Below are 57,671 nucleotides of genomic sequence, written 5' to 3' on the forward strand. Positions count from 1 at the left end.
CCAAGGCCAAAGCCGTGGCGAACCTGGCCGCCGGGGCGGACAGCCTGATCCATGACCTCGGCTCCGGGGCGCACATTTTCCACACGCGCATGTACGGCTGGGCCACCGGTGTGGGCCTGGCCGGGCTGGCCCTGCACGGCCACCATCCCCAGGCCGACCGCTACGCCGCGTTCGCCCGCGACTATTTCCGGGACAAGCTCTTCCCGGCGCGGCGCCTGCAGGACGGCTCGGTGCACAACGGGTTCGGCTACGGCCGCAAGTACACCGAGTGGCTGACCGGCCATTTCATCAGCGCCTGGACCTCCGCCACGGGCGAGGACCTGTGGAAGCAGATCGCGCAGGAAGGCGACTGGGCCCGCAAAGAGACCCTGTTCCTGATCTACGGCCGCTACCCCAACCGCTCCTACCTGCGTTTCGGCGACAGCTACAGCATCCTGTCCGACGCATACTCGTTCCGCGCCGCGGCCGAGCGCAGCCAGGCCTACGGTGATTCCATCGGCCAGGGATTCCTCAAGCTGATGTGGGAGCAGGACCAGGGCCGGGTGACCGAGGAACCCACGGCCTACACCTATTTTGTCTTCTACGACCCGGATGCACCCGCGGTCTCCCCGTCCAGCCTTCCCACCCGGCGGCTGTTCAGCCGGGACGGCACCGGGATGCTGGTCTGGAAAAGCGACTGGACCGACAACGGGACCACGGTGTTTTTCAAGTGCGGTGACTATTTCGATGACCACGGCCATTTCGACCAGGGGCACCTGGATGTCTACCGCCGCGCTCCGCTTCTGCTGGACAGCGGCAGCTACCTCACGTTCGACGGCCCGTTCCGCATGGAATACTGGCGCCTGAGCGTGGCCCATAACACCGTGCTGATCCTCGACCCGGCCGTGCCGGGCGACACCGGAGTCCAGCGGGCGTTCCACAGCCAGGGTGACTCCACCATGGCCATGTACATGGCGGACACGCTGGCCGAGACCGGCTCCATCCTGGACTATCAGGATCAGCCCGGCCTGGCCTATGTGGCCGGTGACATGACCGCCGCCTACCCGGTCGGACGCGCCGCCCGGGTCACCCGCGAACTGGCGTTCCTGGACGACCGCTGGCTGGTGGTCCTGGACCGCGTGCGCACGGCCCGCGCGGGCCTGGAGCCGCACGTGCTCTGGCACTGCGTGGCCGTGCCGGAGCTGGAGACGGCCAAAGGCACTTTCACCGTGCGGCGCGAGGGAGCACGGGTGCGGGTGAGCACGCTCCTGCCCAAAGATGCCCAGCAGAGCTGGGTGGAGGGCTTTGTCTCGGGTGGCAAGAAAATCGAGCCGGTGGGGCACCAGAAACCCCTGCCCGACATGGGCGCGGGCCGGGTGGAGGTGGCGCCGGCCGGGGCCGCCGGACAGGATTTCCTGTTCCTGCACGTGCTGGATATCGCCGATGACACCGACGCCCCGGTGGAGTGCTCGGTCACGCAGGACAAGGAAAAGATCGAAGTGCGCCTGGGCGGGCGCAGCCTGGCTTTCCGCGCGGATGCCTGCGGACTGCTGCGCTGATTCAACCCAAACCGGCCTGACCCTGAACAAAAGAGCGGACCTGCAAGCACAAGCAGGTCCGCTCTTTTTATGGCATGAGGGCCTTAGCCGATTATCCGGCTGAGCTGTCCCGGTTTCAACAACTCCGCCTTGACCCGTCAATGAAAACCCTCGCCATCGGGCGGATTTCTTGGTATGCTTGCACTGCAGGAAAATGAATCCGTCCAAACCGAGACAAGCCTATAATGCTGTAACCCGATAGAGTTACGCTGCCTGCCCCTGTTATCCCGAGTGAGTAGGAGGCCCGGTTGGCTGTTCTGCGTGACAGGCTGACACTTGTCGTTCTTGTTTCCGCACTGTGTTTTGCCGGTGAGGGGCAGGCAGATGATAAGATTCTGTCCAACTGGAGGTTTTTCACCTCCGCGGACGGCCTGACCGAATCCTGGTCCAGGTTCATCTCCATCGGGCCCAGCGGCAGGGTCTGGGTGGCCCACGGGGGAATTGACAGCCTGAGCTACCTGGACGGCTGGCCCAGCGCCGACGGCTTGCTCGTGCACAAAATCCCCTCGCCCGGACGGAACCTGGTGGTCAAGGAGAGCAACTCCGGCCAGTTGTGGTCGCTTTACTCCAACGGCATCCAGCTCTTCCAGAACGACCGCTGGATACAGTTCAGGATCGAGGAAATAAACAACCCCCTGTTTCAGGATGTCGCCCACAAGTTCATCCCGTTCCTGCCCGGCGGACAGAACAAGCTCTTCTATCTGATGCCCGACCGCCTGATGCTTTTCGACGCCGGGCTCAACCGGACCGACACCGTGCTGAGCACCTCCGACACCCGGCTCGGTGAATTCACGGACCTGACACAGTCCCACGACGGGAGCCTGTGGATTTCCGGTGACAACGGCCTGGTCAAGCTGGATATGGATCTTCAGAGCGGTGAAATTAAAAGTCTGAAAAACATTGCCGCCTGGGGCGGGCGCCGTCATTTCAGCTCGCCGACCGTGAGCGACAGCGGCCGGCTGTTTGTCGTCGCCACACGGGCCGGTGAGGACCGCCGGGAACTGCTGATCGAAGACAAGACCGGCTGGCACGCTCCGCCGGGACAGCCCGTGCCGGTGCTGCTGGGCTGGCCCGGACTGGAGGGCGGCTACTGGACGCTCAGCGAGGGCGACGGCCTGTGTCACGTACTCGAAAACGGCTATGCAATCAAGGAGCAGGAGGGAATACTGTCCGGAGAGATATTGGATGTCCAGGTCGAGCGCGACGGCATATTCTGGGTCGGGACCTCCTACGGCCTGGCCCGCTACAGCCCTCCTCTCTGGCGCACGCCCACGGAGCTGCTGCAAGAAAACGAGATTATCAATTCCATCTGCGAGGACAGAGAGGGCCGGGTCTGGGTCTGCACGAACACCCGGCTGCTGATATACGAAAACGGCCGCTGGCGGACCTACGAAATGCCCAAAGGCATCTACACCCAGGACAGCGGCGCGAAAGTGTTCTTCCCGCTGGCCGACGGCAGGATGGGAATCAATGTCTATTACTACAAGCACCTGCTCGTCTTTTCCCCGGAGCGCGAGAGGTTCGAGTTCATCCCCTACAGCGACCCTCAGGGCCCCACCTCGAACCGGAGCATACTGAAAGGCGCGCTGGGCCGGGACGGCAAGCTCTGGATCGTGACCTACGCGAAAAGCGACTCGATAGTGGAGCGGATCGAGCTGTACGACGGGAAAGAGTTCAAGCCGGTGGTCAGTTTCCCGGAAGATTATGTGATTCAATGCCTTCTTGAAGACCGTGAGGGGGGTCTCTGGATCGGCTCTCCCTCCCACGACCACGGCCTGGGGTTGCTCAAAGACGGTGAATTCAAGCAGTTCGGCCCCGGGGATGGCTACGAGGGCGGCGGCGTGTTCGATATCATCCAACTGGCCGACGGCAGGATCCTGGTAACGGGCCGGGACGCTCTCTACGCCTATGACGGGAAGCGCTGGGAGCCGGTCCGCAAGGGCCTCGATGTCACTTTCGCGGTGAAGGAGGTCCCGGGCGGCGACCTGTGGGTCGCCTCGGGGACCGGGGTTCACCGTCTGCATGACGGCTGCTGGATAACCTACACCTCGGAGGACGGCCTGCCCAACACCGCCGCCTCGGCCGTGCTCCCGGACAGCCGGGGCCGGGTCTGGGCCGGGACGATCCACGGGCTCAGCCTTTTCCATCCCGAGGCCGACCCCGACCCGCCCAAGACCCTCATCCTCCAGCGGGACAACCCGCGCCAGGTGCCGCCGAAAGGTGAGGCCAGGCTCCAGTTTGCCGGGGCCGACAAATGGAACCACACCCGGCCCAGCCGTCTGCTGTTCTCCTACCGTCTGGATGACGCGGAATGGTCGCCTTTCCGCACCGGCAATGTCGCCTGGTTCAACGACCTGCCGTACGGGGCGCACCGGTTCGAGGTCCGGGCGATGGATGTCAACCTGAACGCCGACCCCTACCCGACCGGCTTCGAGTTCACTGTCCTGCTGCCCTGGTACCGCGAGACCGCGTTCCAGGTCGTGGCAAGTATCGGCGGCACGGTGATAGTCCTTCTGCTCGGGTTCGCGGTCCACCGTCACCTGACCCTCGAACGCCTGGTCAAGGAACGCACCAAGGACCTTCACACCGAGTACCAGGCCCGGCTGGAGGCCGAGCAGAAACAGACCGAGGCCGTAAAAATGGCCGAGAAAGCCAGCCGTCTGGCCTCCATCGGAGTCATGGCCGCCGGGATCACCCACGAGATCAACCAGCCGCTCAACACCATGCGGATAATCTCGGAGGGCGCCCTGATGGATTACGAGCAGGACAATATCGTGAGCACCTCCGAGGAATACCTGGGAATGATCAGGAAGATTTTCACCCAGGTGCTCCGCATCAGCAAAATCATCGAGCACATGAAAGAGTTCTGGATCGCGCCGGCCAGGATCGAAAAGGAGCTGTGCAGCCTGAACGACGCGGTCGCGGGCGCCCTGTCCCTGATCGAAACGCAGATACGCTCCCACGGCATCGAGCTGCGCCTGGAACTCGGGCAGGACCTGCCGCCCGTGCAGGGCAACCGGATCCACCTGGAGCAGATCGTGATCAACCTGACGGTCAACGCGATCCATGCCCTGGATCAGGTGGAGCAGCCGGGCAAGGAAATCACTATCCTCACCACGGAGCGGGACGGGCGCGTGGTCCTGGAGGTTGCCGACAACGGCAAGGGATTTGCAGAGGGGGATGAGGACAGGATATTCGACGCGTTCTACTCGACCAAGGAACCCGGACAGGGCGCCGGCCTCGGTCTGGCCATTGTCCTCAAGTTCGTGGAAAGCTTCCACGGAACGATCCTGGCCCGCAACGAGCAGGGCGGCGGAGCCAAATTCAGACTGGATTTCCCTCCAGCTTAAGAAGGTGACAGGCGATGCGTATCCTGCTGGTAGAGGATGATTTGTCGGCGAGCGAGGCCCTGAAGGACTACATCGAGCGGCGGATGGGGCACCAGGTGGTCTGCTGCGGCGACGGCAGCGAGGGGCTGGGCCTGTTCGAGCGGGAGCCTTTCCCCATGGTCCTCAGCGATATCCGCATGCCCAGGATGGACGGCTTGACCCTGCTGAAACAAATCAAGGCGCTGCCCGCAGGCAGGCGGACCGACATGGTGCTGCTCACCGGCCACGGCGCCATGGACTCGGCGATCGAGGCGCTGCGCAGCGGGGCCTACGACTATCTCAACAAGCCGGTCAACATGAAAGAGCTCCGGGCAGTGATAGGCCGCATCGAGGAGCACCAGTGCCTGCTGAGCGAGAACGATGAGCTGACACACCACTTCGAGGACAAGCTGGCCGAGGCCACCCGGGAATCGCACTCCCAGCTCGATCTGCTGCGCAAGGCCTATTCGCAGGTTGTCGGCATCGGAAGGCTGTGCATCCACTCCCGGGCCATGCGCGAGGTGGTGGCGACCGCCGGGAAATTCCACCAGGACCGCAGCGTGCCGGTGTTGATCGAGGGCCGGACAGGCGTGGGCAAGGAAATAGTCGCCCGGCTCGTGCACTACGGCGGCGGCGGAGAGGTCACCTCCGCGTTCGTCCCGCTCAACTGCTCCTCCATCGCGCCCAGCCTGTTCGAAAGCGAACTGTTCGGCTACGCCGGGGGGGCTTTCTCCGGCGCCAGGCGCGAGGGCCGGATGGGCAAGTTCGAGCTGGCCCAGGGTGGCACGATCTTTCTGGACGAGATCGGCGACCTGCCCCTGGAGATGCAGCCCAAGCTGCTGCGGGTCATCCAGGAGCGCGATTTCTTCCGCGTGGGGGGCCTGAAAAAGATCAGCCTGGACGTGCGGATAATCTGCGCCACCAACCGGAACCTGGCCCAGTTGGTCCAGAGCGGTGAGTTCCGCGAGGACCTCTATTTCAGGCTGAGTATCGGCAAGATCACGATCCCGCCGCTCAAGGAGCGCAAGGAGGATATCGCCCCCCTGGCCGCGATGTTCCTGGAACAGTACGCCTCGCAGAAAAAAAGCCGCTTCCGGTCGTTCAGCGAGGAGGCGGTCGCCTCCCTGGAGAGCTACGACTGGCCCGGCAATGTCCGCGAGCTCCAGAGCACTGTCGAGCGCGCGGTGCTGCTGTTCGAGGGCGAGGAAATCCTGCCCGAGCACCTGCATTTCTCCTCGCTCAGCGCCCCTGCTGTCCCGCTGGAACCCGCCTCGACCTCCGGCGGCTGTCCGGATGCAGTGACTATCGACCTGTCCGGCCCCGGGCTCGACCTGCAGGAGGTGGAGGCCGCGGTGATCAACGCCGTGCTGGACAAGTTCGAGGGGAACAAGTCCAAGGCCGCCGCTTTCCTCGGCATCGCCCGGAACTCGCTGCGCAATAAGATGCGAAAAGGCTCCTGACGCACTCCTGTCCCTGCCTGTTCGACTGCCTCTACTGCTTCGCCTCCGCAGTGTCCCGGTGGTAAAAATCTTGGTGATAATTTTTTTATCACAGGTAAAACATTTATCACCCCCGGCACTTAACGTGCTTTCTTATATCTCTATATTTTCCAACCATCAACAACTTGACAACCGCCCGGCACCCCTTTTGCCCTTTCTCCTTCAGCGCTTAAGTAATCCGTATCAAGCTGAATTCTGATCCCAGAACCATCCCTCTTGATCCAGTCCGGCCCGTTCGAATGCACATACTCCTGATCGACGATGACAGAGAAAGCCTGGAAAACCTCGGCCTGCTGCTGGAGCGCAAGGGATTTTCCAGCCAGCGTTTCACCGATCCGCAGAAAGCCCTGGCCGCCGCGCGCTCCGGCGGGTTCGACCTGGTGATCACCGACTACGAGATGCCGCGTCTGGACGGGCTGGAAGTCCTGCGGCAGATACGCCAGATCAGCCCCGCCACTCCGGTGATCCTGATGTCGGCCTGCCCGGATGACAACCTGGACCGGGTGGCGCTCGAGGCCGGGTCGGGCTGCACGTTTTTCTCCAAGCCGCTGGACCTGAAACTGTTCATGAGAACTCTGGCACGCATCCGGGACGAGCTGTAGCATGCCGGAAAGCAGGGAAATCAAGGCTGACTAAAGGTCGGGCGCTTCAGACCGCAGCCGGCAACCACAGACAGAAGAAAGGAGGGATAAAGCCTATTGATCTTTCTTTTACGGTCGACAGTTCTCTCTATCCGATGCTGAATGGAGGCGTTAAATGCAGCAAACAAGAACGATACGGATGGCGGTGATGCTCGTTGCGTTCCTGCTGGTTTCATTCGCCGCGAGCCTGGTCGCACAGCTTTCCACCGGCAAGATCGAGGGCTATGTCCGGGATTCGGACACCGGCCTGCCCCTGGCCGGGGCGCAGGTGACGGTGAACGGCACCCGGCTCGGCAACGTCACCAACGCCGACGGTTACTATTTCATCCTGAACGTCCCGCCCGGCGACCGCTCCCTCACTGTCACCCACACCGGCTACCAGAAAACCACCATCGCCAGCAACATGATCCTGGCCGGCCAGACCACGACGATCAATTTCAAGATCAGCTCCACCGTGATCGAGCTCGAGGGGATCACCATCGAGGGCGAGATGGAAGTGCTGATGCCCCGCGACAACACGGTCTCCAAGCAGCGCATGACCTCCGAGCAGATCACCGAGATGCCCGCCACCAAGCTCGAGGACCTGATGGTGCTCGAAGCCGGCGTGCAGACAGGCGGCTCGGACGCCCTGAGCCGCGGCCTGCGTATCCGCGGCGGCCGTGTGGGCGAGGAGGCGATGGTCATCGACGGGGTGACCGTGCGCAACTACACCGCCAACCAGTTCCGCGATTTCCACGACATCGACCGTGAAAGCGGCGCCTGGGTCTGGCAGCAGGAGGTCGCCGGGCTGGGCGAGGATGCCACCCCGCTCGATTTCTCCACCGGTGCGGTCGAGGAAGTCGACATCATCACCGGCGGATTCCAGGCCGAGTTCGGAAACGCCCAGTCCGGCATCATCAACATTGTCACCCGCGAGGGCGGCGCCACACTGGACGGGCATGTGCGGTTCACCACCGACGAGCAGAACCCCCGCACCTCCGACTACGGCTACAACCAGCTCCAGGTGGGCATCGGCGGGCCGATCCCGATCGTGCCCAACCTCTATTTCTACGGCTCGGGCGAAATCCAGGGCATGGCCGACCGTCAGCCCACCCACGCCGATGAGGGTTTCCGCGCGGTCAACCAGGACTTTGTCAACCACCTGAACGCCGCCGTGATCAACGACCCCGACCTGAACCTCAAGTACACGCCGTTCACCCTGGAGGAGTTCCACCTGGCCCGCCAGTCCTACGGCCAGAGGACCGGGACCAACCAGTCGCTGTTCTCGCCCGCCAACCCGGTGCGCCAGCCGCTCAACTGGCTCGACCGGACGCTCGCCTCGGGCAAGATCACCTATTCCCCGGTCACCAACCTGAAACTGATCTCCAGCCTCAATTTCTCCCGCATCCAGAACTCCTATCCGCAGAAAGACAACGGCAACTATTTCTACGACGGGGTGGTGACGCGGGACCAGTTGCCCTACGCCCCCTGGCAGGAGCGCTGGGGCAACGTGGACCAGATCGTGATCGCCCAGAGCTACGCCCGCCGCACCCGCACCTCCAACCTGCTGGCCGGTTTCGACTGGGATTTCCTGAAACGGGCCTCGGGCAGCGCCTCGCTGCAGTTCCGCTACAACAACATGCGCAACCAGGACATCAACAGCGCCACGCCCAAGGTCAACTGGGAGCGCGATACGTTCATGAGCTGGGCCCTGCACGATGTACAGTTCGAGAACGAGGTCTACCCCAACCGCGAGTGGCCGTTCGAGGCCGCCGACAAGCGCCGGTATTTCCCGGACGGCGAGACCGGCTGGCACCGGACCTGGGCCGTCCAGACGCCTTTCTACCAGGATGACCGCAGTTGGCTCTATTTCCTGACCTACCGCTATCTGCGCGAGCAGCAGGACAATTTCAAGGGCGACCTGGACATCCAGCTCAACCGCCAGAACCGGGCCAAGCTCGGGATGCAGTACACCAAGTTCACCAACCGGATGTTCGACATCCACGCCATGCACCCCACCCGCGACATCCAGAACGAGTTCGCCTACTCGCCCGACATGCTGGCGCTCTATGTCCAGAACCGGACCGACCTGGGCGATTTCGTCCTCGACTACGGCCTGCGCTACGACGCGTTCCGGCCCAAGACCAACTGGGGCATCCGCAACGGCGACCAGTGGGGGCAGGACTATTCTCCCAAGACGATCAGCGAGTTCTCGCCCCGCTTCGATGTCGCTTTCCCGGTGACCGACAAGGCCCAGATGCGCTTCGCCTACGGCGTGTTCACCCAGTTGCCCAGCCTGTCGTTCATTTTCAACGGTGAAAACCCCGGCGACCTCGGCTACTCGCGCTCGGACGCGTTCGAGGCCGGGGTGAGCTACCTGGCCTCCAATGACATCGTGCTCGACCTGGTGGCCTACTACCGCGACGTGACCGGCAACGTGGCGGAGAAGGAATTCTTCCGCGACTACTGGCAGTACCACAGCGAGCGCCGCATCCGCGCCTACGAGACCGGCTACACCAACCGGGACAACGGCAACATCAAGGGCGTCGACCTGAGCCTGAAGAAGCGTTTCTCCAACAATTTCGCGCTCAACCTCTACTACACGCTCCAGTTCTCCCGGACCACCGGCAGCCAGTACGGCTCCACCTACAACTGGGCCAACTATCTCGATCCCTCCACCGGCGAGACTTTCACCCCGCCGGATGAGCTGCGCCCGATCAACGGCGACCAGACCCATAAGATTTCGGCCAATTTCAATTACGTGTTCCCCGAGGATTTCCGCGGCGGGAGCACCCTGGGCCTGATCCTGAAAGACGTGCGGGTCAACCCGGTGTTCACCCTCACCAGCGGGGAGCCGCTCTACAGCATGGGCGGACAGTCGATCGACTACACCTGGATGACGGAGCTGGACGGCAAGCCGATCGGCGGGCTGAACTTCTTCCGCGGCAAGTGGAACACCAATCTCGACCTGCGCCTGAGCAAGATGTTCCGTCTGGCGGGCAGGAAAAACCTGAGCTTCTCCTGCGAAATCTTCAACGTCCTCGACCGCAAGGTCAATTACCAGTATCCCAGGGACTACTCCTACGAGGATTACGCCGATCAGACCGGCGGGCTGGTGCTGGATTGGAATGATCCCAACCTGTCTGACCTCAACCGCTCCCGGTTCCAGGCGGATTTCAACCAAGACGGTATCCTGACCTTGGACGAAGCCGCCAAGGGCGCCATGGCCTATGACATGATGTTCGCGACCATGAACAAGAACCGCTGGGGCCTGGCCCGCCAGATCAGGCTTGGCGCCAGCTTCGACTTCTGAGCGTGCTGTCGCAGGGGGGGCGGAGGCCCGCCCGGGCCCGGCCGGACCCGTTTGTCCGGCACAGGCGCACCCGGCACCGTATCTGAACGCTCCGAGGCTTTTCAATACGGATTTATCAGGAGAACAACGTGAACAAAAACATGAGACTGATCAGTCATCTGGTCCTGGCGGCGCTGCTCGCAGCTCTGGCCGGCCCCGCGTCCGCGGAATGGAAACAGATGAAGCGAGCGGAAGGCAACAACCTGGGGCTGGTTATCAGCGTAAACTCGGAAAATCCGCTCTACGCCGGGTTGTATTCGGTCACCAACCACACCTGGCAGATACCCAAAGGCTCGGGCAACATGTTCGGCGGCGGCGGCCTGAGCTACAGCCCCAACGGGGTGGTTGATCTGGACGGCGACGGCGCCTGCGAGGATACGATGGTCGCCTGGGACCGCGGCTGCAGTTGCAAGGGCGGCGTCGGCAGCCTCGAGGCCAGGGACCTGGTAATCTCCCTGGCCGGCAGCGGCGAGATCATGCGGGACGCGGTCAACCGGATCGAGAACAACCGTGTCTGGAGCTCGCTCGACGCCGATGACATGGCCGACTGGCCCGCTGAGTTCCGCCAGGGCCGTGTCGGCACCGGCGAGCCCATCACCTACGGCGCCGAGACGATCGTCGGGCGGTACACCGACGCGTTCCAGATCCAGTACGGAGTGCCGCTGGGCGCCTCGCTCGAGTACTCGTTCTATTTCCTGAATTTCGCCGAAAGCAACAACATGATGTACGGCAAGTGCTTCGTGCGCAACATGAGCGAGTTCATCCAGTACAACTCCAACCCCAACATCTCCGACAAGGTGAAGACCTACGCTCCCAACGGCTTCACCTGGAACGAGATGACCATGACCTGGTCCGACTACGAAATGGCCTCGCCTCCGGGCGAGGACCAGGACGACGGCGGCTGGATCTACCATCCGGCCCTGGAGGCGGTGGGGATCGTGGACCAGGACGGGCTGGAGAGCAGTTTCACCCCCCAGGAAACCCCGATCTTCGTGCACAAAGTCCTGCGCCAGATGTCCCACAACGGCGAGACCATGACTTTCCGGAGCTTCTGCCCCAAGCTCTACACCCAGTACGGCGTGCGCCACGGGGTGGACGTGCTGGAGAGCGGCCGGACGTTCCACGACGCCTATGTCTGGCAGCTCGGCCAGGAAGCCTGGCCCGCCGATAAGATCAACCCCTGGACCGGACGGCAGACAATCGCCGGCATCCCGGGCGTGATCGAGCCCACGGACGCGGCCTACAACACCTGGCTGTTCGGGCACGCCTACAACCTCTACAACTCGTACGCCGTGCTGCACGACATCGCCCCCCGCGACACGCTCAGCCTGGACTTTGTCTATGCTTTCGTGCCGGTGGAGCCGGGCAAGAGCTATGTCATGCCGAAGCTGATCGTTGAAAACATCGGCGACCCCGGCATGCAGCAGTACCTGGCCCCCTGCGAGGATTACCTCCACGTGGCCGAGGTCGTGCACGGCGGCAACTACGTGCTTCCCGAGACCCCGACCCCGCCGCAGCTCACCATCGTCCCCGGCGACCGTCAGGTCACGATCACCTGGAGCGATGTCAACATCGACCAGACGGATGCCTACTACTACTTCCTGCAGTCCCATCCCGAGCTGGACCCCGAGGGGGTCTACCGCGAGAAGGATTTCGAGGGCTTCCGCCTGTACCGCAACTTCGCCGGCCCGACCGAAACCCACGCCGAGCTGATCGACACCTGCAGTATCTCGCTGAACAACCTCCATTTCTTCTACGTGGACCGGATGGTCGATGACCTCGAAAAAGAGCGCATAACCAACGGGATGAAGGTCTGGTACGCCCTGGTCCCCTACGACAGGAACTACGATCCGGCCACCGGCGCCGAGATGAGCCTGCCCGGTCCCGGCAGCGGCAAGGCCTGGAACCGGCCCGGCAGCGGCCTGTATTCCGTGATCCCGCGCAGCAACGCCAGCAATTTTAAAGAGATGAGAATGGGAAAGGTCACTTTCAATTCCCACTCCCCGGCCGAGATTTTCCCGGGGACCTCCGCAGTCCTGACCGGAGACGGTGAGGGCCACCTGACACAGGCGCCGGTCTACATGGAGCCGGCAATGACTGACCTGAAACTGGTGCCCGTGCTGAGTGAGACGATCACCCAGGATATGACGCTGAACCTCAAGGTTGCCTCGGTCGGCTGGCAGCGCATATCCTGCGGCGAGTTCGCGGGCAGCACGGCCATGCTCAGCGTGGTCGAGAACGGCCAGGAGGGCTCTCCGGTGGGACCGCTGGCCAGTGTCAACAACGCGGAGATGTCACTGACCGCGAGCGGCCCGATGACGGCGGACGGCTGGAAATACGCCCTGGAGATGACTTTCGGGCACCTCGATTTCGCCGATGGACCGAATAACATGTTCTACGACATCAATCTGGGCTCCTACGAAGGCGGCTCAGTCGATATCCTGCCGGGCGGCTGCGGAGAACGTGCTGTCGGCGGGTTCCCGGCCCTGGGCAATTTCATCGACAACGGCCGTTTCCGTATCACCTGGAAGGATGCCGGCAACGGACAGCTCACGCTGGATGTCTTCGACGAGACACACGGCGTGGCGGTGCCCTATGTCGAACACCCGGATGACGAGAACGGCCGCGGCTGGGGCTTCTGGACCGAGGACAACTTCGGCGGCACGATCGAGCCGGGCAGCGGCAACGGAATGCTTATCGACGAATGGATGGAAGATATTCCGCGTTCCGAGCGCAGCGCAAAGCAGTCGCAGACAATCCCCGCCGACAACCTGTCGAATTTCGCCATCTTTCTCGACGGGCTGCCCTGGGCCGCCCTCGATCTGGAGTCGATGCCCGCTCCGGGCACGGTCTGGGTGTTCGATGTCGCCTACGGCGAGTGGAACTACGAGGGGACCGAGTTCACCCAGTACCCCGACCTGCCCACCCTCGGCGATTCCTGGAGCATCGAGGTCAAGGGCGCCTCGCTCAAACCCGAGGACGCCGATCTGACGAAGATCAAGGTCGTGCCCAACCCGTACCTGGCCAGCTCCTATCTCGACCTGTCGCCCAGCAGCCGACGGATCGAGTTCATCAACCTGCCGGACCGCTGCAGTATTTCGATCTACACGCTGTCCGGCAACCTGGTCAACGTGCTCAACCATATCGGCGCGGACCGGAACGGCTGGGGCAGATATCAGGACTGGGATCGCCTGGACGCGCAGAGTCAACCGCGTCAGTACACCGGCTACGACAACCACAGCGGCACCGAAGCCTGGAACCTGAGGAACCGTTTCGGCCAGACCGTGGCCAGCGGCCTCTATTTCTTCCACGTGACCGACTCCCGCGGGAAGTCGTTTACCGGGAAATTCTACGTGGTCAACTGACGCGAACCTGCGGCGCGGATTGCCTTTCTGAATCGGGCGCTTATTCCAGGTGAAATAACGGAGGTAGAACAATGTTAAGAAAATCTTCGCTGAATCTCATCCTGACAGCCTGCCTGGCGCTGTCGCTCCTGCCGGCGTCCGGCCGGGCGCAGGGCGTGTCGCGTCAGGAGTACAGCGGGCTGGATAAATACCCCACCCAGAACATCCCCGACCACTCCTCGTTCGTGGGGGTGCGGGCCGCGGAGTTCCTCGCCATCCCGGTCGGCTCCCGCGGCATCGCCATGGGCGGCGCCCTGACCGCCGTGACCGACGACATCAGCTCGATCTGGTGGAACCCGGCCGGCCTGGGCTTTCTGGGCAAACGTGAGGTCATGCTGTCCGTGATCGACTACACCCTGGACCTGACCTACAGTTGCGCGGCGTTCGCCGCCCCGATTGCCGACGGTCGGATCGTGGTGGGCGGGTTCGTCGGCTACCTGAACGTCCCGGAAATGGAGATCACCACGGTCTCCAACCCCGAGGGCACGGGTAACTTTTTCAGCGCCTATGATTTCCAGCTGGGCGGCTCGTTCGCCTACAACCTGTCGGACCGCTTCACCGCCGGGCTGAATGTCAAGTACATCCACCAGGACGTGTTCAGCAACATCGGCGGGGACGCGTTCGCCATCGACGCCGGTGCGATCTACCACACCGAGTTCATGGAGCGCGAGGTGAAATTCGCCTTCTCCATCCAGAACCTGGGCACCAACATCACCATGGACGGGCCCAACCTTCTGCGCGAGGTCGGCGCCGAGGACCGCGGCGGCGTGGTGCCGGACGGTTACGGGGACTACACCTCCGACCCCTACTCGGTCGCGCGCCGCGGCACCCGTCAGATGTACTACCGGACCCACACCTACCGCCTGCCCACCGCGGTCAAGATCGCCCTGGGCTACAACCTCTACAGCTCGGAGCATGTCAACTGGCTCGCGGCCGGCGAGATCTGGCGCAACAGCAACATCCCGCTCAGCTACAGCACCGGCACGGAGCTGAATTACCTGTTCTCCAGCGCCACCTCCGCCGCGCTGCGCATGGGCTGGCAGGTCCAGACGGACGAGTTCGACGAGGGCAAGGATCAGTACGGCTACGATTACTACCTCGATGACACTGCCTGGCGCGGGTTCAGTTTCGGCGGCGGGGTCAAGCGCGATTTCTCCGGCCGGGCGATCGATATCAGCTACGCCTACCGGAACATGGGACGGCTGAGTTCGAACCATTACTTCACCGTGAAGTGCGGGTTCTGAGCCTGAGCAAGGCTGTTTAGCCGACAGTGTGTCTTGAAAAAAGTCGGTTATCCTTCCCCGCTACGGTCCGGACCGCGGGCCCGGTTGGCGCGGTCCGGGCCGGGAAAGGATAACCGGCTGCCGTTCGGTGCATGGTTTGACTCCAGAGACGGGAGAGTTCGATGCGAATTACATTGTTGAGCGTGGGTCTTGCCGTTTTATTCTGCGCGGGCGGTCCCGGCCGGGCCTCGGCGGTTCAGCCCGAGCAGTGCCGCCGGGCCGGGTACGATGTCACCGCTTTCGGCGCGCGGGGCGACAGCCTCACGCTCTGCACCCGGGCGATCCAGGCCGCGGTGGACAGCGCCGCCGCGGCCGGGGGCGGTGCTGTCCGGTTCCCCCCGGGCCGCTACCTGAGCGGCACGATAGTCCTGAAAAGCCATGTCAGCCTGCACCTGGGTGAGGGCGCGGTGCTGCTCGGCAGCACCCGGACCGGGGATTACCCCAGGCATGTCCCGGCGTTCCGCTCCTACACGGACAACTACGTGACCCAGAGCCTGATCTACGCCGAGGGCCAGCACGATATCGCAATCACCGGCCGGGGCACGCTCGACGGCCAGGGGGCGGCCTATCCCTGGGAGGAGTACCGCGACCGCCCGGACGTGATCCGCATGGTCGACTGCCGCGACATCCTGATCGAGGGGATACATCTGCGCAACTCCGCGCTCTGGATGCAGCACTATCTGGCCTGCGACAACCTGCGTATCCAGGGGATCGAGGTCTACAACCACAGCACGTTCAACAACGACATGCTGGACATCGACTGCTGCCACAACGTGACGGTTTCCGACTGCCGCGGCGACTGCGATGACGACGGGATCACGCTCAAGAGCACCGCCGGCCGCGCCACCGAAAACGTGACCATCACGGGCTGCTTCGTCCGCGCCGGCTGCAACGCGATCAAGCTGGGCACCGAGTCCAACGGCGGATTCAAAAATATCGTGATCAGCAACTGCGCCATCGACTCCTGGTTCGGCAAGCCGGGGTTCTACGGGATGCCGCTCGGCATCGCCGGGATCGCCCTGGAGATAGTGGACGGCGGCACGCTGGAGAACGTGACTGTCAGCAACATCAGCCTGCGCAATGTCTCTGTGCCCCTGTTCCTGCGCCTGGCCAACCGTGCCCGTCCGTTCAAGGACGGCATGGAAAAGCCCGGGATCGGCAGTTTCAGCAACGTGGTGATAAGCAACATTGTCGCCTCCTGCCTCGACGCCTCCGGCAGCTCGATCACCGGCCTGCCGGGCCACCCGATCCGTAACGTCACCTTGAGCAACATCCGGATCACAGCCCCAGGCGGCGGCACGCGCCAGGAGTTCCTTAAGCCCGTGCCCGAGCTGGAGAAGGACTATCCGGAGGCCACGATGTTCGGCAACCTGCCGGCCTGCGGTTTTTACTGCCGTCACGTGGAGGGCCTGCGGCTGCGGGATGTGGACATCCAGGTGGACAGCGCGGATGCCCGCCCGGCGATGGTGTTCGAGGACGTGGCGCGCCTGGAGCTGAACGGGGTCGCCGAGAGCCGCCCTGGCCCCGGAGCCGAGGCGGCCCTGGTGCTCAGGGACGTGCGCGAGGCCACACTGGCGTTCTGCCGCAAGGCGGCCGCCTCGGCCCGGCTGTTTGTCTGCACCGGGGACAGCAGCGGAATCCGCACTTTCGGCAATGCCGATGCTGAGCGCTGACACCGGAAAGCGCACCCCAGCCTCCGGAAGGGGCCGCTGTTCCGTGAAAGACGCCGGAGCAGGCAGACTTTTAGCCCACAATCTTTTAGTTTATATTCTGAATCGAGCCAGCCGCGAGAGCCGGTTCCAGGGTCAGCCGGGTAAGGTATAAGGGAAAAGACATGCACAGAGTGTTGAAAGCAGGGGCCTTTTTGACCGTTTTGATCTGTGTCGCCTGTTCCGCCGGCGGGAAGTCCTCCGGGCCGGACAACGGCTGCACCTTGGCAATCCCAGCCGGCACAGGGCCGCTTATAATCACCTGGGACCACTCCACCCGTCTGGCGCTGGACTGGTCGGCCCCCGGGACCCGCCCGGCGGCGCCGGAGGCCGCTGGCTGGACACACAAAGGCCGCGCCGTGGCCGCCCTCGCGCTGGCCGGCCGGGATGGAGTCTGCACGGCCGACACGTTCTCCGCCCCAGGGCTGGAGCTGGTGCGCCAGGTCTGGCTTGCCCGCGACAGCGATGCGCTGGCGCTCCGCCTTACCCTGTGCAACACCGGGGCAGAGCCGCTTCGGTTGGAGGCACTCACGCCCCTGAGCTGCCGCGGCCCGGAGAGTTTCATTCTCGATGGCCGGGGGGCGCAGGACTGGAGCCTGCTGGTCCAGAGGCGCCAGAAAAACGACATCCCCTCGGTTGAAAAGCCACGGCCGGGCCTGCACCTGGAGGCGGACCCGTTTTTCCTGCTGCGCGCCGACAGTGCCAGCGGGCCGGAGCTGCTCTGCGGCTTCATCACCCAACTCGGCTGCCTCTCCGAACTGGACCTGAGCTTCGGTGAAAGGGACGGCCGCCCCGCGCTCGACAGCCTGGCCGCCCGCTGCGAGTTTGGCGGCGTGGAACTGCCGCCGTTGGGCGAGCGCACGAGCCAGTGGGTGTACCTCCGGTCCGGCCCCGATCCGAACGGGTTGATGGCCGATTTCGCCGAGCGGATGGGGAGTTGTTACGGAGTGCCGCAGCCGCCCCGGCCCTCACCCACGGTGTTCTGCAGTTGGTACTACTACGGTCCTTTCTTCTCGGAGAAACACCTCGATGCCTCGCTGGCGCACCTGAAAAAGGACCGTATCCCGTTCGATGTCTATCTGATCGACGACTGTTGGGAGCAGGCCTGGGGTGACTGGTATGCCAACGGCAGGTGGCCCGGCGGGATGCAGCAGGCGGCCGGCAGGATAAGCGCCCTGGGTTACCGTCCCGGCCTCTGGACCTGCCCGCTCCTGGCCGCGAAAGACTCCAGGCTGGCGGTGGAGCACCCCGACTGGATGCTGCGCCTGGAGGACGGCTCCCTCTTCATTTTCCCGATGGACGAGCATGTAAACTTCGTCCTCGACCCGACCGCTCCCGGGGTGTGCGATTTCCTCGAACAGACCTACCGCCGCTTGAGCGTGGATTACGGTTTCAGCTATCACAAGCTGGATTTCATGCGGGCGGTCCTGGCCGAGGGCGGCCTGCGTTTCCACGATCCGCGGTCGACCTGTCTGGAGGCCTACCGTCTGGCCCTGGAGGCCGTGCGGCGCGGCGCAGGAGCGGGGGCCTATATTTCGGTGTGCGGCGGACATTACGGCGCCTCGCTGGGGATAGCGGATTCCCAGCGCAGCGGCAGCGACCTGGTCGCGGACTGGGAGGACATCAGCCCCAAGTTCAAACAGAACCTCCTGCGCCTCTGGATGGGCCGTCTCTGGCACATCGACCCGGACGCGATGATGGTCCGGCGGAACGAGCACCGCAAAAAAGCCGGCGGCTACGAGAACCTGGCCCTGGGACGGTTCTCGGACGAGGAGAGCCGGACCATCGCCCTCAATCAGTATATCGTGGGCAACATGGTCTGTTTCTGCGAGGATTTCGATTCGCTGGACGAGGACCGCAAGGCCCTCTACCGGCATGTCATCCCCTCGATCAGCACCGCCGCCGTGGCCCTGGACCCGTTCGAGCCGACATGCCCCTCCCTGTTCCTTACACGGGTGACCCCCCGCTGCGGCGGCCTCCTGCCGTGGATCACCCTGTCCGTGGTCAACTGGACCGACAGCACCCAAAGTGTCGAGGTTGCTCTGAGCGGGGAAGTCACCGGTTCTCTTGCAGGAACGCGATTCCTGGTTTCCGAGTTTTTCAGCCGGCGCGTGCTGGGAATCTATCAGTCAGGGCAGAGATGCGAACTCGGGGCGCTGGAGCCACACAGTTGCCGTCTGCTCCGGATCGCCCCCTGGGACGGTGAAAGCCCCGTGCTGGCCGGGACCGACCTGCACTTCTCAGGCGGAGGGGTGGAGGTCGCGCAGTGGCGGACCGCGGGAGACAGCCTGGCCGAGGGACAGATAGAGACCCGCTGGAACTATCCCGTGCGGGTGACAGTGGCTTTCCCGGCGGACAACGCGGCGGGGTTCGCGGCGGAAACGGCGGTGCTGGAAGCGGGGCAGAAAGCGTTCAGCCTGCGCAGACAATAACCGGCCTGGCATCCGCATGAGCGGATGATTGTTTCGAGCGGCAATATCCTAATCGATCGAACTTCCTTGCCAGCCGAGAGGGTGCAGCCGACTGCCAAAACACGGGACAGCTTAATAGCCTTTTCTTCTGAGCATGGCCAGCAGCGCAGCGATCCCGCCGGCCAGGGCCACTCCTTTCAACACCCGGAACAGGCTGACCAACCAGGCGATCCCGATCCCCAGGGCCGCCCACTGGACCCACCAGACATGCACACCCGTGATCATGTTGATCATCCAGTTGATGAACAGCAACAGCAGTAGAACAAAAGGCCCCTTGATCAAGAAATGGGCGGCCCGTATCGTCCTGAGCATCGGCGTGACCTTTCCTGGTGAATGGCGGTTGTCTGATCCTTCCCTTCCGGTTTGTGAGCCGGGAATTCAACCTCTCCCGCTCAAACCGGAGGCATCGCTGTTGCTTTGTATGTCAAATCAGCCCCCACCGTCGGCTGGGACATTCAGACGCAGCCCAGGGGAAATGGATGCTCAACGCCTTTATTCACAATGAATTACAGATGAAAATCACAACTACAATGATCCTCTTCTCTTGTTATGACCATTAATAGTATGGAATGGTTCAAAATAATTGAGCCTCAGGCCCCCGCAGATTTGGAATCATTCTGTCGGTATAGTCTCCACTTCCCGGCGCGGCCAGTTCTATTCCACTGGATACTTGTAGTTTTCCCCCTCTTTCATCCGCACCACTTTCCCATCCGGCCCGGTCTCGAACGTTAGCAGCTCGCCGTGCGCGCCCCAGCCGCCACCCTCCATGCGGAACGTGTTCCCGCCCTCTGGCCATAGAGTGTACAGCGTGGCCATGGGGTCGGCGTTCACGGGGTTGATCATAACCAGGCGGCCTTCGTGGACCAGGACCTGGCTGTCGCCGGTCCAGGCGCGGTACAGGCCGACAAACCTGTCCCAGGCCGGGTCGGGCTGCGTTTGGGTCTGCGGCGGACACGCCGCCTTGAGTATCGCCGGGGCCAGCCATTCGAACGCCCGGTCCACCACCACGGTGGTGGCGTCATCCGTGTTCTGCAGGACAATCACCCCGATCTTCTCCGCGGGACTGACCGCGAAATGTGACCTGTAGCCCGGGAGCCAGCCCCCGTGGAAAACAATGTCCCGCTCCTTGGTGTGTGAAATCCCGAAGCCCAGGCCCCAACCGGCCTGCCAGTCCGGATAGAGCCAGTGCACGCGCTGCATTTCCCTGAGCGTACTGGCTTTAAGGATTTCCCGCCCGCCAGTCTGGAGAAGGCGGAACTGCCAGGAAGCGAAACGGGCCAGGTCTTGGACAGCGGAGGAAAAGCTGCCGCAGGCGTTCATTCCTTTCAGCTCGACAAAAGGCATCACGGCCCGGGTCCCGTCCGGCATCCGTCTACCATAACCCTGGGCCAGGCGCTGCCTGGCCTGGCCGCTTATCGCCACGCTGGTGCTGGTCATGTTGAGAGGCGCCAGGATGTTGCGATCGATAAAATCGGCGTAGGGCAGGCCGGAGACCACGCTCACTATCTCGCCGGCCAGGGCGTAGCCCAGGTTGGAGTATTTCCACCTGGTCTGGCTGGGATAAGAGGTTTCCTGCCCTGGCAATGCGGTGATGATCTGCTCGATCTCCGGGAAATTAAAATCGTTCCAGGAGGGGAACGCCGCCTCCGAGGGAATGCCGCCGGTATGGGTCAGAAGGTGGCGGACAGTCACCGCCGGGGCGTCCGGCCAGCGGTTTTTCATCCTGAACCAGGGAAGGTACTTGACCACCGGATCGTCCAGCCGAAGCCGGCCCTCCTCCTGCAGGATCATGACCGCCACCGCGGTGAACATTTTCGACTGCGAGGCGATGCGGTAGATGTCTCCCAGCGCGGCTGGCCTTTTCCTGTCCAGGTCGGCAAAGCCGAAGCTCCTGGCCCAGACCAGCTCCTGGTCATAGACCACGGCGATATTCAGGGCCGGCTGGTTGTCGTAGGCGAGCCGGGTTTCAATCCAGGCCTCCAGGAGGTGGATATTGGAGGCCACGGCGGGGTCCTCGGCAAAGGAGGCGCCCAGAAAGCAGGCTCCGGATGAGCATTGGGACATTGACATGAGAGAGACCTCTGATTTAATGGACCGTAGCGTTCCAACTGCTTTGCAGCTTGATTATTGAGTGGAATACTACAATAACGGACGCTACCAAGAAACTCTCGACAAAAGTTATCACCCGCGGAAAAGAAGAACAGATAAATCAGGGACTTTGAACAAAATATGTCTCACAATTTTGAACGTCAACTGTCCAAGATGCTCTGACGAGGTGCAAGCGGATCGAACTGCCACGAGAGCGAGAAAGACTTTCATCATCCGTGAGGGCGGCAAAACCCCGAGCAAACAAAAAGGGCCTGCGATCTGTCGCAAACCTTTGTCATGCAATGGTGGGCGCTACCGGGCCCGAACCAGCGCCCACCTGCTTGTAAGGCAGGGAGGATACACTTACCTCCATTTACATTTACCACCTAACACTACTATTTTACAGCGAGTTATCAATAGACAACTTCCCTTGACTTACACCTATATCCCTCTTATTATTGCTCATATGCTGGTTATTGTTCTGTAGAGCCTGAGATGGGTTGTACCAGGGAGAGTAGGGGCTTAGCGCAGTTCGTTACTGACAGACGCGGTGGAAGCTTTTCCGGGCACAAGACAAATGAAACCACTGGAGGAGGAGAACCGCAGTCTGCGCCGGGAGTTGGAGGATGGCCGCAAGGAGCGGGACATCTCAAAAGCCCCGGCCATCGTCTCAAAGAACTGTTAGATTCTTGACATACGCCTGGAGCAAGCGTCCGCCGAGCCGGAAGGTTCTGGAGCGACAGAGGCAGTCGGTTTTCGAGGTCCATAAGGGACGAGCGGGCAGTCCGAAGAGCGCTGTTGAGCTCCAGGATCGTGGGGCCGGTTGGTGAGCTGTCGGCGTGTAGCGGTACGGATGCGCGGATGGATGACTGCTGGGACAATGCGGTGGACGAGTCGTTCTTTGGCGGCTTCAAGACAGAACTCGTCTGTCAGCACAACCGACTGACACGAGCCAGGCTGAGAGAGAATCTTTGAATTCGTCGAGTCCTATTAAACAGCCTTAGAGGGCACTCGACACTCGGGGATATAAAACCCCGGCCGAATACGAGCGGTTGACAAACGCCGCTTAAGCCAGGGTCCATTTTTTCGGGGAAATATCACTTCAAATCTAACAAGCACAAGGGTTTGGCCGTTTTGTTTATGTTTTAACCGAACACTACCGAGGGTAATAATGTCGTGTAGGCATTATGGCAATACCATCGTTTTTATGGCAATTATAATACTTGCATTATCATTGTACATTACAAATATAAGTCCGAATATTTTAAGCAGTGATGAGTACCGGGGTGTTGGCAGATATCTCACAACCACTGTTTTTAATCTGGTTCCAGATAAATTTTCGGCTGTTGGCCTATGGGATTGGTTCAGGGAAAACAATCAAATTTATTATTCGTCCGAACACGGTGTGAGCCTGGGCATTGCTTATTCGCTTTTTTACCGTATCCTCGGTTTCTTAGGTGTTCCAATTACCAAATGGATTTTCCACCTGTTTAGTGGTGTTTTTTCCGCAATAACCGCCTTCTTGTTTTACCGGCTTCTTATAAAGGAAGGATTCAACCTCAGACAATCCCTCTTTGGGGCCTTAATGCTTATCTTGGCGCCGATCTATTTCCATGCGTCAAGAATAGCAGTTGGTATAATCATAACCAACAATGTGTTTGACCAGGTTATCGGCCTGCTGATCCTTACTAATTTCATCAGCAATAAAGAAAGCCTTAGAAAGTACCAATGGATTCTGGGGCTATTTTTTACTCATGTAGTTTTGTCGGAAAATCTGTTTTTTCTTACGATTACAGTCCTGTTAACCTCTTTTATCTTGAGAGATTCCGCTTCGCTCAAACTTTTGGCTTCTGCTAAAGGAAGAGAAACTCTATTTGAAAGCAATATCAAGCCATTGTTGTCGTGGCGAATTTGGGGATTGCCCTTGGCTGTTTTTATCCATATGGCGATCTTTACTGCTCTCACCTATCTAAACATGAATGGAATTAAATATTTAGCTGATGGTTATGAAACCGGATTCTATTACACCCCTATAATCGCCGCTTTAAGGCATAATTCAGCGCTGCAATTTGGATTTGATATCAACAAGCAGTATATCAATTTGACCATGTTGATGGGAGAGTGGTTCTTTATCTTTTTCCCTATAGTTCTAATAGCCTCGTTCTATCTATCGATGAAAAAGCGCATTGAAAGTATGCCCTGGTCTTTTGCGTTAATGGCGGGATCGGGTTACATCTGCTTGTGGTACTTTTTTTCTGACAACGTTAGCGGTTCTTATGCATTAGCAGCACATTACCAGATCATGTTATTGCTCCCGATGCTGATAATGTCTTTGCACTTAATAAGATATGTGGAGTCGGCGGCTGGAAACAGCTTGATATTCTCAACGGCAATTTATGCGATTATTATCAGCTCGACAATCTTGACCGATTCGGTTGTTGTCTATAATAAGGGCCGGTTGTTATTTTCGTATTTCGACAATAAAAACTTTAAGTTTTTAAATACGCAAGCCTTTGTCGGAGCCGTTACGGTTAATAACGGCAGCAAAGCCTCAGGGTTTATTTTGAGGCAACTATTCGAGTACGCCAGGTTGAATCCCTCGATAAGAAAAGTCAATATTGTATATAATAAGGTTGATGATTTAGGATCGATTAATATAGGCGCCAGAATCTATGCTAATCTTTATTTCTTAGAGAGTGGCTTCAAATGGAAATACGGGCTGATAAAAAGCGAACAGGCAACATTATCGAGCGGCCTGCAATATGTTCCAGAAATGAATAGCCTTGTTTATAAACATCAATCCATTCCTCTTGCGGATGAGGCCGACTACTCCGAGTTGATAGTCGATTTCAGCGATAGCCCACCCTTGGCAATGAATATAGCCGACAGTCGCGGTTATTATGTGTATAAAATTATCTCCTGCGATGGAAAATTGAAAAGCATAATCCATGCAGGTCCTCCTGACAAACTGGTTGGAATATCAGGAACAGCGATCCCTCCCGGGAGTTATTACATTAAAGATTTGGATAAATCTTACAACACAACTTATAACAAATTGGAAGACTATTACTTAAGAGTATTTGTGCAACATCAATAAAAAGAGCGATACGGCATGCCGCCTGTGACAGCGATTTATAAGTGCGGCGGTGAGTGGTCGAAAATGCGGCCCCGTGGAAGGATTATTCTGGAGCATATGCGTGGTCAATCCTTTCCCCACATGTTCCGTTGCTTGATTTGACCCCTTTGAATGTGAGCGGAGTATGAATACTGCTTATCTTGATTCCCACTATTATGGGCAAAACCATAACAAGATAAAATTTGCGGTTTGATATTTGTATCACCTAAAGGAGATAAAATGATTATCGCACGCGCTCCATTGCGTATAACATTAGGAGGAGGCGGGACCGACCTTCCTTCCTACTACAGTAGATTCGGAGGAGTTGTTATAGCGGCCGCTATAAATAAGTATGTCTATATTTGTCTTAACAGATCAAGTACAGACACTTCAATAAAAATTAAATATTCGGAATCTGAATCCGTATTGAATTTAGAATCAATAAAGCATCCCTTTTTTAAAGAGGCGCTCGATCTTTTCCAAATTAGAGACAATATAGAAATAGCCTCTTTGGCAGACATTCAATCCGGCACCGGGATGGGTTCTTCAGGTTCATTTCTTGTGGCCTTGGTGTCAGCACTTGCCGCATACAAGAAACAGAATCTTTCTGCTGCAGAGGTGGCGGAAATGGCTTTCGAAATAGAAGCAGTCCGCCTTGGTATGCCGGTTGGAAAGCAAGATCCATATATTGCCGCTCTCGGAGGCATCAGCTTGATAAATGTTTCAACCCAGGGTAAGGTGAAAGCCAGCAGGCTGAAGTTGGGTAACAAATTTTTCGAGGAACTGAGAAATAGCATGCTATTGTTTTATACCGGACTCAGGCGCAGAAGCCGAGACATTCTTCTCGACCAGAAAGAAAAAACAGAGAATGCCGATAATCGCATGTTGGATAATCTGCATCGTGTGAAAGAGCTTGGGGAGCAAATGAAACAAGCTTTATTCTCTGAAGACATCGAAACTGTCGGCAGATTGATGGACGAGCATTGGAAGAACAAAAGAGCCAGGACTGGAGCTATCACCAATCCGGAGATTGACAAGTGGTACGCAACAGCGATGGCCAAGGGAGCGCTTGGTGGCAAAATCCTTGGAGCGGGTGGCGGCGGTTTTCTGATGCTAATCTGTAACGATCTGCAAACAAGGAAGAGAGTTACAGATGCTATGCTCGAAGAAGGATTGCATGGAGTCGATTATGAAATCGAAACAGAGGGAGTCAAGCTCCTGACATTTTGAGAAGAGGATGGCTATGCAGAAAACATATATAGAGAATTATCTTTCTAAAGCGCAACAGTTGCTCGGTGATATTCAACCAGGCACTCTGGTTCGCATGGCCGAAATCGTTGCGCATGCCTGGCGCCAGAACAACACGGTGTTCATCATAGGCAACGGTGGATCGGCATCGACTGCGACACATCTGGCGTGTGATCTGAGCAAATGTACGATCTGTGGAGAAACCAGGCGGCTCAAAGCGATGAGCCTTGTGGATAATATCCCGTTGACCAGCGCCTGGACCAATGATAATGGCTTCGCCTCAGTATTCGAAGAACAATTGAAGAACTGGATGGATGATGGAGATGTTCTTATTGCTTTTTCGGTACACGGTGGAAGTGGACAGGGTGAAGCTGGCGAATGGTCACAAAATATTCCCAGGGCGGTGAATTATACGAAATCTCGCAAAGGTAGAGTGTTGGGATTCAGTGGATTCGGTGGAGGATATCTTGCCATCGCCGCGGATGAATGTGTTGTTATCAATATTGATTCTGAACCTCTCGGAACACCTCTTGTTGAATCGCTTCATTCACTGCTGGCACATCTTCTTACCCAGTGCGTGCGGCAAGAGATAGCCCGCAACATGGAAGCTCCGGCATGAAACGGGAAAATAAGCACTCAGCGATCTTTCTGGATAGAGACGGAGTAATAAACGACATAGTGTATCACCAAGATATTGGAGTGCTCGACACGCCATTTTCGTTGGAGCAGTTCAAGCTCCTTCCGGGCGTAGCGAGGGCAATCAAAGATATCAACGACTCCAGTTATCTCGCCATTCTGGTTTCCAACCAGCCCGGGGTGGCGAAAGAGCATTTCTCGCTGGATATCCACAACGCGATAGACCAAAAAATGACCGTTCTTCTGTCTGAAATGGGTGCATATCTTGATGATCGTTACTATTGCTTGGATCATCCAGAAGCAATACTGAAGGAATACCGGAATGACAGCGAATGGCGTAAACCAAGGCCAGGCATGATAATTGCTGCATGTCAAAAATATGGTCTTTCGGCGGAGTCTTGTTGGATGATCGGTGACAGTGTGGTCGATATAATTGCGGCACAGGCCGCAGGGACCAGAAGTGTAATGATAGGGAAACGGCAATGTTATAACTGTAGATTGCTTTTCGAGAAAAGCGCGACTCCAGATATGTTCGCCGATAATCTGAACGAAGCGGTGAGCAGGATTGTCGGAAAGATGAATGAGGGTGAAGAATGAAAATATTTCTTGATACCGCAAAAATTGAAGAAATAAACAAATGGATCAAGTCTGGTGTTATTGACGGTGTGACGACCAACCCATCGATTATGCTTAAAGACGGGATATCCAACATACGGGCGAGCATAAGCACAATCGCAGCTGCTCTGGGGGATAAACCAGTATCGATTGAGGTGACCACCGATGATCCCGTGGAAGTACTGTCTCAGGCACGTAATTTTGCCTCCTGGGCGGAAAATATTGTCGTCAAGATACCTGTTATCGATGCAAGGGGTAATCATTGTCTCGATACTATTCATCGGCTGGAAAAAGATAACATCAGAGTGAACGTTACAGCCGTGATGTCTTTCAATCAGGCTTTAATGGCGGCTAAAGCCGGGGCGACTTATGTCAGTATCTTTTTTGGAAGAGTCTGCGATGAAGGTCATGATGCGCAGATTCTGGTCCAAGAGTTCAAGAGATGGATACTCGACTGGAATTATAGATGTCAGATCATTGTAGGAAGCATACGGTCAGTGATGGACATTCAGAAAGCCGCAACCGCCGGAGCTCATATCATTACCATTCCTCCGAATTTCTTGACCAAAATGTGCGATCATATGTATACGAGAGAGACTGTTCGAATGTTCCTCGATGATTCCCAGAAAAGCACAAAACCCAGATGAGTCCGATCAAGATGAGTGCTGTCAGATTCGGAATAGCTGGCTGTGGAAGACATGCGCAGCAGAAGTACCTGTTTTGTGATCGCTACTTGAAGAATGTGCAGCTTGGCAGCGTGTTCGATATCAATCCGCTTGTGCGTGAAAACCTTAAAATCCAACGCCCGGACATTCGCGTTTGCGAAAGCTTGGATGAGATACTCGATGACAAGTCCATTTCCTTCGTTGTCATAGCCGCACAAACTGCCAGCCATTTTGCCCTGGCAAAATCCTGTATTGAAAGCGGAAAAAATGTTCTTATTGAAAAACCGCTGACTGCTACTCTTGCTGAAGCCCAAGAGCTTAACAGCATATTAGAGAAGCACCCTGTTAAAATTATGCTCGGACATCACCGCCGCTTCGGTGAAGCTGAGAGAATGATTGCAAAGTGCATCCAGAATAACGGCCTTGGAAAAGTGATTGCGATCCAGGTGACCCATAATTTCAACGATCGCAGCCGCTCGCCTATGACTGGATATCTGGCGAATTCGGGATCGCATGACGGAGGAGTCGTTTACGAATATCTTTCACATGAGATCGATCTTTTGAGATTTTATTATCCGGGAGTCAGCATTCAGTCTATCCAAGGATTCAGGCAAAACATTCATCATTTCGAAGATACCGTTTCGCTTCAATTTTTGCTGGATAATGGCGTGGTGGCTTCCTACCTGCTGAGTTCAGCCACCACGGATCAGGAAGAATACAAGGTCTTCGGCACAACTGGACAAATATCATTCAACCGGTATCGAGATCCTTCTCCTCGATTCTATAGCCTTGACGACTTGTCTAATCGACCTCTTCGATTCATCCGTGAATATATGGATGCTCTTAAATCGCTGTTGCTTCTCAAGTATGGATTCAGAAAGTATCTTATTAAACCATATATCGATGAGATATGCTATTTCGTGCGTTGCATCCAAGAGGATAAAATTCCGGACTGTTCGATCCGAGAGGGCATTTACGTTATGGCAGTGCTCGAAAGAGTGGTGGAAGCACTTAAATAGAGGCATATTATGTTGCAAATGGTTGTGCTTGCAGGCGGTTTGGGTACAAGGCTGGGCAGTCTGGGCGAAACAACGCCAAAGTCTCTGATTCGGATACAGGGAATCCCATTCATCGAGTTGCAACTCGATTTATTCGAAGCCCAAGGAATAGAGAGAGTCCTTTACCTTGTCGGGCACTTGGGAGAAAGCATAATACGGCATTTTAGCGGTGATAATTACAAAGGCATGAGCATTTCTTTCAGCCGTGAACCGGAAAATATGCTTCTTGGCACAGGAGGCGCTCTCAAATGGGCTGAGGGTTTGCTGGAGGAAGATTATTTCCTGACTTACGGTGATTCTTTCCTGCCGATTGATTATTCATCTGTTGAAAATCATTATTTTTCGAATGGCAGTTTTCCTGTTATGACAGTATTCAGAAATAGCAATAATTTCGATAAAAGCAATTTAACCATCGAGAACGGCCGAGTGGTCGAATATAGTAAACTTGGCGAAAAGGAATACAACTATATCGACTATGGCCTGTCCGTCTTGAATAAAAACAATTTAGCCGATTTCGAGCGTGGAATGAAGTTTGACTTGGAAGTTTTAATAACTAAGCTAATTTCTTCCGGCAGCCTTCTGGCATATGAAGTTTTTGAACGGTTCTATGAGATCGGAACCAAACAAGGGATTTGCAGTCTCGAGGATTATTTTGATGCTAAATAACATTGACCTCAGCATAATAATACCTTGTTTCAACGAACGGCACCGTATCCTCGAAACCTTGGAAGCTTCATTCACATATCTCGACTCTCAGCCGATCAGTTATGAAATACTGATCATGGATGACGCAAGCACGGACGGTTTTGCAGAACTGGTCCGCGAGAAATATCAACGGGATAATCTGTACATCCACCAGTTTAAGAAAAACATGGGAAAGGGTTATTCCATCGGAGTTGGAGTAGAAAAAGCCCTTGGCAAATACATCATGTTCATGGACGCAGACTTGGCGGTGCCGATTGAAGAAGTTTCCACTTTGCTGAAAAATCTGAAAGGTGGGTACGACGTAGTAGCCGGTATCCGCCTTTTCGATAACGAGAATACTTCAAGGTTCCGTCGAATCATTGGCTTCTCGCTTCTGCTGTATGCGAACATTATTCTTTCTCTACCCCCGGTGCCTGATACACAATGTGGATTTAAGGGATTCCGATGTCAGGCGGCGCGAGATATCTTCAAACTTGCCCGGACAAAAAGGGGTATGTTCGATATTGAAATTTTGTTTCTGTCCAAGAAACTGGGGTTGAGGATTAAAAGCCAACCCGTTCATTGGATCGAAAAAAAAGGCTCCACCATAAATCTGCTCAGATGCATTCTTTTCGATCCTTTCGATATTCTAAAGATTTCTTTGAGAGATCTATTCTCCGGCTATGGGTATAACACAAGCCGTTAACTCGGGAGAATGCTCAATGGCCCCGACTGATTGGAGTAAGATCCATCAGGAAGATAAAAGCTGGAGGCAGCAGATACAAGGCGACGCTATCTCAGATTATGTCGTCGAGCGGTATATCCAACTTTTCGAGGAAGCTTTCAACGGGTCGCCCCGGCTTAGTTTTCTTGAAGTCGGATCGGGTACCGGTGATATTTCCAGGCGGATTGTAAACAGTAAATACCCATTTGTCTCGAGGTATGTTGTAAGTGAATCTTTTCAGAAAGGAGTGGACTGGCTGGCGGAAAAAGGGCTTGAGGCAAAACTGATCGATGCTCAATCCATTGATTTGCCAGATGAGAGTTTCGATGTGGTGATTTCTTTCGATGTCATGCACCATGTTGATAAGCCTGCCGCTATGGCAAGAGAGATGGCGAGGGTTTCGAAGGGAAGAGTTCTTCTTACCGAAGCCAACGGTTTGAGCCTCGGCAGAAAGCTTATGGAACTGACAGCCGGTCATCGCGCCGCGGGCGAGAGATCATATCTGCCAATGAATTATATCCGCTTTTTTTCCTCCATCGACAGCATCAGGATTACCAAGCTGGTTAAATATCCCTTTCTTTTTGTCTTCAAAACACCAGATTGCTTTTCGGGCAGCGTTATACTTCTAAGCCGGATTTTGGAAAAGATCCCGTTTTTTAAGTGGCAATGTGCAACAGTCTGCCTGGATCTGACTTTTGAAAGGAAAGGTAATAAATGAAAGAGGGAGAGGCTTGGCATTCCATTTACAGAAATGCTGCACTTAAAACAAGAAGACAGAGAAAACACTGGAAGAAATACGATAAATATCAACTTCCCAAAGAATTGTCGAATGCTTTGATTTTAGATCTTTGCTGCGGTTCGGGCGAATTTGCCGTAAAGGCCGCCACTGAAAACCCTTCTTCCACTGTTGTTGGCATCGACTTACGACCTGAGTTCAAAGTTCTCGCTCATGTGCGGAACCTTTTCTTCATCAAATCCAACGCAATTGAACTGCCAGTTAAATCAGGCACTGTCAGTCAGTTATTTATTATGCACTCACTACACCATTTAGGACAGATTGCGGAATTGAAAATACTGTTGCAGGAATTGCGAAGAATCATGGTAATCGGTGGAGTATTACATCTCATTGACCATTATCCGAGTTGGCAGCTTAAGCTGGCGTTCACTTCGCTGAAGAGTCCAATCGCACGATTACTTCCATGGACTCGCTGTTTTGGTATGCAACTTAAGGAAGAAAATCAAATCGTAAATTACTGGCTGAACAATTATTCTTCCTTTTTCCCCTTGTTGAATAACGCGTCTTTTGAGCGATTGATATTTCGGAAGGAATTGTTTTTTTTCTATGCTTGTTATAAGGTGAGACAAATACAATGAAAACATCATTGGAAAATGAATATACCGCCTTGATGAAACGAGTGACTGAAGTCGAAAGCACCTATTGGTGGTGTGTCGGCCGTACGGCCATATTGCACAATGTATTCGATCAGTTTATGCCGAAGAATTCCAAAATATTAAATCTTGGTAGTGGGCCAGGAGGAATTGGAAATTTGGCCTCCGACTATGGATGGGTTGCAGACCTTGATATCGATCTGAAAAACCTTCTAAAGGATAGCTCTGTTAAGAATAGAACGAAAATCTGTGCGGACGGGTTTTCTTTACCGATAAAAGCAAACAGCATCGATGTTCTTATATGCTTGGATGTTCTGGAGCATATTGAGGAAGACACCCTTTTTCTAAAAGAAATTAAAAGAGTCTTAAATAACATGGAAGGGAGATTGTTCCTGACAGTCCCGGCTTATTCATGGATGTGGTCGTCCCATGATGATATCTTAGGCCATAGAAAAAGGTATACGAAAAAAACACTACTGAGAATTATGACGAATATGGGCTTTCAGATACAATACATTACATACTATAACACTGTCTTGTTTCCACTATCTATATTGAATACAATAAAAGATCGTATGATTAGTAAATTTGGACAGCGTTCAGAACAATTTCCGGGCGCCGGTGGTATTGTCAACGATATTCTTACAGCCATTTTCTCATCAGAACGCTGGTTCATTCCAAAAAGATCATTCTTATTTGGCAATTCGTTATTAGTGTATGCAAAGATAAATTGCAGTCGATAAACCGATTTGTTGCTTTTCTCTGGACTTATTTGACACCCTATTCCCTATTATGTTCTCTATCCTTCATCCTATCAAAATTCTACTCCGTGGAGTATTCCGCTCCTAATAGGGCCGATAGCCTCTGATAGACGAGTCCTGTCTTGAAGCCGCCAAAGAACGACTCAGCCACCGCGTTGTCCCACCAGTCACCCATCCGCGCATCCGTACCGCTACACGCCGACAGCTCACCAACCGGCCCCACGATCCTGGAGCTCAACAGCGCTCTTCGGACTGCCCGCTCGTCCCTTATGGACCTCGAAAACCGACTGCCTCTGTCGCCCCAGAACCTTCCGGCTCGGCGGACGCTTGCTCCAGGCGTATGTCAAGAATCTAACAGTTCTTTGAGACGATGGCCGGGGCTTTTGAGATATCCCGCTCCTTGCGGGCATCCTCCGACTCCCGGCGCAGACTGCGGTTCTCCTCCTCCAGTGGTTTCGTTTGTGTTGTGCCCGAAAAGCTTCCACCGCGTCTGTCAGTAACGAACTGCGCCAAGCCCCTACTCTCTCCCTGGTATAACTTATCTCACGCTCTACAGAACAATAGCCTTTGTCTGAACTGTCTGCCTGTCTCACTGCTTTACGCTTGAACTCTGAGTCATATTGCTTCCGCTGTTACTCGCTCATGCATTCACCTACCCCCAAATAACTTGGGCTCTGGAGGCGTCCACTGTTTCGGGGATGCTTCAGCCTGGCCGCATTGTTCCGCGGGCCGAGGATAAGCCGGAAAAATCCGCTGCCTCGGCTACGTTTGGGACAGAAACGGCAAAAAAGCAATGGGAGGGGAGATATAAGCGAGACAAAAGAGCCGAATGCTCTGATCGGCACATTCCGGCAATCTTATCCCTGGCCGGGGAGGACGACTTGTGGCGGTGTCCCGGCTGGCGGCGCCTGAAAAAACCCCCGGCGCGGTTCTCCGCGCCGGGGGTAGTCCTGCCTCTCGGATTACCGGGCTCAGAATCCGAACGACATGGTGAAGAAATTGTCGGCGGACAGACGGCCCTTGTTCTTGTAGGCGTAGTTGAAACAAATCTTGCGGGTGCCGAAAATCCTCTGCACGCCACCGCCGATGCTGAACCCACGGAACGCCCCATCGTCGTTGCCGTAGTACTCGTAACCGAACTGATCGGACTTGTCGTCGAACTCGTCGGTCTGGAACATCCAGCCGGTGCGGATGGCGAACGAGAGGAACGGATCGTAGCTGTAGTTCATCTCGGTGCCCGCGGCGTAGCTCAGCGGGATGTAGCTGGGCCTGAGCATCTCGGCCGTGGCCAGCCAGTTCACTTTCTCACTCGACAGGAGGCTGTAGGAGAGCGCCATCTTGACCGAGGAGGGCAGGCGGTAGGTGTGGGTGCGCAGCATCATGTAGCGCTCGCCGCGCTCGGCGATGGAATAGGGATCGGTGCTGAAATCCTGGTAGCCGCTGGGCATACCGCCCTCGCGGTCCTCGGCTCCCACCGCCCGGATCAGGTTCGGCCCGCCCATGGTGATGTTGGTCCCCAGGTTCTGGATGGCGAAAGCGAACTTGATCTCGCGTTCCATGAACTCGGTGTGGTAGATCGCCCCGGCGTCGATGGCGAAAGCGTTGCCGCCGATGTTGTTCATCACGTCCTGGTGAATGTATTTCAGGTTAAGGCCGCCGGTGAAGCGGTCGCTGAAATTATAGGCCAGCGACCCGCCCATCTGGAAATCGTAGGCACGGAACATCGATCCCGTGCCGCCCGGGTTGGCCACGGTGGTGATCTCCATGTCCGGGATGTCCAGGTAGCCGAAGAACCCTCCCACCACCACGTTGCCGTCCGCTATCGGGAAAGCCGCGGCGGCGAAGGAATAGTTCAGGTCCATGGTGTAGTCCACCACGGTGAGCATGACTTCCTTTTTCTGCAGGAAACCCAGCCCGGCCGGGTTCCACCACACGGCGCTGATATCGTCGACCGTCGCGGTGTAAGCACCGCCCATGCCGATCCCGCGCGCCCCGACCGGGATGGTCAGGAACTCGGCCGCCCGCACCCCGACGAACGAGGAATTGTTCAGCCGTCCCTGCCCGAGGTACTTGTCGAGGCCGCTGTATTCCTGTTGCGGGACGCCCTGGGCAGCCAGCGGCATAGCGGCCAGCAGCAGCAGGAGCACGCCCGCCCGAATGGCCTGTCCGGCCATCGCTTTTCTCATATTCAACCTCCGTTCAAACGGCGAGGAAAGTAGTTGCGCGATTGTTGCCCGCATCGGATGCCTCCCGGCTCAGTTGATGACATAGAATTTGCCGGTGTAGGTTTTCCCTCGCTCATCCGTCACATGGAAGAAATACAGGCCGCTGGCCACGGTCTGGCCGAAACGGTTGCGCATGTTCCAGGCCTCGGTGCCGCCGTGGTTGTCGTAACCCGTGTATTCGTTCGGCTGGTTCAGGGTCAGACGGTCCCAGTCGGTGTAGTTGCCCCAGCCGAACCGGTTGACCCCGATATGGTTCAGGACGTTGACCAGGTTGCCGCCCAGCGAGTAGATACGGATCGTGCACTTGGCGGGGAGGTTGACGAACTCGATGCGCTTGTTGTCGGGCGTCAGGTCAAGGAACGAGGAGCCGACATAGGGATTGGGCACCACCCGGATCTTGCTCAGGTCGGCGTCCTCCGGGTTCACGCTCGAGGGTGTGATCTTGATCTCCCACTTGTCCCCCGGGAAAGCCATGTCCGGAATCTGGGTAAAAACAGTCTGGTTGTCGTTCCATGAGCCGTAGGCGTTGTCTATCACCCAGACCGTCCCGGCCGCGGGCATCGTGATCCCGTCGCCGCCGTCACGCTTCACCGTCCAGAGCAGGCCGTTCAGGAATAGCCCGAACTGCTCGATATTATCCGCCGGCAGCGTAGCGTCCATCTTCACCGTGCGCTCGCTCTTGGGCAGACGATCGACGAAGGCCTCGTTATAGTAGGCGCCGTTGGCGCCGGTGCCGAACTGGGCGATGTCGCCACCGTAGCCGGCCTTGGTCTGGAAGCCCCAGCCCCGCTCATCCGGATAGTCCACCTTGTTCACCGTAGCCCCGCCGCGGGTCATGTCCTTCACCTCCACGGTCAGGTTGCCGCCCCCAGCGTCTTTCCAGGTCACCTGGAAGCGCCCGGCGCGGGTGGTGTACAGGTTGCTGGGAGAGGTTCCGGGACGGGGAGTGCACCAGCGGGTGCTCAGGACTTCCAGGTCCCCGCCGTTGTAGCCGCCCGGATCGGCGTGCATGTACAGGCCTATGTAATTGCCCCGGCCCGACATCCCGTCGAAGGTGAACTTGAAGCTGTAGTTGACCCCCGAGCCGTCCACCGGGCCGGAGACGCTGAACACCGGCTGGTCATCCCCCCCGCCGTACACGGTGGTGGTGGTGCTTTCGTAGCCCCCGTCGACCAGGGTCAGCGTGTTGTCCACGGCCATGCGGTTGCCGGTGCAACCCTGGTCGTAGACCAATCGGTCCTTGACTGTCAGGTAGATTGTCTTTTCCGCGGCCAGACGCTCGTTGTTCACCGGGGTGAAATTCACCTCGTAGAACGGCAGCGGGACCAGGTCCATCGGCGGGTCGGTCAGGCTGCCGTCGCCCGGGCCGGTGAGCATGACATTGCTCGCCACCTCGGGACTGGAGCCATCCACGGCGATGAAACGGATCTGGCTCACCTCTGCCGCCTTGAAATTGCTGGCCTCGCTGCGCGGCACGACCGTGTAGAGGCCGGACTCGCCGGGACGGTTCCAGACTTTGGCGCTGGAGGTGTCAGGCAGGCTGAACTCGTTACCCGTGGCCACGTCGATGTTCCGGTCGTACGGCACCAGGGCGTACCAGACCCGCAGACCGTTGCGCAGACGGTAATAGGGGCGGTCGTTATCGAACTTATCCACGTAGAAAAACTGGAGGTTGTTGTCGCTCAGGCTGCAGGAGAAAATAAGCTCCGCGTGTGCGTTGTTCGGCCCCACGTAGTTGCGGTACAACCGATAGCCCTCGAAGTCGTACTCCTTGTACACGCCCTCGGGGTCCAGGTCCGGGTGCTGCTTCAGGAACGAGTAATAGGCGTCCGGCGTGCGCAGGTTGACATCGCTCCAGGTCAGGGTGACCTGGCGGTCGCCCGGGATGATGGTCAGCGAGGGCGACACCGGCGTGGAGGGCGTGATGAACCCGCTCTCGTACACGGTCTGCGCCACCTCGGCGTAGCGCTCCAGCGGGGCGAACGCCTGCTGCATCACCGGGGCGTCGATGTTGGCGATGTCTGCGGTCGGCGCCACCAGGGGCTTGACGCCCGGGTAGGCGAACATCATCACCATTTCCATGCTGACCGTGTCCCGCGGCGCGATGTCGTGCAGCTCACCGTAGATCGGGGCCAGACAGGCCTGCATGTACTCTCCGCCCAGACCCCAGAGCCACTTCTCGTAGCACTGGTCCGAGGGCAGGATCAGCCCCGGCCAGAATGTGAGCTGGCGGCCGGTGTACGGGTTGATCCGGTCGGAGGTGAACGCTTGCGGGTTCTCGCCCAGGCAGAACTTGTAGCGGTCCTTCTGGTTGTAATCGGAGCGGACTATTCCCCAAGGGGCGCTGATTCCGAACTCGCTGGTGACATCGATGTGCGCGTTGCGCAGGGTGGCGGTCTCGCCGTGGATCGAGGGCGCGCGCAGCACCTTGTAGCCCATGAGCGGCGGCTCCTGGGGGCTGAAGCTGCTGATCGTGGGCTGCTTGCACCAGTAGCCCACTATCTCCCTGGACGGCTGGAAAGCCCAGCCGGCGTTGTAGTCGCTGCTTCCGAAACCGACCTGCCGCATGTAGGGAATGAAAATGGCTCCCTTGAACGTGTAGCCGCTGGGACAGCGCTCGCCCAGCCGGCGATAGTTGCCCGTGGCGTTGAACCGCAGGTACTCGGACACGTTCTGGAACAGGATATTGATGTAAACCATGTTCGCACTTTCCCCGTAGTCGAGGAAATGGAACGAGTATCCGCTGTACATGCACGGAGGAGTGCCGTATCCGTAGGTGCACGCGACATCGCCGTAGTGCACGAACATGGTCTCGGCGCCGTAGACCATCGGCTCGCCGGAGGCGGAGCGGCCCCAGCGGCCCTCGATCGGCCAATCGGCCAGCTCGCCGGCGTCGGCCGAGGACCAGACCCGGTCGTAGGGCACGTCCCCCAGCCGCTCGATGTTGGGCTCGCTCGTGGCGAGCGCCATCACCTCATCATAGTTGAAACCCGAGGCGTGCAGGAACACCGGCCCCGACCCGCCGTCCGGCGGCATGATCGTGTCGTTGGCGAAAGCGTCGGTGCCCAGGGTGTCGCGGGTTATCATGTAGGTGACCAGCCCGCAGTCGTTGTAGATGAAGTTGCCCGATCCGGTGGGGAACTGGATCGTGTTGTTGGCTGCGGCGTACCAGGGGCCTGCCCAGCCGCCCCCGCCGACCCGACCGATCCCGAGCCCCGCATTGTTGCCGCGCGGGACCCGCTGCTGGCGCATCTCGGAATGCAGCGATCCCGCCGCCAGGCAAAGCAATGAGGTCAGGGTCAGCGTAATGGAAATCTTTCTGTTTATTCGCATATTATTTCTCCCGCTTGTCGGCTGTTTAGATTTGTGGGCCTGCAACAGCCGCAGCTCAGAAGCTGAAGTCGACTCCGGCGCGGATCTGCCGGGCGGTGCCCCAATTGCGCTTGTCCATCGTGCTCATCATAACCGCATTGGCCAGCGCGCCCATTCCGGCTTCCTCGTCGGTCAGGACCCCATCGCCGTTGAAATCGGCCTGGAACCGCGCGCGGCGCTCCCAGTCACCCTCGGCGAGCTGGTTCCACTGCAAGTCGGCCCCACCGGTGATATGCAGGTAGCTCTCAAGCCGGTAGTCCTTGGGGTAGGCGGCTTTGTCCCGGCGGTTGAGCGCGTTGAACACCTCGGCGAAGACCTGCACGCGGCGGGTCCGGCCCAGGCCCAGGTTCTTGCTGAAGCGCAGGTCGAGGTTGGAGTACCAGCGGCCGCGATAGGCCATCGGCACGCCGGGGGCGTCACCGCCGGGGGTGCCGCTGTTGAGCTGGTAGACCGCGTAGAGACCGAACTCCCGGAGCACGGGGCTGAGCCACTTGCCGGCCTGGACATCCAGCGGGAACTGGTAGTTGAGCTGTGCGGTCAGCTTGTGGGTCTGGTCCCCGGAGCCAGGGCGCAGCTCGTCCGGCGGCAGGTTCATCGAGTTCGAGGCCGCGTCGTAGCCCCGGCTGCCCAGCTCGTTGTCGCCGGTGGTGCGGACGAACTGCATGGTGTAGATCAGGTTGTAGGAGAAGTTGTTCGAGAAGCGCTTCTTCAGGGTCAGGTCGAAGCCCTTCACGTTGCCGTTGTCACGGTTGGAGTAGCCGCTCATCCAGTTGCGCACCCGCTGCTCGCTGTGCCACAGCCACTGGTCGATGAAGAATGTGTTGCTGGAAACGTCCCCGTTGATGTCCCGGTAGTAGGTGACCAGGTCGAGGACCATGTCGTTGTTCACCAGGTAGCTCAGGCCCGCCTCGAACGCGTCCGTGCGGCTGTAGCCCAGACCGCCCGGGTTGGCGTTGCCGCCGTACTCCTGGTAGTTGAACAGCACGTTGAAACTGGGGATCTGGGTGAACGCGCCGTAGCTGAAACGAAGCTGCGAGCGGTCGGTCACCGGGAACCCGACGTTGAAACGCGGCGACACCTCGGTGAACACGGTCGGGCTGACACTCTGGCCGAAGGGATCGCTCTGGTTGATTCCCCAGTTGTCCACCGGCTGGAACTGGTCCCAGCGCACGCCGTAGTCGAAGACGAAATCGCCCAGGTCGGTGCGGTTCTGGAGGTAGGCCGCGAACAGCTTGGGCTGGTAACGGAACTCGCCCATCTCGTTGCGCTTGGTGACATGCTGACGGACCCGGAACATGTCGTTGTCGTAGTCCGAGATCTGCACACCCAGCTTGGCCCGGTTGGTCCGGTTCCACTGGAAATCGACATCCATCTTGTAGTTGTTCTGCCACTCACGGCTGTAGCGGTACTGCAGGGTGTAGATCGAGTAGGTGTCCACCAGGAACGGCGTCTCGTAGCGCTCCCCGTCGTGGTTCTCGAACGCGCCGTCCGGGTACCAGTCCAGGGTCTCCAATCCCTGCTGGATCTCGCGGTTCGGGTAGCGCTCCACCTCGAAACGCAGGTCGTGGGCATCCCAGCTCATGAACGTGCTCTCGCGCTTCCAGTCCGCGGCCTGCATGGAGGAGTTGATCTCGTTGGTGCGGAAGCGGCTGTAGCGGAACTGCAGCAGCGCGTTCTGCCTGGAGTTCTGCAGGAAATTCCAGTCCCCGCCGAACAGCATGTTGTTGGCCCGGACACGGCGGCCCTGGCTCTGCGGGATGTACAGCTCCGTGCGGGAGGGCTCTTTGGCGAAGAACGGGCTGCGCCCCCAGGCGGCTTCCCACATCGGGTCGCCGCTCTTGCGGGTGACAATCCCGGTCTGGAAGTAGTCGCCGTCGCCCGCGGGGCCGCTGGGATAGGAGTTCTGGTTGCGGCTCCACTGGTTCAAGGCGATGATTTTCAGACTGGGGATCGGGCTGTAGGTGATCTTGCCGTTGGCCAGGGTGCGGTCGCCCCAGTTGCCGGGCAGACGCACCGGGTTGGACGGGCTGAACAGTGACAGGCCGCCGCCGGTGCGCGAGGCGTAGAACTCGTGACCGGTCTTGAACATGTCCAGGGTGTAGGCCGGCTTGCGCAGCCCGAGGACCGGGTCGTTGGCCACTGCGGCGTTCAGGTAGTCGACGAAGTCTTCGTTGATCCCGCGGAAGCCCTCATCCGCATGAGTCGGGGTGCGGTCGGCCTCGCCCTGGATCTCGCCGGTGCCCTGGAAATAGAGGTTCGGCACACCCGGGATCGGGCCGCCGATAGTGGTGACGAGCTGGTTGTAGCCGTAGTCCGCGGTGCGAGGGTTCATCTCGTCGGTGGTGAACCGCACTCTGCCGCTGAGCTGCGGGCCGCCCTCCTTGGTGACGATATTGATGATGCCGGACTGGGCGTTGCCGTATTCGGCCTGGAACCCGCCGGTGAGGATATCCACCTCCTCGATCGCCTCGGTGGAAAGCTCCAGCGGGCTGACATCCTGGCCCTGGGCGCCGGTCTCGACGCTGTTGTCGTCCGTGCGGTCGGCCAGTGCGGTCTGGTTGCGCACCGGCATCCCGTCGACCACCATCATCTCCTGGCCGATGCGGCCGCCGCGGATGCGCACCCCGCGGGCCAGCGCGCCCTGGCCGCCCGTGACCACGCCGGCCTGCTGGACCAGCAGGTCCTCGAGCACGGTGGCCGGGGTCTCGACCAGGCTCTCGGTGGTCAGGCGATGCTTGGTGACAGTGTTGTCGCGCGGCGCGAGTATCTCACTCTCGCCCTCGATCGTGATCCCTTCCAACTGGACCACGGTGCTGCTGAGATTGGCGTTGACCGTGATGGTCTGGCCGGCCAGGATCAGTTGCTCCCTGATCGTGACTTTCTGGTAGCCGGTGTAGTTGAACGAGATGTCCCGACGGCCGGGCGGGACGTTCAGGATAAAATAGTAGCCGTCGGCGTTGGTGATGTTGCCCAGGCGCGTGCCCTCGATGACCACCTGCACGCCCTGCAGCGGAGTGCCGGTCTCCTTGTCCCGCACCGTGCCCTCCACCTTGGAGGTGGAAAGCTGGGCCTGAAGGCTGGCCGCAAACAGGGCAAGCCCCACAAGGACGGCCTTTAGAAGCCCGTTAACCTTGGATTGTTGCATAGTTCCCCCATGGAATTTGGAAAAGACTCGGGCAGACGACTCCGGTGTTATTGTTTCATAGGCCCTCCTGTCCCGGACCGTTGCCGCGGCAAGGTCCCTCAAGGTTCCGGGGTGACAGTCGTTCCACCGCATCCGTCTGCGTTTCCCTGCCGGTTCCCTGCCCCAGAAGGCCGGACAGCGCCCCCACAAATTCCTGCAGGTCGAGCGGCTTGCGGATGAAAGCACAGGCCCCCGCGGCCAGGGCGGCCTCGCGGACAGCCTCATCCTCCAGGCCGGTCAGGAGGATCGTTTTCACCTCCCGGTCCAGGCTGCGCAGCCGACTGAGCACCTCCAGGCCATTCAGCCCGGGCATGCAGTAATCCGTGACCACGATCCTGTACCTGCCGCAGCGCCATCGTTCGAGCGCCCGGGCAGGGTCGGAGCAGGAGGCCGCAGACAGCCCGTTGAAAGCCAGCAGGCGAATGGCTTTTTTCAGGAATGCACGGTCATCGTCGATCAGCAGGATGTCTTTCGCGTTTCGCCCCAATTTGCCCGTTCCTCGCTCAGGTGGGTGACAGGGGGAATGCAGCGCTGTGTTTCAGGAGGCGGGGTCCAGAGACGGGTAATACAAGTCATATGCCGTTGTGGGCGGAATTGCGGAATTAGTTGTGCAACAGCGGAGTAATTATATTTCAGGGATTAACGGGGCGTTAAAATGCGGATGATTATCAGCCAGTGAATGAAAATCGACCGGATGAAATTCATTCAGCCGTGGCGGAATGCTTGTCGAGCTTCAGGCGCAAGGTGCTGCGGGTAATGCCGAGGTATTCGGCGGCGTGGGACTTGTTGCCGCCGAACATGTCCAGGATCCTGCGGATAATAACCAGTTCGGCGCCCTCGAGGGAGAAACCCTTCTCCGGCAGGGTGACCAGCACCGCCCGTTCCGGGTCGCGTGCGCCGGAGCCCGCCGGCTGGGCGGTCGCGGCGGGCCACAGGAAATCCAGGTGCCCGGGCTGCAGGGTTTCGGCGTCGTGGATCAGCACCACCCGCTCGATCGTGTTCTCCAACTCGCGAACATTGCCCGGCCAGGGGTATCTCTCCAGCAGGTTCAACGCTTCCGGGCTGATCACGCGGAAACGGCGCTTGCGGCTCTCGGCGAAACGGGCCATGAACATGAAAGCCAGTTTCCCGATCTCCTCCCGGCGCTCGCGCAGGGGGCTCAGATGTATCCGCCCGATATTCAGGCGGTAGTACAGGTCACGGCGGAAAGCCCCGCTCTCGACCATCGCGGCCAGGTCGCGGTTGGAGGTGCAGATCACGCGCAGGTCCAGGCTGATTTTCTTCAGCCCGCCCACCCGGTAGAACTCCCTTTCCTGGAGCACTCGCAGCAGCTTGGGCTGAAGGTTCAGGGGCATCTCTGCGATCTCGTCCAGGAACAGAGTCCCACCCCGGGCCAGCTCCAGCTTGCCCATCTGCCCGCCCGTGCGGGCCCCGGTGAAAGCCCCGCGCTCGTACCCGAAAAGCTCGCTCTCAAAGAGCGAGGGTGAGATCGCCGCGCAGTTGATCGCCACGAAAGGCGTGGTCACTCCCCCGGCGCCGTAGTGGATCATGCGGGCCACGATCTCCTTGCCCGTTCCGGTCTCGCCCTCGATCAGCACCGGGATGTGACGGTCCTGGTGCAGGCGCTGGGCCATATCGACCACTTCCTGCATCGCGCTCGAAAAAATGCCCACCCGTGCCACTCCGGCCGCCTCGGCGAAAGCGCTGAGCAGTTCGTCCATCTGACGGTGGGTGTCGCGGGTGGCCTCGGCGACACGCTCCTCGAAGTGGTGGGTCAACTCGAAATTCTCGTGGATCAGGGACCGATGCTCGGCGCTTCGACGGACAATGGCCTCCAGCTCCACCAGGTCCACCGGCTTGTTCAGGTAATCGTAGGCCCCCTCGCGCAGGGCCGTGATGGCGGATTCCATGTCCCCGTGGGCCGTGATCAGCAGCACATCCGTGGAACCGCCCTCCGGGCCGCTCTTGATCCGCCGCAGCAGCTCGATGCCGTCCATGCCCGGCATCCGGATGTCGGTCAGGACCATCGGGAAAGGCCGCTGCCTGAACAGGGCCAGCGCCTCCTCCCCCGAGCCGCACTGGGTCACCTCGTGGCCCAGTTCGCGCTCCAGGTGGGACGAGATCACCCGGCGTCCCTGCGGCTCGTCATCCACAAACAGTATCCGCATCTCAGCTCTCCTTACCGTCACTGTGCCCGGACAGCTTCAGCTCGATCCGGAACGTCGCACCACCCAAGTAGTTATTCCAGAAAGAAACGCTCCCCCCGAGCCCCTGCACGAAACGTCTGACTATGGCCAGACCCAATCCCATACCCTCCCCCGGTTTCTTGGTCGAATAGAACGGATCGAAAATCTTGTCCCCGTCCCCCTCCGGTATGCCCGTGCCGTTGTCGCGCACTTCAAGGCAGGCCAATGTCCCCTCCCGGAGCAGCGACACCTCGATCCTTTTATCTGTCTTACCGCTCTCGTCCAGGGCGTGCATGGCGTTGAGCACCAGATTCAGCACAATCTGTTCCAGATGCACCCGGTTTCCGCGCACGAACAGGGAGGGTCCGTGCAGGTCGACAGCCAGGCGGACGCCGTGGTTGGTGAGCTGGCGGTCGATCAGCGACAGGGCGCTGCGCACGGCTGCGTTCACCTCCAGCTCGTCCTGATTCTGCTGACGGGAGGGGACCCAGTAGGAGCGCATGTGATGGATTATGCCGTCGATCCGTGAGACGCTGCGCGTGATCGAGCGCAGCCAGCCGCTGAATTCCTCGGGCAGCAGCCCGTGGTTGCGGCGGTCCCAGAGCAGCACGCTGTCGGCGGTGACCTTGATGTCGTTGAGCGGCTGGTTGATCTCGTGCGTGATCCCGGCCGCCATCACTCCGATCGAGGCCAGACGGGAAGCGCGCTCGGCCATCTGCAGCGCGTCCGCCCGCTGCTTCTCGGCCTCCAGCATGGCGCAGGAGTTGGAATAGCGCAGCCAGGCGTTGACAATCATGTCCGCCGCGGTCTTGAGCAGTTCCACCTCCTCGTACTGCCAGACCGCCGGTGCGGAGCGGCTGAATATGATCAGACCGTCCACCGACCGCCGCGTGGCGACCGGGAACACGCAGGCCGCCCCGATACCCCGCCCGGCGAACCATTCGCTCCATTCCGGATCGCCCGGGCGCCCGGGCTCGTAAACCACGCACCAGTCCCGTGCCACCGCCCTGACCAGTGATTCGGGTGGAATGTCCACCGGGCTGGAGGGGTCGTTCCAGGCTTTTTCCGCCACGTTCAGCAGAAGGACCGGCCAGTTCTGCTCATCGTTCAGGGGGGTCAGGTTCTGCAGGCTCACCTTGTCCAGAGACATCCGGCGGCCCAGCATTTCCAGCACTTCCAGCACCTCCTCACCCGTCGTGGAGGAGGTGTTCAGCCCCGAGGCGATCTCGGTCAGCAGGCTCTTGTAGCTCAAGGTCGCCTCCAGCCGGGAGTGCTCGCAGCGCAGCTTTTCCTCGGTCTTCATCAGCTCGGAGATTTTATCGCCGAGAAGGATGTTGGCCTCGCGCAGATCGTTGGTCCGGTGCACGACCAGGCGCTCCAGGTTGATATGCCGGTGCAGCGCGTATCCCAGCAGGCCGAGGATGATCAGGCTGCCCAGGCCGGCCACCACCTGGAAGCCGCTCTCCCTGTACCAGGGCTGCAGGACAGTGAACTCGAAGCTCGCGGGACTGGGGTCGGCGTTGTGGTTCACGTCCATCGAGCGCACCTCGAAATGGTGCGGCCCGGCGCTCATGCCCCTGAACTCCACCGTATTACCCGGCTGGAACACTGACCATTCCGACCTGTCCAGGCTGTAGGAATAGAGCAGACGCTCCGGACGGGTCTGCTTCCAGCGGTCGAAGCCGGAGAAAATCAGCGTGACATTGCCCTCGGGCGACACCTCCCGATGGTTCTTGTTCCTGGGAATGAATGTCTCGGGGGATTCGTGGTCGGCCTCAGGGCGGAAAAGCGAAACCCCCTGGATGGTCCCGGCCCAGACCCGCCCGCGGCTGTCCTCGAGGACACTGAAAGTCCCTGTGTTCGGCAGGCCGTCCTCCTCGGTGTTGTCGATCCAGGAGCCCTCGACATATCGGTGCACCCCGTCGCCCGAGGCTACCCAGACCGTGCCGTTCGAGCCGAGCTGGATCGAGCGGACAGCGGACAGTCCCGTGCGCACCTGCGTCCAGGTCCCGCCTTTCATCTCCCAGATGCCATGCCGCCCGCCGACCCAGACCCGCCCGGGCTCCAGCTCACACATGCAGAAAAAGCCGTTATCCAGAATCACCGGGGCGGCCTCCACATAGTGGAACCCGCTGCTGTCCAGGACCCCGGACACCCGCTCGGACTGGCCGGCGATCCACAGTCCGCCTCCGGACAACTCCAGTATGTAACGCAGGTTGCCCAGGTTCCAGTTTTCCCCCCGGTCTATCAGGGTGCGGAAAACACGGCCGTCGAACTCCTCGATCCGGAAGCACGGCGACTGCGGCGCGTCGAAAGTCTGCACCAGCAGCCGTCCGTCTTTCCCCGGGGCGATCAGTCCCATGTAGCGCCGCCCGTCCGCGGTCGAGTCGGCGTTGCGGTAGGTCAGCCGCTGGAAGCTTTCCGTCTCCGGATCGAAAGCCAGCAGGAACCGGTTGTAGGGGATAGTCCCCACCACGATCCGGCCATCCGGCAGCTCGCAGACCGATTGCGTGAAATAGGGCTGCGTACTCAGGCCCGCGGGGAGCCTGTACCTTTTCCAGACCTCACCGCTGTTCATCAGCAGAAGGTCTCCGGCGGCGAACCAGACCCTTCCGGCGCGGTCCTCCAGCATGGCATGCACCCGCAGGGTGACATCCGCCACCTCGAAAGGCGTCCGCCAGATCGAGGGTGTGTACCGCATCACCCCGTGGCTGCTGGTGAGCCAGAAAACACCGTCCGGCTGGACCGCCACCTCGCGCAGCTCGGCCGCCAGCATGCCGGTCTGCTCCTGACGGATCTCCTGTCCTTCCAGAAAGTACGACAGCCGGTTGCCCTCCTTGAGCAACCAGAGGCCCCGGTCCACATCGGGCCAGCACAGGATCACACTGCCGCGGCCGGCCGGACAGGCGTGCCAGATTCCGTTCTCCAGGCAAACCGCCGCTCCGCCTCCCGGCTTGTCGCGGCACCCGGCCACAACCGCCACCCGCCCACCCACACCCTCGACCGGACAGCGCAACCCGCGCAGACCTTCCTGTTTCAAGGGGTGACGCTGCTCCACCTGCACCGCGAGGTCGGCAGTGACCCGGATTTTCGCCAGCCCAAGCTCACAGGCCAGCCACACGGCGCCATCCCCGGCCTGGGTCATGTCGTTGAACCGTCCGAGCCCGACCCGGGCCTCTTCGAGCAGCACAGCGGTGGCCCCGCTTCCTGGGTTAAAATATGTCAGACGCTGGGGCAGCAGATACAGCAAACCCTCCACGCCGCACGGTAAAAACGGTACAAGCTGGCGCACCAATCGGTCGGCGGGATATTCGTTGACGATCTCGTCGATCCTGAACTGTTGCCAGCGATTGTCCTGAAAAAGCTGGACCCCATTGGAATAAAGCGACCACAGCCGGCCGGAACAGCTTTCCACCACTTTCAGGTCATCGCCCGGACTGGGCTGACTTTTCACATACCGGCCGTTTTCATCCGCCACGCCGGTTATGCAGCTCATCTCGTTGACACCGCCGTGGGAAACCCAGATCCGGCCTTCCTGTCCGACAGTGATATAGCTGCACCAGGATTCAGTCAGTCCGTCCTGCACCCCGAAAAACCGCCAGTTGCTGGGATGGCTGGCCAGAGCGGAGCCGGTGAGAAAAAACAGGAAGAGTGCCGTGCATGGGATACAAACCCTGAGATTGCATGAATTGGACGGATTAGGGACCATGGACGCTCCGGGATGAAAGAGCTGACGGTAGCTGCCGATCCCAGGCTTGCTGTATCTCCATCCTCTGCTCGCCGAGTCCACCCCCCGCCCACTAACCCCGTCCTGACACCGCCTTGTCGCACCCCAGGCTCTCCCTGCAGGCAGTATCCCGAGCGCAACGACAGGAGGCCCGTGAACAGTTGTCTCGATATTCCCGTCTTACCCCACTATCTGTCTTGTTCCCTGGGCAGAACCATTTTATTACCGATACAAGCCCCTGTCAATGGCAGGCTTCAGCGGCGGCGTGCCGGATGGAGGACGGATCCGGTAGATACCGGCGCTCTTTCCTCGGGGCTATGCGGGCAGCCGGAATATTTCGAGAGATAAAAAGGCCAATACGATTTTCTTTCTCCACCGGAAACCGGCCGGCAATGCGAATAAGGTGGGCGGGGATTGAGATCCGTCGATCAAGCAGTCACGAAGCGAGGTGTTTTCCGGTCACAGATTTGGAATGGGCGATAAAACAAAAGAGAACGGATCTGCGAAACATCGCAAATCCGCTCCATTGCAGCATTTCAAGATGGTGGGCGCTACTGGGATCGAACCTGTGACCTCCTGCTTGTAAGGCAGGCCCGGAAACCAGACCGCCCCACCGCGCAAAATACTCTAATTTCAACGCCCACAGGCACATGGCAGCCTGGCCGGACTGTTCTGTGGGCTGAGGATAAGTAGGATAAATCCGTTTCCTCGGCTATGTTTTGGCAAGAATTGGCAAACAAAAACCAAGATTTCGGAGGTTTAACTGAAATATTCTCGAATATGCCTGACCGGGGCTATCACCCTACTCTCAAACCAAAAGCCTGGATAGTATTATTAAATCGAAATAATTACTGGCTAAGGATACCGCTGAGGCCGGAAAGCACAAAGACTATGGTTCCCGAGCGCCCAGTGACTGGCTGGAAACGGATTCAGTGGTCAGGTTGCTGTGGATGGTCTGGATATATCCCTTAACTTCCTGTACAAGGTAGCCCTGGATATACCGAGCATTTTAGCCGCTTTAATCTTATTACCGCCCATCTTCTCGATCATTTCCAGAATGTGATCTTTTTCCTGGTCCCTCATATCAAGATACAGCCGGCTGCGGGCGGCAGGTGGAGCGATCGCCTCGATGCCCGGAAAATCCTTGATTGACAGTTTGCAGCCACGGCACAGGATCAGAGCTCTTTCCAGCAAGTTTCTCAATTCACGGATGTTGCCCGGCCAGGAATAGTGCCCCAGTTGATGCATCACTTCGGCGGACACCTCCAGGTTCGGGGCTCCAAGCGTGCCAAGTATATACTGCACCAGCGATTCGAAATCCTCCATCCTCTTCCTGAGAGGAGGAATATGGATCGGGAAGACATTGATGCGGAAAAAAAGATCCTGCCGGAAAGTTCCCTTGCGGGTTTCCTCAAAAAGGTCCATGTTCGTCGAGCAGATCAGACGGAAATCGCTTTTTCTGACCCGGTCCTCCCCCAGACGGCGGTACTCTTTCTCCTCGATCACTTTAAGAAACTCGGCCTGCACTCCAATCGACATGTTACCTATTTCATCCAGAAACAGGGTGCCCCCATCCGCCAGATGGATCAGCCCCTTACGGTCCTGGACCGCCGAGGTGAACGCTCCGCGCAGGTGGCCGAACAGTTCGCTGGCCAGCATCTCCCCTTTCAGACACGAACAGTTGATCTCCACGAAAGGCCTTGAATTCCTCCGGCTGTTCTCGTGAATCCAGCGGGCCAGGAGGCCTTTGCCGGTGCCAGTCTCACCCGTGAGAGTTACGGGAGTGTCATTTTCGGCGGCCAGGGAGGCGAGCTCCCGGATCTTTTCCATTGCGCTGTTCGTACCGAAGAAAGGAGTGTCTATCTTCATCAGGCGTTTGCGTTCCGTGATGTCGGTGATAGTGGTCTGGTAACCCCAGATGATTCCGTTACGGTCCAGCCTCAAAGTCGAGTTGCAGACACAGTCCATCACCGTGCTGTTGTTCTTTTTCAGCTTGATCTCATAGTCCCGGACCGATCCGGCTTTCTCCACGTCGCGCAGGAAACGGCGCTGGTCCGCCGGGTTCACGAAAATGCCGGAGGCGTCCAGCCGATTGAACTCGTTCCTGGTGTAGCCGAACAGGCTGAGCATGGCCGGGTTGGCCTCGATGAAACGGCCATCCCGGCTGATCACGCAGAGAGCGTCCTTCGACTCCTCGAAAAGCGCGCGGTACTTTTCCTCGCTGGCCAGAAGCGCGCGCTCGGCCTCCTTGCGCTGGGTGATATCCTCGAGCAGCAGTATGTACAAGGGCTTGAACATGCTCCTGTCCCGGCCGATTTTCAGACGGAAGACTTTGCCTTTCAGGTTCTCCTCGTCGATCTCCAGCTCCAGATCGAAGGTCAGCTTGAACCTTTCGATCTGGAACCTCGATTTGCGCGTGTATATCCTGATATCTGAAAGCAGGACCTCACCGGAATAGGTGGTGAAACCGATATGGTTCTGCCCGTCGTAGACGGCGTGCGGATCGATCGCGGTCAGAAGCGGGAGGCTTTCCTGAGTCGTCAGATTCTTAAGTGACCTCTGGATCCGGCCGCCGATCCTTTCCACGGCAATCTCGTATTCCGTGTCCGTATGCAGGGATTCGGGGCGCAGGAACAGGTTGGCGCAGTATTTCTGTATTCTGGCATAGCGGTTCACGGCCGCGGCGGTGCAGATCGTGTAGCCGATATAGTCCGGGTTGGTTTTCTCCTCGCCCGAGGCTCCGGACAGGATAAGGGACAGGTCGCGGATATTCTCGTCCAGTCCGGAGGTCCGGGTGCGGAACACCACCCGGATGTCCTCATCCGCCCCACCGTACTCCGCCGTGGACATCAGGTAGCAGTCGACCTCGTCCTTGATGTGCGGCCGGTGCAGGAAACACATCTTCCCGTCTATCTCGACAATATCCCATTTGCATTTCTGGGAGTTGCGGTACTGCACCCAGGAGGTGTCGATCCTGTCCGAGGGGCCCGGCCCCTCGTAGACCAGGCTCCACGCCGCCCCCTCGTCATAAGGCAGGTCCTCCAGAGTGTGGACGTTTTCCACGTAATTGACTATCCTGTCGAAATTGCGCTCCCCGATCAATTCCTTGATGTGTTTGTTCCGGTTGGTGTATTCGTAGATATTGCGGGTGAGCAGGGGAAAATCGGGGGAAAACCCGACGATGTGCCAGCTTTCATCCAGAATCAGCTCCGGCATGCCTATCATCGAGCGGATGCCGAACAGTTGCCTGGCCTGGCTGTCTCTTCTTTCGACAGATTCCTCGTATCTCTTTTCCAGCTCGTGCAGGGCCGTTTCGAGGTCTGCATTCATCGCCACCTGGCGTTCCAATTCCCTGATCCGCGTCTGAAGCTCATCCGGACCCTGAACGCTCCCGATTCCCTGTTTTCGGAGTCTGTCGATCATAGTGAGACTCTTTTCCCGGGCGGACTGAATTCTATGAGGACAATCCTGGCGGCCGAAATTCACTGATTTGTCTACGAGTGGCAGGATGGTATCAGAATCGGCCGGGACTCACTCCTGCGTACAGTATATATCGCGGTCGCTCCGGTTAAAAAAACTCCATCCATCTTGTGAAAATATAACGCCTGACCGACAGATACAAGACCATCCACGAAAACTCATAAAATACAATTAGACCACATTTTACTGACAAAAGATGACAACCGGATGACAGCGAACGGATTCCGCTCCTTGACCAGGAATTTCATCCGGATTCAGTCCTGCTATACTCGGGGCCAATTCTTAGCGGTTCTCACAACTTTACCGACTGGCTGCATGATGCCGGGATACCATTTCAAAGCATTGTCAAAGTAGACCTTTTTGAGAATCTCGGGAGGAAGATACAACCCTCGCACCGTCTTCCCGTCCTTGCCAGCCTCCAGCTCCCAATCCGTTGCGAAATAGATCATATCCCGGATGTAGCTCTCCCTGGCCAGCGAGATTTCCTCGCGGCTGTCTTCCGGCGACTCGGCCCTGAGAACGCTGTCCGTGCCGTAAAGGATCCGGTCCTGGTACCGGACGAAGAAATCCAGCACATTCCCCCTGTCCAGGGTGCGAAGGTACTCGATACGTGCCGCCAGGTCCACCGCCAGATTCGGGTGCCGGTCGAGGCAGTGCGACAATCCCTCAAGACCCATCTCTCGACACCCCAGGTGGCACCAGACCACCCGCAGGGCAGAGTGCCTTTCCATTACGCTCTGCATGGCTTCGAGAAAGCTGCCTTGACCCGTCCCATTGTCGATGGCGCAGCCTCGATCCTCTGGGTCCGAGGTCCAGCCCGCCCGGTTGCAGCGAGCCTGGACCGATCCGGTCAAAACCTTCTGATCCGGAGGTTCCTCGATGTCGGCAACCAGGGTCAATCCCTGCCGGCACAGATAATCGAACACCGGATCGAGACCGGGGTCGTCGATCCCCCTCCGTCCGGGGTGGTGGTCCGGCCTGACCAGGCCCGTGTGCCGGTGGATTTTCACTCCGACCGCGCCGTTGGACCTTCCGTTTCCGATTTGCGCGAGGGTTCCCGCCTCCCGGCGCGGACTGCCCCAGTCCTCCAGGTTGAGCGAGGTGACCCAGGACAGATAGTCCGGGTATGCGCAATGCATCCTTTCAGCAGTAATAATCTGACGGTTCAGATCGGGTCCCCACATTTCACTGCAACAGATATTGAGCCAATGGATTTTTACCGAATCGAGCATCTCGATAAAGGCGACTTGAGGAAAACGCACTCCCAGGTGGGCATTTGAGTCTATCTTGGGCATCAGGGTCAATTGCGCCAGATATTCGGATTTGTTATGCCAGTCGAGTGTCACTTTTTTCTCCGAACAAAATCGATGATTGACCGGAAGTTCCGTTCCTGCCACCAACCGTCAGACTCAGTAGCCCGATGGAATGTACAATCATCGAGGCACAGTTTGCGCAGCGGACCGAGGTTTCAGCGGCCGGTTCCTATCGGGGCGCGCGATACGGGCATTTGGCAGCCTGATCCTTCCGCCCCCCGGCCATCCCCCGAATCCTCCTGAGACACCCGGCTCCAGACAGAGCCGGGTGTCTCAGACTGAAAGCTTAAATCCGGTTTAATCAGAAACCGAACTGGACAGTGAAGAAATTATCTGCCGAAAGCCGCCCCTTGTTCCGGTAAGCGTAGTTAAAGCTTACCGTCCGGCCGAGCCAGGTCCGCTGGATACCCCCGCCGAGGCTGAAACCACGCCAGGCCGGATTGTCGCCCTCATAGGTATAGCCCGACTTGTCGACTCCGTCGTTGAGCTCATCGGTCTGGATCATCCAGCCGCTGCGCAGCGCCGCGGTGGTGTAGCTGTCGAAAGCGAAAGTCAGCTCGGTGCCGGCGGAGTAGGAAATGGGAATGTAGCTGGGACGCCATATCTCGGCCGCGGTCACCCAGTTCACTTTCTCGCTGGCGAAAAGAGTGTAAGCCAGCGACAGCTTTACCACCGTGGGCAGACGGTAGGTGTTGGTCAGCCACATGACCTCGCGGTTGCTCCGGCGGGCGAAAGCGCCCTGGTCGCTCGAATAGTCGCTGTATCCGCTCGGCAGCGAACCGCTCTTGTCTTCCGGGCCCACCGACTCGATCAGGTCGGAGCCGCGCATGGTGATATTGGTCCCCAGGTTCTGGATGGCGAAAGCAAATTTGATCTCGCGGTCCGCCAGCTCGGTGTGGTAAATGGCGCCGGCGTCGATGGCGAAAGCGTTGCCGCTCGTATTGCCGAACACGTCCTGGTGGACATATTTCACGTTGATGCCGCCCATGAAGCGGTCCGAAAAGTTGTAGGCCAGCGAGCCGCCCATCTGGAAATCGTAGGCGTTGAAAGTGCTGCCCGTTCCCTCAGGCTGGCTCACCGTGGTTATTTCCATGTCCGGAACATCCAGATAGCCGAAAAACCCTCCGATGACGATATCACCGTCTCCGAGGGGCACCGCCGCCCCGGCGTAGCTGTAGGTCACGTCGAGGGTGTAATCGACCACGGTGAGCATGACCTCTTTCTGCTTGAGGAATCCCAGACCGGCCGGATTCCACCAGATCGATGATATGTCATCGGTGATGGCGGTGTAAGCGCCCCCCATGCCTATGCCCCGAGCACCCACGGGGATAGTCAGGAATTCGGCGGCGCGGGCGCCGACGAACGAGAAGTCGGACTGTCTGCCTTGCTCCAGGTACTTGTCCAACCCCGAGTAATCCTGCCGCGAAATGCCCTGCGCCAGCAAAGGCATGACAGCAAAGGCCAGGATCGCCCAAGTGCTGGCAAAAGCTCTTGAGGCTGATTTTCTGAACATGTATTACCTCCATCCTCGTGCAGCCTGAAAAGATAGGGGTTCCGATTGTAATCGGTCGCTGCGCGGCCGGCGCTCTCAGTTAACGATATAGAATTTGCCGGTGAACGTCTTGCCGCGCGTATCCGTCACATGGAAAAAGTACAAGCCGCTGGCTACGGTCTGGCCGAAACGGTTCCTCAGGTTCCAAGGCTCGGTCCCGGAGTGGTTATCGTAGCCTGAAAGCACTTTCGGCACACCCTGGGTCATGCGGTCGAGGTCGGTGTAGTCGCCCCAGCCGGTCCGATTGGAGCCGATGTGGTTGAGGACATTGACCAGGTTGCCGCCCAGCGAATAAATGCGTAGCGTGCATTTATTGGGCAGGTTGATGAACTCGATCCGGCGCTGGGTGGGCGAAAGGTCCAGATAGGAGGAGGCCAGATACGGGTTGGGCACGACCTTGATCTTGCTCAGGTCGGCGTCCTGCGCGTTGAGGCTCATCGGCTTGATGTCGATTTCCCACCTGTCTCCGGGGAACGGAGGCTCGTGGTACTGATAGAACACGGACAGGTCATCGTTGAAATAACCGTAGGCGTTGTCTATGCTCATCACCGTTCCGGCGGATGGCATTCCGGTCAGTTGGCCCTCCGTGCCGCTGAAGCGCCAGAACAGCCCGTTAACCATCAGGCCGAACTCCGCGGTGTTGCTGACCGGAAGCGATGAGACCATTTTCTTCGTGCGCTGGGCTTTGGGCACGTCGTTCAGCATGTCCTCGTACATCTGGCCCATGCCGCTCCAGACACCGCCGAAATTGTCGAGAGTGACGAAACCCCAGCCGTAATCATCCGGGAACTCGGCGAACGGCAGGTCCACGTTGCGGCTGACATCGTGCACGGCCAGGCTCAACCCGCCGCCGGAGGAAGTCCAGGTGAGCGTGAAACGTCCGCTGCGCATCATGCTGATGTTGCCGGGAGGGAAACCGGGTGCGCGCTCGGGGTTGGAGGCCGGCCCGGTGCTGTAGATATCTACTGTCGCCCCGGTGTAGCCCCCGGTATTGAAATTGTTCAGCAGCTCGGACCTGAAATTACCGTCCGAGAGGTAGCGGAAATCGGCAGTCACGGCGTAGTCCGCGCCCACCGAGGTCGTGGGGGCGAAAGAGACGCTCGCGTCCCCGGGCCGGACCGTGTAACAACGGTAGGGGAACTCCTGGGAGGCGCCCAGGACATTGCCGCCCTCGCTCAGCTCGAATGTCATGTTGCTGTACACGAAGCCGTAGGAGTGGATTGTGGGCTTCCAGTTGTCGACCTTGGCCGTCAGGACAAGCTTTTTCTCCGTGGTCAGGCGCTCGTTGAGCACGGGGGTGAACTCGATTTCGGCCACCGGGCCGCGGTAGACCGGCGGCTCTTTCAGGGTCCCGTCGCCGTTGCCCGCCACCGCCACCATGTCGTTGCTGTCGAACACCGGGTTCTGGCCCATCCCGGGCGTGAACTTGATTTCCCCGTCCTGCTCCGCCGAACGGAAATTGCTGGCGTCCGAGCGCGGTATCACATCGTAAAGGCCTGCTTCGCCGGCGCGGTTCCAGGTTTTGCCTGCGTTCGGATCGGGCAGGGAGAACATATCCCCGGTGGACACGTCATAGTTGCGGTCATATGGCACCAGGGCGTACCAGACCTTGAGTCCGTTGCGCATGCGCTTGAGCGGGTAATCGTCGTCCAGCTTGTCGACATAGAAGAAAGTCAGATTACCGGCTGACATGCTCATGTCGGTGAGCAGCTCGGCGTGTGCATCGTTGGGCCCGGTGAAATTGCGGTAGAGACGGTAGCCCTCGAAATCGTATTCGCGGTACAGGTTGTTCGGATCGAGCCCGTTTTCGTGCAGGAAAGTGTAGTAGGGGTCCGGTGTTTTCAGATTGACATCGCTCCAGGTGATAGTGACCTCACGGTCTCCCGGGACGATGGTCAGGGCGGGGGCGGCCGGGGTGGCCGGGGTCTGGTACCCCCCGTCGAACACTGTCTGCGCGACGGCCGCGTATTCCTCCTGCGGCTGGAACGCGGTCTGCATCATCGGGTCGTCGATGTTGGCGAGCTCGAACTTGGGCGCCATCAGGGGTTTGACCCCGGAGGGCGAGAACATCAGGACCCAGTCGAAAGATAGCGTGTCGCGCGGGGCGATGTCGTGCAGCTCGCCCCAGAAAGTGTAATGGTTCCAGTTGTCCGATCCGCCCCAGAGCCACTGGTTGTACCGGCTGTCCCCGGGAGTGAGGACCCCGGGCCAGGTATCCATGGCCTGACGGTTGGTGAAGGGGTTGGTCTGGCCGGCGAAATTGCCCTCGACGTTCATTATGCTGCGGTAGACTTTGGCCGAGGACCAGCCCTGGTCCATCAGGTTACCCGCTCCGGAGAACCCGAACTCCGTGCCGCTGGCCGTGGAGACCGCCAGGAGCTGCGACACCTCTCCGTCGTGCTCCATCTGTTTCAGGGGTTTCATTCCCAGCAGCGGCGGCTCCTGAGGCGTCCAGCTGCCGAGCTGCGGTATCTCGCACCACAGGGTCTGTATCCCCTTGGCCGGGTGGTAGGCCCAGCCCATGTTCTGGATTTCCCCGAATCCCATCTGCCGCCAGTTCTGATAGAGAATCACACTGGTCCAGCTCCAGCCCCCGTCCGGGGCCGGGCCGCCGTTCTTGGTCCACATCTGGGGGCCGAAGACGGCGTTCCATTTCATGTATTCACTCACGTTCTGCATGTACAGGTGTGAGTAAACCATGTTGTTGCTCTGGCCGTAGTCCAGGAAATAGAGGTTGTACCCCAGATGGAAGCCGCTGAGCGGTTCGCCGAAGCCGCTGAACACATCCCCGCTGCTGCAGTACATGGTTTCGGCCCCGTGCAGCACCGGCGCACCGCCGGGTTTGTGGCCCTCGCGGGCCTCGGTGGGCCATGCCGCCAGCTCATCCGCATCCAGGGAGGTCCAGACCCGGCTGCGCAGGGAGCCGTCAGTGCCGGCTGCGGCGATTTCCATGACCGCTCCCGAGGTGGCCAGGGCCGAGAGTTCGTCGTAGGAATCGATGGAGCAGATATAGGGCAGCACCAGACGGCCACCCGACTGTGGAATAACAGTATCCTCGGGCGTTCCATCCCCATCCGTGTCCTGAGTGGTGATAAGGCCGAATCCCCACCCGTCGTTATAGATCAGGTTGCCCGAGCCTTTGGGGTACTGAATGATGTTGGCATCCCCCGGCCAGGCATGGAAAGGCCCGCCGTTGTACCAGTCGGTCCTGACCCCCAGGCCGACATTGTTACCCTTGGCCGACCTGATCTGCAGCAGCTCCGCGGCAGCCGGGCTGACCGAGAAGCAGGCCATCAGGAGGAGGACGAACCAGATCGAAAATCTCTCATTTCGCTTCATAAGTATACTCCTGGCTTGTTCAAGACCATGTGATGACAAAAGTCCCAAGCCTGAGGTCCAGGCCATCGCCTCCAGCATCTTCAGAAAGAGAACTCAAGTCCCGTGCGTATCTGACGGGCCATGCCCCAGAGGCGCTTGTCCATCGTCTGCTGGATGAAATCGCTGGCGATGGCCCCCATCGCGGCTTCCTTGACCGTGAGTATGCCGTCGCCGTTGAAATCCGCGTTGAACCGGGTGCGATTGAAATCAGTCTCGGACAGATCCTCCCACTTCAGGTCTACGCCGCCGGTGACACTCGAGTAGTCGTCGAGATGATAATTGCTGGGATAGGAGTGGTTGTTCCGGTGATTGAGCACATTGAATATTTCCGAGAACACACTGAGGTTTCTCGTCCCGCCGAGACGGAAAGTCTTGCTCACTCTCAGATCAAGATTGAGGTCCCAGCGCCCGCGGAACGCGTTCAACCCGTGGAGGCCGCTGTAGGTGATCGCCGAGGGGTCCTCCTGTCCGGCATAACCGTAAGCCATGTCGTTGGGACCACCGTTGGCCACCAGCGGCTGCCCGCTCTGGAGCTGGAGAACCGAATACACCCGCACATTTCCGAGCACCGTGTTGGCCAGGGTCCCGCTTCTGTAATCCTCCGGGAACAGGTAGTTGAACTGACAGGTCAACTTGTGGGTGCGGTCACCGGAAATCGGGGCCAGAAAATCGGGCGGGACATAGATCTGGTTTGAGGAGGGATCGTAGTTGCCCACGAAACTGCTTTTATTGTACGCGCTGCCGGTGGTGCGGGAAAACTGAAGGGTGTATTGCATGTTGATGGAGTAATTATTCGAGAAACGCTTGCGCAGCGAAAAATCCACACCCTTGATGTTCCCGTTGTCGCGGTTGACATAACCCTGGGTCCAGTCGCGTATCTCGTATCCAAGATGCCAGGCGTTGTAATCCTCGAAAAAGGATTTATTGGACAGGTTCCCGTCCACGTCGCGGTAGTACGCCACCACATCGAACAGCAAGTCGTTGGTCA

33 protein-coding genes (1 of these 33 running past the window's edge) are annotated in these 57,671 nt (G+C 58.6%); 20 read left to right on the top strand and 13 right to left on the bottom strand.

The genetic code is table 11. From position 1 onward, the window contains the following. The 9 genes from LLH00_02420 to LLH00_02460 all read left to right on the top strand — a co-directional run. On the top strand, positions 1–1,538 hold a 1,538-nt coding region (locus LLH00_02420; GenBank protein MCE5270118.1), incomplete at its 5' end, for a heparinase II/III-family protein. A 287-nt stretch (positions 1,539–1,825) separates the two neighbouring features. Continuing rightward, entirely contained in the window at positions 1,826–4,927 is a 3,102-nt protein-coding gene (locus LLH00_02425; protein ID MCE5270119.1) for a hypothetical protein, read from the top strand. Between the two features lie 14 nt (positions 4,928–4,941). Further along, on the top strand, positions 4,942–6,405 hold the full coding sequence (locus tag LLH00_02430) for a sigma-54 dependent transcriptional regulator (protein ID MCE5270120.1): 1,464 nt from the start codon (positions 4,942–4,944) through the stop codon (positions 6,403–6,405). Positions 6,406–6,683: 278 nt separating this feature from the next. Beyond that, positions 6,684–7,046, top strand: coding sequence for a response regulator (locus tag LLH00_02435; protein MCE5270121.1), 363 nt, complete (start codon positions 6,684–6,686; stop codon positions 7,044–7,046). 154 nt (positions 7,047–7,200) lie between these two features. After that, entirely contained in the window at positions 7,201–10,377 is a 3,177-nt protein-coding gene (locus tag LLH00_02440) for a TonB-dependent receptor (GenBank protein MCE5270122.1), read from the top strand. Positions 10,378–10,505: 128 nt separating this feature from the next. Then, positions 10,506–13,781 (top strand): hypothetical protein, encoded by a 3,276-nt coding sequence (locus tag LLH00_02445; protein ID MCE5270123.1) that lies wholly within the window; start codon positions 10,506–10,508, stop codon positions 13,779–13,781. Between the two features lie 71 nt (positions 13,782–13,852). Next, positions 13,853–15,064, top strand: coding sequence for a PorV/PorQ family protein (locus LLH00_02450; protein MCE5270124.1), 1,212 nt, complete (start codon positions 13,853–13,855; stop codon positions 15,062–15,064). Between the two features lie 161 nt (positions 15,065–15,225). Continuing rightward, positions 15,226–16,776: a glycoside hydrolase gene (locus tag LLH00_02455; GenBank protein MCE5270125.1), complete on the top strand. Its 1,551-nt coding sequence runs from the start codon at positions 15,226–15,228 to the stop codon at positions 16,774–16,776. A gap of 191 nt (positions 16,777–16,967) precedes the next feature. Beyond that, positions 16,968–19,244, top strand: coding sequence for an alpha-galactosidase (locus LLH00_02460; protein ID MCE5270126.1), 2,277 nt, complete (start codon positions 16,968–16,970; stop codon positions 19,242–19,244). A 111-nt stretch (positions 19,245–19,355) separates the two neighbouring features. Here LLH00_02460 and LLH00_02465 read toward each other — a convergent pair whose 3' ends face one another. Both LLH00_02465 and LLH00_02470 read right to left on the bottom strand, forming a co-directional pair. Next, positions 19,356–19,595: a hypothetical protein gene (locus LLH00_02465; protein ID MCE5270127.1), complete on the bottom strand. Its 240-nt coding sequence runs from the start codon at positions 19,593–19,595 to the stop codon at positions 19,356–19,358. Between the two features lie 342 nt (positions 19,596–19,937). Then, a complete protein-coding gene (locus tag LLH00_02470) occupies positions 19,938–21,353 on the bottom strand; it encodes a serine hydrolase (GenBank protein MCE5270128.1) in 1,416 nt (471 codons plus the stop codon). A 1,189-nt stretch (positions 21,354–22,542) separates the two neighbouring features. Between LLH00_02470 and LLH00_02475 the strand changes: the two genes are divergently transcribed. The 11 genes from LLH00_02475 to LLH00_02525 all read left to right on the top strand — a co-directional run bounded on the left by LLH00_02475 (position 22,543) and on the right by LLH00_02525 (position 32,248). Beyond that, positions 22,543–24,468 (top strand): hypothetical protein, encoded by a 1,926-nt coding sequence (locus LLH00_02475; protein MCE5270129.1) that lies wholly within the window; start codon positions 22,543–22,545, stop codon positions 24,466–24,468. 258 nt (positions 24,469–24,726) lie between these two features. Then, positions 24,727–25,716: a galactokinase gene (locus LLH00_02480; GenBank protein ID MCE5270130.1), complete on the top strand. Its 990-nt coding sequence runs from the start codon at positions 24,727–24,729 to the stop codon at positions 25,714–25,716. A 13-nt stretch (positions 25,717–25,729) separates the two neighbouring features. Beyond that, entirely contained in the window at positions 25,730–26,353 is a 624-nt protein-coding gene (locus LLH00_02485) for an SIS domain-containing protein (protein ID MCE5270131.1), read from the top strand. Beyond that, positions 26,350–26,967 carry an HAD-IIIA family hydrolase gene (locus LLH00_02490; protein ID MCE5270132.1) on the top strand — a complete coding sequence of 206 codons (618 nt, stop codon included), beginning with the start codon at positions 26,350–26,352 and terminating at the stop codon, positions 26,965–26,967. Before LLH00_02485 ends, LLH00_02490 begins: the two co-directional genes overlap by 4 nt. After that, positions 26,964–27,632 carry a transaldolase gene (locus tag LLH00_02495; GenBank protein ID MCE5270133.1) on the top strand — a complete coding sequence of 223 codons (669 nt, stop codon included), beginning with the start codon at positions 26,964–26,966 and terminating at the stop codon, positions 27,630–27,632. The genes LLH00_02490 and LLH00_02495 overlap by 4 nt, the downstream gene beginning before the upstream one ends. Beyond that, entirely contained in the window at positions 27,629–28,669 is a 1,041-nt protein-coding gene (locus tag LLH00_02500; protein ID MCE5270134.1) for a Gfo/Idh/MocA family oxidoreductase, read from the top strand. The genes LLH00_02495 and LLH00_02500 overlap by 4 nt, the downstream gene beginning before the upstream one ends. A gap of 9 nt (positions 28,670–28,678) precedes the next feature. After that, on the top strand, positions 28,679–29,374 hold the full coding sequence (locus tag LLH00_02505) for an NTP transferase domain-containing protein (GenBank protein MCE5270135.1): 696 nt from the start codon (positions 28,679–28,681) through the stop codon (positions 29,372–29,374). Continuing rightward, a complete protein-coding gene (locus LLH00_02510; protein ID MCE5270136.1) occupies positions 29,364–30,098 on the top strand; it encodes a glycosyltransferase in 735 nt (244 codons plus the stop codon). The genes LLH00_02505 and LLH00_02510 overlap by 11 nt, the downstream gene beginning before the upstream one ends. A gap of 16 nt (positions 30,099–30,114) precedes the next feature. Next, the gene (locus tag LLH00_02515) at positions 30,115–30,834 is read left to right on the top strand and encodes a class I SAM-dependent methyltransferase (protein MCE5270137.1); all 720 of its coding nucleotides are present in this window, start codon (positions 30,115–30,117) and stop codon (positions 30,832–30,834) included. Next, positions 30,831–31,490 carry a class I SAM-dependent methyltransferase gene (locus LLH00_02520; protein MCE5270138.1) on the top strand — a complete coding sequence of 220 codons (660 nt, stop codon included), beginning with the start codon at positions 30,831–30,833 and terminating at the stop codon, positions 31,488–31,490. The genes LLH00_02515 and LLH00_02520 overlap by 4 nt, the downstream gene beginning before the upstream one ends. Further along, positions 31,487–32,248, top strand: coding sequence for a class I SAM-dependent methyltransferase (locus LLH00_02525; protein ID MCE5270139.1), 762 nt, complete (start codon positions 31,487–31,489; stop codon positions 32,246–32,248). The genes LLH00_02520 and LLH00_02525 overlap by 4 nt, the downstream gene beginning before the upstream one ends. A gap of 989 nt (positions 32,249–33,237) precedes the next feature. Here LLH00_02525 and LLH00_02530 read toward each other — a convergent pair. The 11 genes from LLH00_02530 to LLH00_02580 form a co-directional block, all read right to left on the bottom strand. Further along, positions 33,238–34,452 (bottom strand): PorV/PorQ family protein, encoded by a 1,215-nt coding sequence (locus tag LLH00_02530; GenBank protein ID MCE5270140.1) that lies wholly within the window; start codon positions 34,450–34,452, stop codon positions 33,238–33,240. Positions 34,453–34,521: 69 nt separating this feature from the next. Further along, on the bottom strand, positions 34,522–37,824 hold the full coding sequence (locus tag LLH00_02535) for a hypothetical protein (GenBank protein MCE5270141.1): 3,303 nt from the start codon (positions 37,822–37,824) through the stop codon (positions 34,522–34,524). A 55-nt stretch (positions 37,825–37,879) separates the two neighbouring features. After that, positions 37,880–41,008 (bottom strand): TonB-dependent receptor, encoded by a 3,129-nt coding sequence (locus LLH00_02540; GenBank protein ID MCE5270142.1) that lies wholly within the window; start codon positions 41,006–41,008, stop codon positions 37,880–37,882. A 55-nt stretch (positions 41,009–41,063) separates the two neighbouring features. Then, the gene (locus LLH00_02545) at positions 41,064–41,534 is read right to left on the bottom strand and encodes a response regulator (GenBank protein MCE5270143.1); all 471 of its coding nucleotides are present in this window, start codon (positions 41,532–41,534) and stop codon (positions 41,064–41,066) included. A 214-nt stretch (positions 41,535–41,748) separates the two neighbouring features. Then, positions 41,749–43,215 (bottom strand): sigma-54 dependent transcriptional regulator, encoded by a 1,467-nt coding sequence (locus tag LLH00_02550; GenBank protein ID MCE5270144.1) that lies wholly within the window; start codon positions 43,213–43,215, stop codon positions 41,749–41,751. Between the two features lies 1 nt (position 43,216). Next, complete coding sequence (locus tag LLH00_02555) at positions 43,217–46,819, bottom strand: hypothetical protein (protein ID MCE5270145.1); 3,603 nt, start codon at positions 46,817–46,819, stop codon at positions 43,217–43,219. Between the two features lie 1,077 nt (positions 46,820–47,896). Further along, positions 47,897–50,383: a sigma 54-interacting transcriptional regulator gene (locus LLH00_02560; GenBank protein MCE5270146.1), complete on the bottom strand. Its 2,487-nt coding sequence runs from the start codon at positions 50,381–50,383 to the stop codon at positions 47,897–47,899. Between the two features lie 320 nt (positions 50,384–50,703). Beyond that, positions 50,704–51,786, bottom strand: coding sequence for an amidohydrolase (locus LLH00_02565; protein MCE5270147.1), 1,083 nt, complete (start codon positions 51,784–51,786; stop codon positions 50,704–50,706). A gap of 268 nt (positions 51,787–52,054) precedes the next feature. Then, positions 52,055–53,266 (bottom strand): PorV/PorQ family protein, encoded by a 1,212-nt coding sequence (locus tag LLH00_02570; protein MCE5270148.1) that lies wholly within the window; start codon positions 53,264–53,266, stop codon positions 52,055–52,057. A 75-nt stretch (positions 53,267–53,341) separates the two neighbouring features. After that, positions 53,342–56,644, bottom strand: coding sequence for a hypothetical protein (locus tag LLH00_02575; protein MCE5270149.1), 3,303 nt, complete (start codon positions 56,642–56,644; stop codon positions 53,342–53,344). Between the two features lie 80 nt (positions 56,645–56,724). Then, positions 56,725–57,671 carry the 3' end of a TonB-dependent receptor gene (locus LLH00_02580; GenBank protein MCE5270150.1) on the bottom strand. The gene runs 2,266 nt beyond the window's last position, so the window shows 947 of its 3,213 coding nt (coding positions 2,267–3,213); its start codon lies beyond the right edge, outside the window; its stop codon occupies positions 56,725–56,727.

The organism is bacterium, from assembly GCA_021372515.1.
In the GTDB taxonomy this organism is placed as follows: domain Bacteria; phylum Gemmatimonadota; class Glassbacteria; order GWA2-58-10; family GWA2-58-10; genus JAJFUG01.

Coding starts and splice junctions, on each gene's coding strand:
- LLH00_02430 (MCE5270120.1), top strand. CDS start 4,942: ATGCGTATCCTGCTGGTAGAGGATGATTTGTCGGCGAGCGAGGCCCTG.
- LLH00_02435 (MCE5270121.1), top strand. CDS start 6,684: ATGCACATACTCCTGATCGACGATGACAGAGAAAGCCTGGAAAACCTC.
- LLH00_02440 (MCE5270122.1), top strand. CDS start 7,201: ATGCAGCAAACAAGAACGATACGGATGGCGGTGATGCTCGTTGCGTTC.
- LLH00_02450 (MCE5270124.1), top strand. CDS start 13,853: ATGTTAAGAAAATCTTCGCTGAATCTCATCCTGACAGCCTGCCTGGCG.
- LLH00_02455 (MCE5270125.1), top strand. CDS start 15,226: ATGCGAATTACATTGTTGAGCGTGGGTCTTGCCGTTTTATTCTGCGCG.
- LLH00_02465 (MCE5270127.1), bottom strand. CDS start 19,595: ATGCTCAGGACGATACGGGCCGCCCATTTCTTGATCAAGGGGCCTTTT.
- LLH00_02470 (MCE5270128.1), bottom strand. CDS start 21,353: ATGTCAATGTCCCAATGCTCATCCGGAGCCTGCTTTCTGGGCGCCTCC.
- LLH00_02475 (MCE5270129.1), top strand. CDS start 22,543: ATGTCGTGTAGGCATTATGGCAATACCATCGTTTTTATGGCAATTATA.
- LLH00_02480 (MCE5270130.1), top strand. CDS start 24,727: ATGATTATCGCACGCGCTCCATTGCGTATAACATTAGGAGGAGGCGGG.
- LLH00_02485 (MCE5270131.1), top strand. CDS start 25,730: ATGCAGAAAACATATATAGAGAATTATCTTTCTAAAGCGCAACAGTTG.
- LLH00_02490 (MCE5270132.1), top strand. CDS start 26,350: ATGAAACGGGAAAATAAGCACTCAGCGATCTTTCTGGATAGAGACGGA.
- LLH00_02495 (MCE5270133.1), top strand. CDS start 26,964: ATGAAAATATTTCTTGATACCGCAAAAATTGAAGAAATAAACAAATGG.
- LLH00_02500 (MCE5270134.1), top strand. CDS start 27,629: ATGAGTCCGATCAAGATGAGTGCTGTCAGATTCGGAATAGCTGGCTGT.
- LLH00_02505 (MCE5270135.1), top strand. CDS start 28,679: ATGTTGCAAATGGTTGTGCTTGCAGGCGGTTTGGGTACAAGGCTGGGC.
- LLH00_02510 (MCE5270136.1), top strand. CDS start 29,364: ATGCTAAATAACATTGACCTCAGCATAATAATACCTTGTTTCAACGAA.
- LLH00_02515 (MCE5270137.1), top strand. CDS start 30,115: ATGGCCCCGACTGATTGGAGTAAGATCCATCAGGAAGATAAAAGCTGG.
- LLH00_02520 (MCE5270138.1), top strand. CDS start 30,831: ATGAAAGAGGGAGAGGCTTGGCATTCCATTTACAGAAATGCTGCACTT.
- LLH00_02525 (MCE5270139.1), top strand. CDS start 31,487: ATGAAAACATCATTGGAAAATGAATATACCGCCTTGATGAAACGAGTG.
- LLH00_02530 (MCE5270140.1), bottom strand. CDS start 34,452: ATGAGAAAAGCGATGGCCGGACAGGCCATTCGGGCGGGCGTGCTCCTG.
- LLH00_02535 (MCE5270141.1), bottom strand. CDS start 37,824: ATGCGAATAAACAGAAAGATTTCCATTACGCTGACCCTGACCTCATTG.
- LLH00_02540 (MCE5270142.1), bottom strand. CDS start 41,008: ATGCAACAATCCAAGGTTAACGGGCTTCTAAAGGCCGTCCTTGTGGGG.
- LLH00_02550 (MCE5270144.1), bottom strand. CDS start 43,215: ATGCGGATACTGTTTGTGGATGACGAGCCGCAGGGACGCCGGGTGATC.
- LLH00_02560 (MCE5270146.1), bottom strand. CDS start 50,383: ATGATCGACAGACTCCGAAAACAGGGAATCGGGAGCGTTCAGGGTCCG.
- LLH00_02570 (MCE5270148.1), bottom strand. CDS start 53,266: ATGTTCAGAAAATCAGCCTCAAGAGCTTTTGCCAGCACTTGGGCGATC.
- LLH00_02575 (MCE5270149.1), bottom strand. CDS start 56,644: ATGAAGCGAAATGAGAGATTTTCGATCTGGTTCGTCCTCCTCCTGATG.